Source organism: Flavobacterium sp. KMS, from assembly GCF_000813005.1.
Lineage (GTDB): Bacteria > Bacteroidota > Bacteroidia > Flavobacteriales > Flavobacteriaceae > Flavobacterium.
In genome coordinates, this window is the sequence record NZ_JSYP01000006.1 from 1 (window position 1) to 57,671 (window position 57,671).

The following is a 57,671-nucleotide window of genomic DNA, read 5'->3' on the forward strand; positions in this document are numbered from 1 at the left end:
GGAAAAGCAGACGTTGTAAAAAAATCTGTAGAAGGAGAAGTTACTAATAGAATCCCTGCGTCATTTTTGCAAGAGCATAACAATGTGGTTTTTGTTTTAGACAAAGAAGCATCATCAAAACTAACAAGAATCAACAGACCATGGTTAGTAGAGAAAATTGTTTGGACAGATAAACTAACTCGTAAAGCTGTTTTAGGATTAGCACTAGATTTAAAGAAACCAATCCTAATGCTTACCGATGCCGATTATATCGAAAACGGAATGAGCGATTTACTAGCCGATTCAGGACCAGCATACGATATCAATATTAAGATATTTAATAAGCTGCAAAATACCATTACAGGATGGCCGGGAGGTAAACCAAATGCAGATGATACCAAGCGACCAGAAAGAGCTGAACCTGCAAGAAAAAGAGTATTGATATTCAGCCCGCATCCAGATGATGACATCATTAGTATGGGAGGAACATTTATGCGTTTGCAAGAGCAAGGACATGAAGTACATGTTGCATACCAAACCTCAGGAAATATTGCAGTTGCAGATGATGAAGCTTTACGTTTTGCAAGATTCGTTACCGATTACAACGAGAAATTCGGAATCAAAAGCGCCGAAGCAGAAAATATCTATCAAAAAGCAGTAACCTTCTTAACCAATAAGAAGAATAGTGAAATTGATATTCCAGAAGTTCGTTACATAAAAGGATTAATTAGAAAAGGAGAAGCACGCTCAACAAGTCATTTTGTAGGTTTGCCAGACGAACAAATTCATTTTATGGAACTTCCATTTTATGAAACAGGAACAATCGAGAAAAAACCAATTGGAGAAGAAGATATTCAACTTACAATGGCTTTAATCGAAAAAATCAAACCACACCAAATCTATGCAGCAGGAGATTTAGCCGATCCACACGGAACACACAAAGTATGTCTGGATGCTATTTTTGAAGCAGTAAAACGATTAAAACCAAAATCGTTTATGGATGATTGTTGGTTATGGTTTCAAATCTATGCGGCAGGAGATTTAGCCGATCCACACGGAACACATAAAGTGTGTCTGGATGCTATTTTTGAAGCAGTAAAACGATTAAAACCAAAATCATTTATGGATGATTGCTGGTTATGGTTATACCGTGGTGCTTGGCAAGAATGGGGAATTGACGAAGTAGAAATGGCAGTACCAATGAGTCCAGATCAGGTATTAGCAAAAAGACATGGAATCTTTAAACACCAATCTCAAAAAGATGGAGTTGTGTTCCAAGGATCAGATGCACGTGAGTTCTGGCAAAGAGCCGAAGACAGAAATGCTGAAACTGCAGAATTATATAACCAATTAGGTCTATCACGTTACGCTGCAATGGAAGCTTTCGTGAGATGGCATTACTAAAAGGGTCAAAGGAACAAAGTTACAAAGGTTCTGAGTTACTAAGATTCTAAGTTTCTAAGTTTCTGAGTTTTTGTTGAAAAGGTTAAAAGAAAGGTTCAAGGTTTTTAAATCTGTGAAAATCTTTTTAATCAGTGGCAAAAATAAAAGGAAAATAATAATAGCTTTGCATTCAATAGAAGCGAGAAGAGAGAATAAGTCTATATTCTTTTTTCTTGCTTCTTTTTTATTAAAAAAAATGGAACCAGACAAAAAACTTCTCATAAAATTAGCCCATACCAAAATGCCTTTCGGGAAATACGAAGGACGATTCTTAATTGAACTTCCTGAATATTATGTTGTTTGGTATCATAATAAAGGATTTCCTAATGGCGAGCTAGGCCAACAATTGGCGCTTGTCTATGAGTTAAAACTTAACGGATTAGAAGAGCTGATTAGAAATATCAAAAAGCAATATCCAAAGCCTTTAAAATAATAAATCACTAAAAAAAGGTATGGGGAATAATTTTCGGCAATCAAATGCTGGCCAAAGTATGAGTATCGCAGCGTTAGTAGTAGGAATAGTGTCTATTGTAGTTGCTTTTATACCTTGTTTTTATATACTAGCTATAATTGGTGGGGTTTTAACAATGATTTTTGCAGCAATAGGAATGTCTCAGGCAAAAAGCGAAAATGCTTCAACTGCATTATCAAAAGCCGGCTTTATTATAGGAATCATAGCATTACTAATTGCGGTTTTCTTTACCTTAATTTATGGTTTTATTTTCGCATTATTCATGATGTGGGATTAGTAAAACTGCGATTTTGATATTTCACTTTAAGACTTTATAATATAATAAGTCTAAGTAGTCTAAGAAAGTCTAAAATTCTAAGTTAGTCTGATAATCATTTATTTGTTAATAACTTTGAATTATTCTCTCTTTTTAGTATAAGTGTTTTCTTATTTTTGCAGCAATTAACATAAAAAACGATATGGATAATAATTTACAATCATCAAATGCAGGTCAAGGAATGGGAACTGCCGCTTTAGTTTTAGGGATATTAACAATTCTAATAGCATTTATTCCTTGTGTAGGATTAATATCGGTATTTTTTGGAATACTTGCAGTGATTTTTGGGATAATTGGTTACATGAAAGCCAAAAAAGGAAATGCTTCTACCTCAATGCCAATAGCAGGAATAGTTTTAGGAGTTGTTGGGACTATCTTTGCACTTATGTGGGTACTACTTTTTGTAGGTTCAGTTTGGGCAGGATCATTATCTGATGAAAATGAAATAAGATCAACTATAGATTCTATACATACAGAGACATTAAAATTACAGGATTCTTTAAATAACAGCGTTGAAACAGTAACTGATTCAATTGAAGTTGAAGAACCAAAAGAATAATTTTTTGTGAAAACAAAACCTTCTTACGAAATTGATTCATATAAAAGGATAAACAAGATTTTTATTATAATAATCATGTTTATCTTTTTTTATTGTTATTTATCCTCTTTTTTAAATTTAGGAGTACGTTCCCTTTGCGAAGGAATGCCTTTAAGTTATTGTAAAAGCCGAGGATTAACAAGAGCGTTTTCTCAAATTCTAAATTTCAACTTAAAAGGAGCAATTGCTTATAATCCTTATAGTTTAAAAATTTTCTCATTCTTCCTTATTCAGTTAATAGCACGTTTTCTCATTAATAAGATACTTCAATTTTCTAATTTTAAAATAGTATTGATTTTTGATGTATTCTTCAGTATTGTGTTTTTTATTTTTTCATTCTATAATTTGATAATAATTTAGACATCTTAGACTTTCTTAGACTCCTTAGACTTGCTTAGATTTTTTAGTATTGTCGGATTATTGGGCTTCTTAGAGTTTTCAGACTTTCTAGGAATATCGGATTTTAAATTTTTACATTATATAGGTTATATACTACGCATCATATAGAGTATATGCTATGTAAATCACCAGAATAAAGAGTCATTACTTTTATATTCGACTTTGAAATTTAATAATATAATTTGGGAAATTTTTTTAGGATTACTATAATTCATCAGTCTAAAATTAGACAATCCAATTATCCAAGAAGTCTAAGGCAGTCTAAGCAGGTCTAAAATCTAAGAAAGTCTAAGGAGTCTAAATATCTAAGATGTCTAATAATCTAAGTTAGTCTAAAAATCTAAGTAATCTAATAATCTAAGCAAGTCTAAGTTGTCTGAAAATCCAGGATGTCTAAGCAAGTCTATGAATTCTAAGAAGTCTAGGATAAAATTCTAATAATCCAATTTTATTCACTATTTTTGCCACGTTTTTTACACAACTACAATACAAACAACAACAGAATGAATCAAACGAAATATATTTTTGTTACTGGCGGTGTGACTTCTTCATTAGGAAAAGGGATTATCGCAGCATCTTTAGCAAAATTGTTACAAGCAAGAGGTTATCGCACAACTATTCAAAAATTTGACCCGTATATAAATGTAGACCCGGGTACATTAAATCCGTACGAGCACGGAGAATGTTATGTGACTGATGATGGTGCCGAAACCGATTTGGATTTAGGTCACTACGAGCGTTTTCTTAACGTTCCTACATCACAGGCAAATAACGTAACTACTGGTAGAGTATATCTTTCGGTTATAGAAAAAGAGAGAAGAGGAGAATTTCTTGGTAAAACAGTACAAGTAGTACCACATATTACCAACGAAATTAAAGATAGAATGCAATTGTTAGGTAAATCTGGCGATTATGATATTGTTATTACCGAAATCGGTGGAACAGTAGGAGATATAGAGTCATTACCTTATATAGAGTCAGTTCGTCAGCTAGTATGGGAATTGGGAGAAAATAACGGAATTGTAATACACTTAACATTAGTGCCTTATTTGGCTGCTGCGGGAGAGTTAAAAACAAAACCAACACAACACTCTGTAAAAACGTTGATGGAAAGCGGTATAAAAGCTGATATCTTAGTTTGTAGAACAGAACACGAATTATCAGATGAATTACGTAACAAACTTGCTTTGTTCTGTAATGTTAAGAGAGAAGCTGTAATCCAGTCTATCGATGCATCTACAATATACGAAGTACCTAATTTAATGCTGGAAGAAGGCTTAGATGTAGTTGCTTTAAAGAAATTGGATTTACCTAAAAAAGCGGCTCCGGATTTAAAAAACTGGAATACTTTCTTAAAAAGATTAAAAAATCCAAAGCATACAATTAATATTGGTTTGATTGGTAAATATGTAGAAATGCAAGATTGCTACAAATCAATTTTAGAAGCATTTATACATGCAGGAGCTTCAAATGAAACAAAAGTAAATGTAGTTTCTATACATTCAGAGTTTATCGATGCTGATAATATAGAAGACAAATTGAAAGGTTTAGACGGAATTCTTGTGGCTCCAGGATTTGGAGAAAGAGGAATAGAAGGAAAAATCGAAGCAGTGCGTTATGCGCGTGAAAATAAAGTTCCATTTTTCGGAATTTGTCTAGGAATGCAAATGTCAGTAATCGAATATTCTCGTAATATTTTAGGTTATGCAGATGCAAACTCAACAGAGATGAATGAGAAAACAGCTCATCCAGTTGTGAATTTAATGGAAGAGCAAAAAACGATTACCGATAAAGGAGGAACAATGCGTCTTGGAGCATGGAAATGCGATATTACACCAGATTCATTGGCACACAAAATTTATGGTAAAACAACTATTTCTGAACGTCACCGTCACCGTTACGAGTACAACAGCCAGTATGTAGATGAGTTACAAAAAGCAGGATTAATAGCGTCAGGAGTAAACCCTGATACAGGATTGGTAGAAATTGTAGAATTAAAAGATCACCCATTTTTTATAGGTGTACAATACCATCCAGAATACAAAAGTACGGTAGCGAATCCGCACCCAATTTTTGTGAATTTTATAGCCGCTGCGGTAACGGCTCATAAAAAATAATACGTATTTGTATAAGTTTCTAAAAAACAGGAGAAACGCAAACATAAAACTTGAATAAAAATTACAATGGAAGAAAAAAAATTTGATCTCAATTCAATTATTGGTTTTATATTGATTTTTGGTATTTTGATTTGGATAATGTATCAAAATAAACCATCTGAAGCTACTATTGCTGCAGAAAAAGCCAAGAAAGAATTAGTTGCAAAACAAGAAGCTCAAGCTAAAGAAGCTACTACTGCTAAAACTGCAGTCTTGCCAGTTGCAGCAACTCCTGGAGATACAGTGCAATTAGCAAAATTGCAAAAAACATTAGGTGGATTTGCTTATTCAGCTACGCTTCCTTCTGCTAAAGATGCTTATACAACTATCGAAAATGAAAAGATTATACTGAAAATCGCTAATAAAGGTGGTTATATAGTAGAAGCTACATTAAAAGGATTCAAAAGATTCGAGAAAAATTCAGGACAATTAGTAGAGTTGATTAAAGACAACAATGCTCATTTAAATATTCAGTTGCAAACAACTGACAACAGAACTTTAAATTCAAAAGACTTATATTTTGAACCTACATTAACTAAAAATGGTGAGGATCAAATATTATCAATGCGTTTAAAAGCTGGTGCAAATGAATTTTTAGAGTACAAATATGTATTAAAACCAAATGAATATTTAGTTGGTTTTGATATTCGTTCTCAAGGATTGAACAAAGTTTTAAATTCGTCTAAACCATTAGATTTAGTTTGGGATTTAAAAACGAATAGAAATGAAAAAAGTGTTTCTATAGAAAAACGTTATGCTGAAATCTATTATGAATATGGAGATGAAAAATACAGCTATGTAAATCCTAATGGAGTAGGAAAAGAAGAAACACCTGAAAAAGTAAGTTATGTTGCTTTTAAACAACACTTTTTTACCACTATTTTAACTACAGATAAGCCATTCGAAAAATCAAGATTACAATCTGATGATTTAGTAAAAGATGAAAAAATTGATACTAATTACATAAAACAATTTAAAGCAACAGTTCCTTTAGCATTTTCTAATGGAGAAGTTGATTATAAAATGAGTTGGTATTTTGGACCGGCAGATTATAAAACTTTAAAATCATACGATAAAAATTTCGAAAAAATCATTCCATTAGGTTGGGGAATATTCGGATGGATTAATAAATTTATTTTTATTCCGTTATTCGGATTCTTGAGTTCTACAATTGGATTGTCATTAGGTATTGCTATTATTGTTTTTACAATTATAATAAAAATAGCAATGTCGCCTATTACTTATAAATCATTCTTGTCTCAGGCAAAAATGAAAGTGTTGCGACCAGAAATTACAGAGTTGGGTGAAAAGTTCAAGAAAGACCCAATGAAGAAACAGCAAGAAACAATGAAGCTGTATAATAAAGCAGGAGTAAACCCAATGGCGGGATGTATTCCAGCCTTGATACAACTACCGTTTATGTATGCTTCGTTCCAGTTCTTCCCATCTGCTTTTGAGTTAAGACAAAAAAGTTTCCTTTGGGCAGACGATTTATCTTCATTTGATGCTGTAGCAAAATTACCATTCCACATTCCTTTATATGGAGATCATATTAGTTTGTTCCCGATATTGGCAGCAATTGCGATTTTCTTTTACATGAAAATGACATCTGGTGACCAACAAATGGCAGCTCCACAACAAGAAGGTATGCCGGATATGGCTAAGATGATGAAAATCATGATTTATGTTTCTCCACTTATGATGTTGATATTCTTCAACTCTTACGGAGCAGGTTTGAGTTTATATAACTTTATCTCTAACTTAATTACAATCGGAATTATGTTTGTAATTAAAAACTACATTGTAGATAGTGATAAAATCCACGCTCAAATACAAGAAAACAAATTAAAAGAGCCTAAAAAACAAGGTAAGTTCCAAAGACGTTTACAAGAAGTTATGGAGCAACAAGAAGCTGCTAAAGCTGCCAAAGGCAAAAAATAATATACTTGTTAAAAATAAAAAAATCTCGATTTATCGGGATTTTTTTATACACGTATAATTTATAATACACTATTTCGTTAAGGTTTTAAATAGAAGATAAAATGATTTGTAAAAGAATAATACTCGGATTGCTTTTGTTGAATGCTTTTTTTATAAATGCTCAGGCAAACTTGAATAAGCTCGATGCGGATGGAAAAAAGGATGGACTTTGGAAAGGGATTTATGAAGAATCAAAAAGACCTCGTTACGAAGGAACTTTTAGTCACGGTAAGGAAACAGGTATCTTTAAGTTTTATGATGATACCAAAGCTGCTAGTGTAATTGCAACGAGAGATTTTAGTGCTAATGATGGGAGCGCTTATACTATTTTTTATGATCAGAGCAAGAATAAAGTTAGCGAAGGCAAAGTAGTTAATAAGCTTTTTGAAGGAGAGTGGAAATATTATCACCAAGCTTCTCCAACTGTTATGACAATCGAGAATTACAGAAAAGGGAAGTTAAACGGTTTGCGTTCGGTTTTTTATCCAAATGGAAAAATTGCTGAAGAAATGAATTATAAAGACGGTATAAAAGACGGTCCTTATAAAAGATATGCAGAAAATGGAACTGTCTTAGAACAGTTGTATTATAAAAACAACGAATATAACGGAGAAGCTATTTTTAATAATGCTGATGGAACTGTTGCTTCAAAAGGGATGTTTTTAAATGGTAAAAAATCAGGTAACTGGCAATTTTTCGAAAAAGGAAAACTAGTAAAAGAAATCAATATGAGCGATCCGAAAAATGCAAACAAAATGTCTGAGAAAGTCGAGAAGAAAAAAAAATAAAGCAATAGATAAATTTGTTAAATTTGAGTCTTAACTAATAGATTCATATGGATTTACAAGAACTTTTCGGAAGATTTGTATTATTGTTTTTTTCAATTCTGATTTTATACTTTTTTTCGAACAGAAAAGATAATGAAACAATTAATCCATTAATGGTTATTGTTGGGTTATGTACTTTTTCGTTGTGTTATTTGTTTACTAGAATCGAAATAGGAGTAGGGATTGGCTTTGGCTTATTTGCTATTTTTTCTATTCTAAGATTTAGAACCCAAACCTTTACTGTAAATGCTATAATCTTTCTGTTTGCAACGATTACACTTTCTATTTTGGATATTATGTATCCATTTGAAAAAATAGAAGTGTTGCTTTTCTTTCAGTTCATAATCATTGGTTTTTACATCTTAGCTTCCGTTTTAGTAAACAAAAAAGCATCGAGATATCTAAACACGGTTGATGTGAAAGTAAGCCTGGGAGATGACTTTTCTTTGAATAATCAGAATATACGACAATTAATTCAAACACAAATTAATATAGAAAATTTCGATTTCAAAATCATTACCATAAATACCGTAACAAAAGAAATCGACGTTACAGTTTTGTATTGATAGCTATTACTAAAAATATTTAAACCATTAGATATTAGAACCATTAAGAGATTAAGAAAAATTAAGTTTTCATAAATCTCTCGCATAGTTTACCCTTAATATTGTCTTTTCGACGAAGGAGAAATCTTCACGAGTAGCTCGACAATTTAAGAAAAAACTGTGAGTTAGTTTCTTGCGGAGATTTCTCCTTCGTCGAAAAGACAAGTTTGAGATTATTTTGTGTAAATCTAAAGGCCTTACACTCTTGCATTACGTCTTTGAGAAACTTTTAAAACTTGACTTAATTTCTCTTAATCTCTTAATGGTGAAAAAGGTAAAAAATGGTGAAAGCTAATCATTAAAAGGGCGGACTTGTTTTATATATAAATCCCTGCTTTGGTTTACAATCTTAAATTCCATGTCGATAGCGCTACTTGAATTTTTCCAATAACGGGACATTTTGCTTTCTATCTTTTTGCTAACTAAATAAAGGTTATTGATCTCCTTTTTCGTTAGCAAAGGTTTATTGTCATTTAAATTTGAATTAGAAGTAAAATCGACATCAAAATCGGGATCTTTAGCGTCTTCGAAAGTAAAATTATAAACTACAAATTGTTCACAAACTTCACCTTTTTCTGGCTTTACAACTGAGTTTTCTCCTTTTTGGATGTTTACAGTAATCCCAGGAAGGCTTTCTCTAAAGATATTCTTAGTAATAATAACGCCGTTTGCCAGTTCATCTGGGAACGAACGATGAACGAGAACTCCCATCGCAATATTTTGTTGGTCGATGCCAAAGAGTTCACGCTCCCAATACGAACTTTCATTCCATACGCTTGCCCAAACTTGTTTAATTGCTTTTTCGAATGTTTTAATAGTGTCTCCTAGAATTCCGGTTTTAGACTCATATAAGCCTGCACCATTAAATCCAGCTATATCTTCGGCATTAGTAGAAGAACGAAATCTGAAATTCTTAAAATCAGTTTGTTTTCCTAATTTTTCATTTAGTTTAGTAATCAATACATTGTCGATGGGTTCTTTTTTAATCGCAGTTCGAATCCTTTTCAATTGATTGTTTATCCATTGTGCGGAGTCCTTATGCGGATTATCTAAAAGCTCTTTTATTAGTGGTGAAATACTTTTATTCTGAATGTGTTTTGTGTAATAATAAAACGGAATCGCATTAGCATTCTCAGGTGTTTTAAAAGGGGTTTCTTTTGCAATAGCAATTAGATAAGCGAGATTTTGCGCTTTTGCACCAATATAATTTACACCATTTTTCGGAATAGTAGATAAGTCAATCAGTTCTGTAATCGAGTTATCTACGACTAGTTTTTTCTTTTTTGAGATTGATTTCTCGGCTATTTTCTTGGTTGTTTCACTAATGTAAAAGGTATCAATAGCAATTTTTAATTCTACTTTTTTACCAACCAAACTTGTGATTTTGTTGTCCTTTAAAACTTCGATATAAGCCATAATCGGAATCTTTCGGTTCTTTCCTAATATGACTAAATGACTCAGAGGAGTTTGTAGTTCATTTACAATAATTCCTCTTACATTTGGTAGGATTTCTGGTGTTCCGTCTAGAATAATAATCTCGTCTTTGTTGGGTTTTATCTTTTCTAAATCTTTAGTTCGGTACATTTTTAGAATACCAATATTCTTTCCCGAAACGACTTCTTGGTATTTAAGTTCGTTAAAGATATAATCGGATTTTACACAAGGAATTTTAAATTTACCCAATTCATATAAGTCAATATTTTCTCTGTTATTCAGATAAAATTTTAGGTTTTTTCCAATAAAACTAGTTTCGGTAATGAGGTTGTAAAACTGTTCAATCAGTGGAATTGGCATATGATCAGAAGCTGCCAATTCAAAAATCCATTTTTCAGTTCCTTTTATGTGGTTAAGATTTCCAAGTAGATAGTTTCTATTTTTGTTGGTATTGCTATAATTATCACGATTAAAGATTTCTAATTCTTTACTATAGCCTAAATAATCAACCACAAAATCATAATGGAGTTTAATTAATGTACTATTGAAATAGTATATCTTTTTGCTTTTAAGGTCATAAATAATTTTAACCGATTCGATATTAGAGAATTTATCAGATAGCGGTTTTCCTCTGAATGCTTTGTATGCTTCGTAGTTTGGTAATTTTGAAACATAATTTTGAGCATAAAAAGTGGTAATTATTACAAAGCAAATAATGGTGTAAATGCACTTTTTCATAGCAATTAATTTGAGTATTAAATATAAACAAAAATTGCAATAACTTTTATCTACTACCCAATTGCATAAACTAATGGAAACAATAGTTATTATCTGCAATTATGGATTAACTTTGCAAAATAATTTTTTTTTAGATTTCGAATATATGAAACGTGTTGTAGTAGGACTTTCCGGAGGTGTTGATTCTAGTGTTGCGGCTTACTTGTTGCAACAACAAGGATACGAAGTTATTGGGCTTTTTATGAAGAATTGGCATGACGATTCGGTTACTATTTCTAACGAATGCCCTTGGTTAGAAGATAGTAATGATGCATTATTGGTAGCCGAAAAACTTGGGATTCCTTTTCAAACCGTTGATTTAAGCGAAGAATACAAAGAAAAAATCGTTGACTATATGTTCAACGAATATGAAAAAGGACGCACACCAAACCCTGATGTGTTGTGTAATCGTGAGATTAAATTTGATGTTTTCATGAAAATTGCATTAAGTCTTGGAGCCGATTATGTGGCAACAGGACATTATTGCCAAAAAACGGAAATCGAAGTTAACGGCGAAAAAGTATACCAACTTATTGCCGGAGCTGATACCAATAAAGATCAATCTTATTTCTTATGTCAATTGTCGCAAGAACAATTGTCTAAATCGTTGTTTCCTATTGGAGAATTGACTAAACCAGAAGTACGCGAAATTGCTGCTGAAATGGATTTGGTTACGGCCGAAAAGAAAGATTCACAAGGATTATGTTTCATTGGGAAAGTACGTTTGCCAGAATTTTTACAACAAAAACTGCAACCTAAAGATGGGTTAATTGTACAAATTGATAAAAATGACCCAATATATAATGCTGAGAAATCAGAAGATTTATCTCTTGAAAAAGAATTAGAACTTGAAGCTAAGAAATTACTTTACACTCCAAAAATGGGTAAAGTAGTTGGAAAACATCAAGGGGCACATTATTTTACTACAGGTCAGCGAAAAGGACTTAATGTGGGCGGAACAACTGATCCGTTATTTATTATTGCAACCGACGTTGAAACTAATACTATTTATACTGGTTTAACAAGTCAACATCCTGGTTTGTTCAAGAAAGCATTGTTTATAGAAAAATCTGAAGTACACTGGATTCGTACTGATTTAGCTTTAAAAAATGGAGAACAAATGGAGGTAATGGCAAGAATTCGTTATCGCCAGCCTTTACAAAAAGCAACTTTGCACCAATTTGAGGGTGGAATGTATGTTCATTTTGATGAGCCACAATCGGCTATAACCGAAGGACAATTTGTTGCTTGGTATTTAGATAATGAATTAGTTGGTTCGGGAGTAATTTCTTAGATTAGTACTTTTTTACGGAAGGTTTAACCTTATCTAAAAAAGTATCCTATGAAAAGATATTTCATAATTCTCTTATTATTCATTTCGGCAGCGAGTTTTTCGCAAGAAGAAGCATGGGTTTATTTTAATGCAAAACCCAATTCTCAAACCTATTATGATAATCCTTTATCGATGCTTTCGCAAAGAGCTTTGGATAGAAGGACCAATCAGAATATTGCTTTAGATTTTAAAGATATTCCTATCGAAACAGCATATGTTAGTCAGGTACAAGCTAGTACAGGAATAACAGTTATGGCAAAATCGAAGTGGTTGAATGCAATGCATATTCGAGGAACACAAGCTAATATCAATAATCTAAAGCTATTATCGTTTGTATCTAAAGTTGATTTTGCAAATAAATCATTGAATCTTACAGGGAGAAAAGTAGCTTCGGATAAGGTTGAAGTAACAGATAAAGAGCTTAAAACTGCTGTGAACTATTCTTATGGGACTTCTGCAAACCAGATTCAAATGCTTAACGGACATATCTTGCATCAACAAGATTATACCGGTGCGGGCAAAATAATTGCTGTTCTCGATGCGGGTTTTCCAGGCGTTAATACCGCAAGTACTTTTCAGCGCTTAAGAGATAATAATAAGATTCTAGGCGGTTATAATTACGTTTTAAGAAATCCAGATTTTTATACCGGCGTTTCTCATGGTACCGAAGTTTTGTCGACTATGGGAGGATATAAAGTTAATGCGTTGGTTGGTACTGCTCCCGATGCTTCCTATTATTTGTTTATTACTGAAGATGATAACTCAGAGAATCCTGTAGAGGAATCTCTTTGGGTTGAAGCTGCAGAAGAGGCAGATAGGTTAGGGGCAGATATTATCACAACTTCTTTGGGATATTTTGGATATGATAATGCAAATTATAGCCATACATATAGCGATATGAATGGTACAACTAATTTTATTTCGCGAGGAGCAGAAATCGCTTTTAGCAGAGGTATGATTGTGGTTGCATCTGCTGGAAATGAAGGAGATACTGCAGAGAAACATATTGGAGGCCCAGCTGATGCTGCATCTGTAATTACTGTAGGTTCGGTGACTGCTACCAAGAATTTATCTTATTTTAGTTCTATTGGTCCTAGTTATGACCAGAGGATTAAACCTGATGTTATGGCTCAAGGTACGGCTGCAGTGGTATCGGATGTTTCAGGAAATATTGGTACAACAAACGGAACTTCTTTTTCATGCCCCATAATGGCTGGAACAATAGCTTGTTTATGGCAGGCTTTCCCGAATAAAACGAATCAGCAAATTAGACAATTGGTTTTGCAATCCGCAGATAGATATGCTTCGCCTAATCCACAATTTGGCTACGGAATCCCTGATTTTAGTTTGGCATTAAATACTGCTTTAAGTGTAAAATCAAATGAAAATATTGATTTTTTGCTATATCCTAACCCAACTGATTCTGATATTTTCTTTACTTTATCAAATGGTATTAATGAAGCGTTAGTAACAGTATATTCTATTCTTGGGCAAAAGGTTATCGAAAAGCAAATTACAAATGAGGCTTCGACGGTTTCATTGCAATCGTTACATTCTGGGATTTATTTTTATACTTTAGACGCAAATAACCTGCATAAAACAGGTAAAATTATAAAACAATAATTGGCATTATTACATGAATAAGATTACAACTCTTTTTAATATAAAATATCCAATCATTCAGGCAGGAATGATTTGGAATAGTGGCTACAAACTTGCTAGTGCAGTAAGTAATGCAGGTGGTTTAGGAATAATTGGTGCTGGCTCGATGTATCCTGAAGTATTGCGCGAACATATTCAGAAATGCAAAAAAGCAACATCTAAACCATTTGGTGTTAATGTACCGATGCTTTATCCTAACATCGACGAAATCATAAAAATCATTATTGATGAAGGGGTGAAAATCGTATTTACATCGGCTGGAAATCCTAAAACATGGACATCTTTTTTAAAAGAAAATGGCATTACGGTTGTGCATGTGGTAAGTAGTACTATTTTTGCGTTAAAAGCGCAAGAAGCAGGTGTTGATGCCATTGTTGCCGAAGGCTTTGAAGCTGGGGGACATAATGGTCGTGATGAAACAACGACTTTTACATTGATTCCGATGGTGCGCGAAAAAATTACTATTCCGCTTATTGCAGCTGGAGGAATCGCAACGGGAAGAGGAATGCTTGCAGCAATGATTCTGGGTGCTGATGGAGTACAGGTGGGTAGTCGTTTTGCGGCTTCGACTGAATCATCGGCACATGATAATTTTAAGCAAACTATTGTTAAGGTTAAGGAAGGTGATACTCAATTGACATTAAAAGAATTGGCTCCTGTACGATTAATTAAGAATAAATTTTATCAGGATGTTCAGGCATTGTATGAAAAATGTCCAACTAAAGAAGAACTTGTCGAACTTTTAGGTAGAGCGAGAGCGAAGCGCGGAATGTTTGAAGGAGATTTGGAAGAAGGAGAATTAGAAATCGGACAGATAGCTGGACTTATTCATGATATTAAACCTGCTGCTGAAATTATTGAAGAAATGATTTCGGATTTTGAAAGTGCACGTAAGCAAACATTAAATTTAGATTTTTAGATAAATGAATCGCATAAAAATATATATAGTATTACTTTTTTTAGGTCTTGGTTTGCAACAAACCTATAGTCAGAGTTACAAATTTAGGACTTCTGGTTATAGTGTTTTACAGAAAAATGAAAAGGGGAAATGGGGCAAATGGTCCGACTTGGAATTGGTTAATATTATGGTTGTTTTAGATACTGATAAAAACCGAATTGTTGTTAACTCTCAAGAGGTTCAAGTATTTCAAATTTCTGATTATATAGCCAGAGAAGAAAATGATACCGATATTGTGTATTCTTTTATCTGTAAAGATTTAGGCGGAAACGATGCTAAGTTGTCTATCATTACCAGAAAAATGCAAGATAACAGAAAGCAATTGTATATAAATTACAATGACCGAATTGTAGTGTATAATATTTTTAATATGTAATTATATTAGAATGTGTTTGCGTGAGGGATGGCAGCGAAAAGCCCACAGCCTGACGAAGGAAGTGCGAGGACTTGTAGCGAACAGCCCGACCCGAAGGGACACGCCCAAATTATTTAAGATACGATAATGTAAACGCTGTATCGGACTAATAAGGAAGAAATAGAAACTAAATAGAAAACCCGACAGATTTTAAAGTCTGTCGGGTTTTTTGTTTATTTTGAGATAATAACTACAACTTTATTAAAATCTGCGGCTGCATTTATAACTGCTTTGTATTGCTCGAAGCTCGATAAGGGGTAGTTTACGATATTGTAGAACTCACTATTCTCGATTATAACTTCGTTATTGTTCTTAGTGTATTTACTTGTAAAACCAGCTTCGGTTTTGCCGTTTATCTGTGTCTTGAAATCCATATTAAATTTCTCCAGATTTTTTATGGTCGCTCCTTTTGGGAGTATAAGCTTAATTTTTCTTGTGTAGGAATGTGGGTAATCAATTTCTATAGGTAACATTCTTTTATTTTCCTGGTAAAGCTCCATTTGTTTACCAATAGTTTTTCCAGCGGATACTAAGTAATTTGCCCCCGCTTTTTGAATCATTTCTTTTCCATCGAACGTAAGATTAATTATAAAAGGTTTTTTTCCTATAAAATCGGTTCCATCATTTTCGGTAGTTAATGTTTTGAATTCTGTTTGCGAAGTATAATTTTCGGCTATGCTTTTTAGCATGGTTTGGTATTGTTCATCAGAAACAAAATCTTTTATAGGCTGAAAATTTAGTCCTGAATAACCTCCGTAAGTAAATTTACTTGTTATTAATGGGTTTTCTATATCTTTTGTAAAATCTATAGTAATGTCCATGAAATCATGTGTGATTGTAGCATCAGGAATTTCGATAAAATTAATCTCGCTAATTCCCATTTTTACGCCTGCAAATACTTTTTCTTTTATAAATAAACCATTGTTATTTGCTAAGTAAGCGGGAAATAACGGAATACGGAATTCCATTTCTGTTGGGGTAAGATATTTTTTTATTGAAGGGAAATAGAATAAAAATTCGCTTAAGTTTTCATAACTCTCAAAATTTTTATCAAAAGGGATTTCGTATCTGTTTGAAGTAAATACGACGTTGTTCTCGATATTAAAATTCTTTAAAACGGTAACATATAATTTTAAAATATCGATACTACAGGCTTGCTTACTTTTAATTACCTCTGTTAATGTTTCTTTCTGGCTTACATATTTATCGTAAGCAATGCTTTTTTTAATTGTGTTTTCAATATTCCAGATTTGTTCTTGTAAGTCATTTGACTTAGGTATTTTAGAACAAAATTCTGTTATTGCTTTTTGTTGTTTTTTATCTAATTCTGGATTGATGCGTTCATATAAACTTGTAGCATATTCTTTAAAGTTATTGATGTTTTTTGAGCCGCTATAATTATTAGCGTTTAGTTTGTAACGTAGTAATCTTAATTGTACGTCCCAATTTGAGTATGCTTCGTCATTTTTTAAAGCAATGATGTTTTTATCGTTTATGCTCAATACCGTTTTGTTTTCAAACTTTTTATCGTCTAAAACTGGTTCACTTAATCCATTATATGATTTAGTTTTAAAAACGAGGTGTACTGGATAAATTAATTCAAAGTTTAGCTCGGCAATAGGGTATTGCGATTGCATTTTAATTGTTTTACCATCTAATTCTGGCGTTTCTTGCAGGATGTATAATTTCTCGATTACTGCTCCTTTTTCAAGTCCGTTTACAGCAAAATAATGATATTTTAATCCTTTTTCGGCATCAACTTCTTCTTTAATATCTCCTTTGTCTAAGGTTATTACTTTTCCATTTTTTAAAATTACTCTGGCTTTATTAAGCAATAGGGTTTCATCTTCATTAAAAGGGATATAGATTTTATTATTTCTTTCTATTGATTCATCAGAATTGATGTAAATTTTTTCATGAAATAATCGGTATTGTTGAGCTGCTTTTCCTACTACAATAATTTCTATTTTGGTGGTACGATTTAAAATTACTTCTTTTTCGTCTTTGTATTGTTTAGGAATTTCTATCGTGGTTTCTTTCTCTTTCCAATCATAGTCTTTGAAACTGTAATCTTGTGCAAAAAAAACGGAAGTGTTTATAATTGCAATAAAGGTTAAGATTGTTCTTAATAGTTCTTTTTTCATTATTTCTCAGATAAGATTAGGTTCTCGTTGTAGTTGGTTTTTAGTTTTTTTATCGTTTCATTCCAAGCAGCAAAATCAGAATTGATAAGTAATAATTTCTTCTGGCTTAACTCGATATTTAGATATAAAAGATTGTTTTTTAATATGTAAGTAAAATTTGCTTTTATATAATCGTTGTCTAATTCAAAGTTTTTTGGAAGATATTTTATCTTATAATTTTTAGGAATTTCAAGAATATACTGTGTATTGAATTTCGTTAGATATTCAAACTCATATGGAAAAGTTCGGTTTTGGTCTATAACAGCTTTATCTAGATATTTATCCAGAAATAAATTGATATAGACTTCATTATCTACTTTTACGATGTAATTATCTAAATCGAATTTGTAGTTTATTATATAGGCTTTATCTCTGTCATTTACATTTTCCTCGGTGTATTCCTCCAGATTAAACTTGTTGTTGCCTTTTATAACAAGACTTTTTATTCTTTCGAATCGGGCTTTATTTGTTGCATCTCCAATTTGCATTAATGTATGGCTTCTGTCATAACCTGTGCGTGATACTTTTCCTGACCCTATTAATTTATTTTTTGCAATAGTGATGTTTACGGTTTCTTTTATTTCATTTTTTTCGGCAGGTACTATCGGGACTTTAATAATTTTATAGGTACCATTTTCGCCAAACATGGCTTCTTTTCCTTGTATGAATGCTGTAGGGATTCCGTATCGGGTTTGTTTGTCGGTACCGTCTAAAAAGATGTATTCATCATTATTTTTAAAAAGAGCAATCATATGGTTATCAACAGCAGGTGTAGGTAAATCATCGTATGAATAGGGAATACTTCGTGTCCCTATCCAGGCTAGAGTTACATTGCTTACATTGGCATATTTTGCCATACAGGAAATTATGCTTGCCATGTCCTTACAGTCTCCAAATTTTCTCTGAAAAACCAAAGTTGCTTCACGAGGAATAAATCCTTCATAACCGTTTTCAAAAGCGATGTATTTAATGTTCTCTTTTACCCAATAAAAGATGCTTTTTATTTTATCGCTATCTGTTTTCTTATCTTTTGTAATTTCGAGAGATAGCGCTTTTAAGTCGGCATTATCGTCTTTATTTAAATCTTTAACAAAGCCTTTATAATAACCAAATAATTGATTTGTAGTACCTAATACTTCTGTTGGTTTATTGTCTATTTGATACTCTTTTATATAAAACGCAATATGAGGAACCAGATATAAATATCCTGGAGAATTGTCTTCGTATTTTACGGGTTTTATATCGGTTAATGTCCATTTATAAATCCATTTTCCTTTTTTCTCTGTTTTAGAAAATACGATTGTATTTTTAGGATCATTAAAAATCTTAAAATCTATCGAGATATTTTTATCCGTTTTTACTTCTAAGCTTGAATATTGAATTGGTAAATTATTTCCAAAAATGAATCTTTGTAATAAATACGGATCTATAAATTCAGTTTGATAATCATATACTTTTTTTGCACCCGTTTCAAGATTTGGAAATGTAAGCTGACGTTCCATAACATCATTATAAAACACAGAACTTTGTTGCGATTGCTTTTCGTTTGTTTGCGTTACTTTTATTTTTTTCTCTTTTCCGTTATCGTTAATAATGGTGTATGCATCGTAACTTTTTAGTTTTATTAAATCCGAATATGAAAATGATTCTTTGGTGTTTTGAATACCATTTTGGTTAAGAATCATTGATTCATAATGATTATCCTGTATGATTTTTAGTTTTTTATCTTTAATAGATATATCATAAGACTGAACCTCATTCAAAATGAGTTCATTATAATCTGGATACAAAATTTTATAGTCCTTAAGTGATTTCTGAGCAGAACTCGTTAATACAAAAGACGCAAAAAAAGCAATATATAAGAGGTGTTTATTTAGCAATATTGACCAATTCATTTGAATCGTATTTTTTTGTTAATACTAGCTTTCCTTCTTTATAAATTAATGTGTTCCCGTGTAACTCACCATTTTTATAAGCAGACTTAAGCCAAGGTTTTCCATCTTCTTTAAAATATTCCTGAATGCCTTCGAAGTCATTTTTTACAAAATGCTCTTTCTTATATATTTTACCATTTGCATAATATTCAATACGATCTCCGTCTAGAATACTATTTTTGTACATAGATTCATATTCAGGTTTACTCTCCATATTGTAAATGACTAATTTACCGTCTAGATTTCCTTTTAAGAGATTCAGTTGTATCGCAACTTTTCCGTTAGGGTAATAAGAACTAACTTCAGCTGTTTCGTTCTCTATAATTACTTTATCATTTAGTTCGCCTGTTTTACTTTTGCGGGTATAATACATAGGCTGATTATTTGTATAGCCAATAGCTAATATAGGTTCCCCTTTTTGATTGTAATAAATGTATTCCCCTTCCGTTAATCCGTCGAGTTCGTTATATTCTGATAATTTAGTTTTATTGTGGTAATAACGAATGGTTTTTCCGTTTTCATCCCCAAAAGTGTACTCGGTTGTAAGCCTTAAATTACCCACTAAATCGTATTGTTTACTCATACCATTTATATCTCCAGAATAATAATTACTATCGGTATAAATACTACCAGATGGGCTATACGATTTGTATGAATTATGTAATTTGCCATTAAGATATTCGGCTGTAGTAATAGGAGTATTTAGTTTGTCTTTTAATGTATAAGCACCGTTAAATACTCCATTTTTTAGGTTGTAATCCTGAATAACTGTACCATTATTATGTGATAAAACAAATTTTCCTGTTTTATTCTTATAATCAATTTCATTCTCTTTAATTCCTTTTTGATTATAGTATTCTTTACTAATCAAATAACCATCAACATAATTATCGATGATAGAGATTACTCCATTTTGAGAATAGCTATATTTTTTGAAATTCAAATCTCCATTTACAAAATAGCCCTCAATACTTGTTGTTCCATCAGAATAAAAAGATTTAAAAGGTCCGTTTTGAGTGTTGTTTTGATAATAGAAAGTTCTGTTTAATTTGTTATCCTCGTATACTTCAAAAGTTCCATTTATTGTATCATTTGCATAATTTCGGATGTTGTCTATATTTCCATTCTGATTATAAGCAGTATATAAACCATGCAGTTTACCTCGGGAATAAAACTCTTTAGATTTAGGGCTGCCAGATCTATAGTTATAATTCCATTCGCCATTTTTATTACCTTTCTCATAATTACCATAAACTACTACTTTTCCTTCGTAAGTTTTAATTTCAAAAGGTTTTTGTGACAGACTTATTTCTTTAGGTTTTGCATTTTTATCAGAATATTGTAATCCGTATTTTAATTCTCCAGATTTGTATTTTTCATCATAATATTTATTACCATTGATGTCAAAATAACTGTATGCTTCTAATTGCCCTTTTTGGTCGTATGTTAATTCAGTGGATTTTTTACCATTCGGGAAGTAATCATTTAATTTTACTATTTTACCTGCTGAAAAAGTACTTTCTCTTTCTAGAGTTTTATTACTGTAATAGGATTTGTATGTATCCTGTACAACACCATTTTTATAGGTAACTTCATTTTTTACTGTTTTGCCATCATGGTATTGAACAGATTTTCCGTCGACTACATCATTAACATAATTCGCACTCTCTACTATATCACCAGCTACATTGTACTCTAAGTAATTCCCGTTTAATTTTCCGTTTTCATACCCTGTTTCAGATTTTTTTCCACCGTTTTGATACAAACAAATTAGCTTTCCGTTACGTTTTCCACCAGTGAAAGTTATCTCGCAATTTTTCCCTCCATTAGGATAATAAGAAGTGCATATTCCATCTAAAAGACCATCTTTATAATTTTCGACTAAGTCTATAGATCCATTTTTATAATATGTTGTTCTGGTACCTTCTAACTTTCCATTTATAAAATATTTTTCTTCGCTTAGGTTTCCTTTGTCATCATAATATTTTTGATGTCCATCTAATAAATTATTCTTAAAGTTGATTTCTCCTTTAAGATTTCCATCACTATTTAAGTATTTATATTTTCCTTCTGATTTTCCATTTATTTGCGGACCAATAAGATAAGGTCTGCCGTTTTCTAATGTTATAACTACATCTTCTTGTTTACCAAAAATATCTAAGTTTCTCTTAGCATATTTTGACCAAAAGCTTTTTTTAATGTAATTTTCATTAAAAGAGGTGATTTTCTTTACGTTCTTGGTTAATGTTTTTCCTAATTTTTCTTCCATTGATACTAACATATAGTATGAATATCCTTCAAATTGGTTTTCTTCCATCATGGTTTTTACCCACGGAATATAAATAGTTTCAAAAAAACCATCACCCATTTTGTGCTCTAATGTATATTCGGCAACAGCCTGAACTTGGCGTGTTATAACATCATCGATATTAGACTTTACTTTGTAAGCACTTTTTAAAGGCAATTGGTTTCTAAGTATAGTTTCTATTTCTTCAAAATTATCTCCTGTTTTAGAAAAAATAACTTTGCTTTCGTCAAGATAATTTTGACCATATTTAGCATTTAATTTTAAAATAGCAGCTTCTGCATATGGGCCAGTTGGAGCAATTATAAGGTAGCTCATTAAAGCAAGTGTGCCTTCGGTTATTTTTCCGTTCTCTAATGCAATCGATCCCAAGAAAAAGTGAGATGAAGGGTGATTAGGATTATTTGTAATTATACGTTCAAGTATATCAACACTTTTTTGTGTTTCTCCTTTTCGAACATACAGAATTGCAAGATTATATAGAAATGAAGAAGAGTTAGGTAAGTACTTTTCTCCTTCTTTAAAAATTTTCTCTGATTTGTCATATTCTTTTTCATCACTCAAATAATTAGCATAAACCGCGTAAAGTTCAGGGAACTCGGGCATTACATTTTTAGTGTATAAGCTTTCGATAAAGGATTTGAATTCTTCCTTTTTATCAGATTGTCGAAGGCTAATTGCTTTTTCATATTGAGCATTAAAGAATTTAGGATCAGTTTTACTGATTTTTTCATACTCCTTAATTGCTTCGTCATATTTTTTTGCATCATGTAGAGAGATTCCTTTTTTAAGTATGGAATCATTATTATAAACGAATGCGTAATTTGTTTGAGAATAAGTTTTAGCAAATGAAACTAAAATAATTGCGAGTAAAATTTTTTTCATTGATTAGGTTTAATTTTGTCAAATATAAAAATTTTATTAACGTTTGTAAGAAATTAAGTGTTTTAATTTGAGTTTTTTTGCTGATATTAATTTATTGTTTTTTAAGCTAAACCAAACTGATTTTTAGCTTTTATCGCAATAATTAGTAACTAAAAAAACAAACCCGATAAGTTATAAAACTTGTCGGGTTTGTTTGTTCCTTTTTATAAAATTATATTGCCACAATTCATAGAACCTTTGTTCCTTTGAACCTTTAGGCGCACTGCTGTGCATCTCTACAGGAAAACCTTCGAAACTCTGGACTCTATTCAATATCCTTAATAAATTCATCATACTCTAGATAAAACATTTCCAGTGCATTCATCTTCTCGTAATAGAAATCAAAAATAGCATCCCAATAATTACGATTGCTAAAACCAACTCCAAGTTTTTCAACCCAAATTCGGCTAATAGTTTTTCCGCTTTCCAGTGTGTATTCTTTTTCGAAAATTAGATCTTTAATAAATTCTTCTTCCAGAATATTTTTTAAGGCTTCCAGTTTTTCATAGTAAGCATTTCGTTTTTCATCACTTCGATGTTCGATATCTATTAAGACTTGTGCTTTTTTATTATCGACATAAAATTTAAATGAAAAATCTTTTATTTTGGTATCATAAAGCACCCATTTTCGAGGATATTTTTCTGCGAAAGAAACCCAGAATTCTCGTTTTAATTTTTGTGATTCTTCTTTACTATACATTTTTATTGGCTTAAGATCTAGAAAATTTGTGAGACACCATTTTCTAAAGTATATTTATATATTATTTGAGACTACAAAAATAGACTTTGATTATGGATTTTCAAGACTTTTTACATTTTGTTCCCAATTTTGCGCATGCAAAACTTCCAGCTATTGATGCTCACTTAAAAATGGCACCTTTGGAAAGAGTAGAGTCCTTGATAAATCAGGATATGAATACTAAGAACCCAAGAATTGCTGCGGTTATGATGTTGTTTTATCCCAAAAACGGAAAAACACATTTGGTATTAATTGTTCGTAATGCCTATAATGGAGTTCACTCGTCGCAAATAGCTTTTCCTGGTGGGAAATATGAGCTCGAAGATGAAAATTATGAGCAAACTGCTTTAAGAGAAACATATGAAGAAGTAGGAGTTTTGCCTGAAAAGATTAAGGTATTAAAGGCTTTTACACCTATGTATATTCCGCCTAGTAACTTTATGGTACATCCTTTTCTTGGAGTTTGTAATGAGGAAATTCATTTTTATCCAGATTCTAGAGAGGTCGCTGATATTATTGAGTTGCCACTTTTAGTTTTTTTAGATGATGAAATAGTTATTGATACCATTTTATCAACTTCGTATGCGGCTAATATTTCGGTTCCGGCTTTTAAGATAGAAAATCATATTGTTTGGGGAGCTACTGCTATGATATTAAGTGAGTTGAAAGATTTTTTAAAAGAGAATTTTGTAACCAAATAGTTTTAGCACAGTATTTAAAGACTCACGCCTTAGATAAAAGTAATAGAAAGTCTTATTTTTTTAAGATACAATTATTTAACATAAAGGAACGTTTATTTTAAATAATTGATAGTATTAATGCTGATATTAAATAAGTTGCATTTTGCATTCATAGACTAGTTTCTACTTGGGACGACAAAAATAAATTTCGTAAGTTTGTCCTTCTAATTTTTCAAAATAACACATAAATTTATGGGATTGTTTAAAAGAAATCCTTTTGGTCATATATTATTCATTAAAAAATGGTTAATTCGAGTTTTTGGAGCAGTTACGCACAGACGCTATCGTGGTTTTAATGAATTACAAATTGATGGCTCAGAAATTATAAGAAGCTTACCCGATACAAATGTTCTTTTTATATCCAATCATCAGACATATTTTGCCGATGTTGTGGCCATGTTTCATGTTTTTAACGCAAGTTTAAGTGGGAGAGAGGATAATATAAAAAATGTAGGTTATCTATGGCAACCTAAAATGAATATTTATTACGTTGCTGCCAAAGAAACAATGAGAGCAGGGTTGCTACCAAGAATTTTATCTTATGTAGGAGCAATAACAGTAGAGCGTACTTGGCGTGCTAAAGGCGTAGATGTTACCGAAAAAAGAGAAGTAAACCCAAATGATACCGAAAATATTAAAATGGCACTTAATGATGGTTGGGTAATTACGTTTCCGCAAGGAACAACCAAATCATTTAAGCCAGTTCGTAAAGGTACAGCACATATTATTAAAGAACACCGACCAATAGTAGTTCCGATTGTGATAGATGGTTTCCGTCGTTCTTTTGACAAAAAAGGATTACGATTGAAAAAGAAAGGAATTCTGCAATCATTTATTATCAAAGAGCCACTTGTTATTGACTATGATAATGAAACTATAGAAGAAATTGTTGAAAAAGTAGAGTTTGCTATCGAACAACATCCTTCATTTTTAAAAGTTATTCCATCTGAAGAGCTAAAAGTTCAGGAAGAACTAAATCAAATGCGTAGATGGGATTATTAGTTTTCCAGATAAATTATTTTTGTAAAAAGGGAGATGTAAAATATTTTACATCTCCCTTTTTAGTTTTTATTGTATCTCTATTAATCCTAAGCTTTATCTCTCTGAACCTTTGCCTCTTTGAGCCTTTCTTTACCTATAAATCAATCTTTTTAAGTTCTTTATAATTAGAGTACAATCTTCGTAGTAACGTACCATATATAAGCCTGTAAAAACACCAGAAGAGCCCTAGGAATCCAAGAGTCACTAATAGTAAAATTCCTATTACCATTAACATTACCGTTGCGTTGGTAGCAATCTTTTCTTTAAGATAATTCATTTCTGGGCTTGAAAAAGCAATAAAGAAACTTATAACAGAACTTAAAACAGCCATTGCCAAGTTGTACCAAACGTAGTATTGAACCGTTTTTCGGGTTTTTAAAATACTACTCATTAGTAATTTTGTAGATTTTGTTGTAGAAATTGTTGTGTAGTTCTTATAGAAAAAATACACAAAAATTAATACTACTACATAATTAAAGTAAGTTATTACTTCAAGATATAGTATGTATTCAGGATGATTGATTTGTTTTAAAAAATCATCAATGCTAAATACAAAATTTGATATTGTCCAAAATAATATTTCTAGAAGACTTATAACTAAAATCCATTTCACAATCGAAGACGATTTTTTATGAATCATGTTATAAATTTCAACTTCAGATACTTGATGAAAAGTGTCTGCAGTTTTGTTCCAATCTTTTTTTAGTAAATCCAGTTCTTTCATAATTTTTTTAAGGATTTAATATTTTTTTAAGTTTCCCTTTAATTCTATTCATTTTCACTCGTGCATTCACTTCACTAATACCCAACGTTTCGGCAATTTCCTGATAATCTTTATCTTCAAGATACATAAAAACCAATGCCTTTTCGATATCGTTTAGTTGGTAAACGGCTTTGTACATTAACTTAATTTGTTCTTCTTCCTCATAGTTGTAATCAACTTCTTTTATAAAATGTTGGTGATTTTCAAACTCTACAGTCGCTATCGAGCGTTTCGTTTTTCGATATAAAGTAATAGCGGTATTTAACGCGACACGATAGGTCCAGGTAGAGAATTTGCTGTCGCCCCTAAATTTTGGATATGCTTTCCATAGCTGAATCGTAATTTCCTGAAACAAATCTTTGTGAGCATCTTGGTTGGCAGTATATAATCTACAAATCTTGTGGATTATATTCTGGTTTGCCTGCAATTGCACAACAAATGAATGTTCTAAATTATCGCTCATAATATATTAGTGTTAGGAACACTGATTTTGTTACAAAGTACATCTTTTTATTTTATATTTTTTTGATATTAATACTTCATAATAGAATTATTGCTGCACGGTTTATATCATGAGAAGAATATTTCCATAATAAGATTATTACTAGCTTATAAATTCAAGGTTCATATTTTTATTTTAACAAAAGAAAAAGAATGTAAGGCAAAATTAACAATTTATGTCTTCGTATATCTTTATAAATTGTAAGAATAGTTATAATTTCGCGTTTCAGAAACTTAGTAATTCAATAATCTAAAATGAACACTCAGTCTGTATCAAATATAAAAGTATCATTATATTGGTGTAAATTAAAAACTTTGAAAAATATTTAGCCGAAACAACTAATAGTTTCTTTTTGACTGTCAAGTACATTTGATTATCTGAATATAAACATAAAATATGCTGTATTAGTAAGCAACGTAATTTGAATCTTAATTTTATAATAAATGCTAACTAGAATATCTAATACTCATCCAGAGCTGGGTGATATTATTGCTAATTACAAAGAATTTTGGTCAGAAATAAATTTGCCATCTAAGCGAACCGTTTTAAAAGAAGGAGATGTTTCTAATACGCTATACTTTGTAGTAAAAGGAAGTATGCGACTTTCTAATAACAATAACGGTAATGAAATAACGATACAGTTTTTCTTTGAAAATGATTTTGTTGCTTCCTTTGAGAGTTTTTTAAAAGATACTCCCAGTTTTTTTAGCTTAGATACTATAGAAAATACGACAGTTTTGGTAATTAGAAAGGAACATTGGAAAATTATCATGGATGAAAACCCTTCGTTAAAAGAACTATTTTTTGATTTTACTTCGGATAGATTTATTAATTATATACATCATTTTTTATCTTATATAAAAGAGAAACCCGAAGAACGATATCAAAATTTGTTGAAAAACAAATCACATATATTGCAACGTGTTCCTTTGCAATATATCGCTTCCTATTTAGGAATTACTACGGTATCTTTAAGCCGGATTCGAGCGAGAAAAAGTAAAAAATAAGGTTTCCAATGTAATTGAGATATTTTAAGGGTGGTTTTTTTGTACGTTTTTAATTAACAATTGTTAATTTTTAAAAAACAAATTTGACTGAAATTTGTTTAAAACTAACCCCCCAAAAAAAATGAACAAAAAAATTATTCTATTTAATTTCCAACCTATCCTTGTAGGGAAATTAATTGACCAAAGGAAACTTAATGAATACACTAAATTTCTTTATCATCATTTTCAAAACCAATCTGTTTTATCGCTTGCTGGAGAAGACGAGGTATCAACCAGCTTTGAGTTTGTCTCAGATCAAGTTGATAAGTATTCTATTTCTCCCGAAAACATTAGTCAAAGACAGATTTTAATTTTTGAAGAAGTAGCGCAGTTTATTGAAAACGAAATGGATGGTGTTTCGCATTTAGATTATCAATACCCTAATAGTCTTACGAACGAGTCTGGCGATTTGTGTATCCCTAAAATAGGGAACCGTATGCAATGGTTTAAAGAAAAAATGAGTTATGTTTTTGACGAGTTTTATTCTAAAACAGTAACTGCTCCAGAAAATCTCGTGCATGTTACATGTTCTGGTTATGCCTCACCTAGTGTAGCTCAAGAAGCCGTTATAAAAAGAGAATGGGAAACAGCCCAAGTAACACATTCTTATCAAATGGGATGTTATGGAGCTTTTCCGGCGATTCGTACCGCAAGCAGTTTAATCAGCGCTAGTCCTGGTAACGGAAGGGTTGATGTTATTCATACAGAACTATTGTCAGCCCATCTTAATTTAACTGAATTTTCTATCTCTAATACTATGATTTGCTCTCTTTTTGCAGATGGATTTATTGGATATTCTTTACTCGAAGAAGAGGCTTTCATGAGTGATGATAGTATAGAGGAGAAAAAAGGATTACGTGTTTTGGCTTCGCATGAAGTTATTATACCCGATTCTTTAGAAGATATGTCATGGGATTTAGGAGAGTTTAATTTTATAATGACACTCTCTAAGCGAGTTCCTGTTTTTATTCGTAAAAACATCAAATCATTTTTGGCAGTACTTTGTGAAAAAGCAGGTATAAATCTTGAAGAAGAAAAATACAATATGCATTTTGCAATTCATCCTGGTGGTCCTAAAATAATTGATTATGTAGTTGACGAAATAGGAGTTTTTAAAGAACAAGCCCGCTGGTCTTACGAAATATTACGTCGCCAAGGTAATATGTCATCAGCAACAGTACCTCATATTTTTAATGAAATTATAAATGATCCAACAATAAAACAAGGGACAAAAATTGTAGCAATGGCATTTGGGCCAGGACTTACAGCAACAGCCTTGTTAGTCGAAAAATTATAATTTAAATATCATATGGAAGAAGTATATGATGTAATAATAGCAGGATGTGGCCCCACAGGAGCCACATTTGCTAATTATTTTGGTAAGCAAAATTTAAAGGTTTTACTCTTTGATAGGGGAGCGGATATTATAGAATATCCTAGAGCTGTACATATCGATGAAGACGTAATTAGAATTTTTCAGGAATTAGGACTTTATGAGGGAATGAAAAAAGATGCGATAAAGCCTTTTGTAAATTATTCATTAGTTTCAAAAAAAGATAAGCTACTTTTTCAGTTTCAACCCAATTCAAGTATTTCTGAAGACATTCCTGATTGTAGTTGGATTTTGCAGCCTGAAATCGAGAAACATTTGCGAAACGGATTTTTGCAGTATCCAAATGTCGAATTTTTAAAAGAAACAACTTGGAGTGATTTAGATAAAAAAGTAGATACAGTTTCTTTGGTATTAACCAATAATAGAAAGGAATCTATAAATGTAAAAGGTAAATTTCTTATTGCCTGCGACGGAGGTAGAAGTGCCATTCGAAAAAAGATGAATATAGCTGTTCATGATTTTGGATTTAAAAAAGAATGGTTTGTTGTTGATACGAATTATACAGGAAAAAAGATTTTCTCCGAAGATCATAAACAATATTGTGATCCAAATCAACCTATGACCTATGTAAATGGGGTTAAAGATCATTTTAGGTGGGAATTTATGATTTCTAAAAAACATGCTAAATTTTCAGATGAAATGCTGGCAGATACGATGATCCCAAGATTGGCATCTCATTTTCCTATACATGATTTTGAAATTATTAGAAAGAAAAAATATGTATTCCATACTTTAGTAGCTAAGGAATGGCGTTCAGGCACTGTTTTTCTTGCAGGAGATGCAGCACATCAAATGCCGCCTTTTTTAGGACAAGGTATGTGTTCTGGTATAAAAGATGCTAAAAATTTATCCTGGAAGATTGTTAGCGCTTGTACTAATTTTAATGTAGCAACAAATGAATTATTAGATTCTTATTACAAGGAAAGAGCACCGCAGGTAGAAAAAATAATAAAAGTGGCTTCTATTTTAGGTGGATTTATTCAGTATTCTAATCCTATTTTGGCATCTTTTAGGAATGGATTCTTACGATTGCTGAATGTTTTGCCCAGCAAACCTATTGATGCACTTATAGAAAAATATCTTTATGGATTAGAGGTCAAAAATTTTTCAAAATTAAAGCATCCTTTGGTAGGCAAACGAATCCCTCAACCCCTTGTTATTTTAAAAAATCAAAGAAAAGTATATTTTGATGAATTATGTGGTTTTCATTGGGTTGTGCTATTTCGTTCAGATTGCAAAATAATCCCTTTTAACCCTTCAGGTTTTTTAAAATACATTTCGCTAGTGGAAGATTTTTCGGATTCCTCGATCGAGATTAAATCTGTTTTTTTTAATAAATGGATGATTAAAAATAAAGTAGATTTTGTTGTAATCAGACCTGATAAATTCATTTTCGATATCGGAAAAGTTAAGGATTATGACGAGATTATCAGAAACATTGATTCTTATATTAATAAAATTAGTTCAAATTAAATAAAAAGCTATGAATTATTTAATCATCTTTAATCACCCATTTAAAGGAAGTTATTGTAATGCTTTACTCGATGCAGTACAAGAAGGCCTTAAAACTGCGCAACATTCTATGGATTTAATTCATCTGGATAATGAGCAATTTAATCCAGTAATGACAGCCGAAGATTTAAAATCGTTTAGAGATAAAAAACCTAGCGACAGGCAAGTTATTGCTTATCAGCAACGACTGGAAAAAGCGGATTATCTCGTTTTTATATTCCCTATCTGGTGGGAATTGATGCCAGCCTTAATGAAAGGATTTATCGATAAAGTTATTTTTCCTGGACTGGCTTATGACTATGCAAATGATAAGAATACAAGAATGAAGCCTCTGCTAAATAATATAAAAGGAGTTACAGTAATTACAACAATGAATACGCCAAGATATATCTATCGTTGGATTTTTGGAAATGCAATTCAAAAAGCATTTATGAGAGGCATATTTTGGAAATTAGGCTATAAAAATAGAAAATGGATTAGTTATAATAGAGTAAAAATGGTGAGTCAAAGCAAACGTGAAAATTGGTTGGATGAGTTAGAAAAAAAGTTCTCAAAGTTATAGTTTAAACCATTGAATATATAGTTTTTCTAAATCTATAGTTCTTTTCCTTTATAGTAATTAACCATTAAATCGACAAATTTGCTGTAGCTTTCCATGCCATCTTTTTGCTGATTTATTTTTAAGAAATTATCATAGAAAATATGGAAACCAGTTTCGATAAAAGTCTCATATTGTTTCCAGAAATCCTGACTTTCTTTATAGTTTTTTATAATTCCGGGATGAACGGTTTTTACTAATTGTTTAGATAATTTTTCATCTTTTGCTTGAATAATCCCTAAGCAATAACGCAAAGCCAAGCTATAACCTGAATATTGAATATAGATATTGTCATTTTTTATCGATGCCAGAAAGCCTATGAAATTGCATTCGTTTTCGCTAGCATATCCCATCTGGTGTGCCATTTCATGATTTGTAGTCATTGGAAAACTATACATGGGACCAAGACTATTTACTTGAGCCTCATTAGTAAATGGGTTTAAATAACCACCAAAACCCATATAAGTGAGCGGTAAACTAAATAATGATTTCTTGACACTTAAATGTGAATAGGTAAAATAAGGATGTTCGGCAGCAAGATTATTATATCCGTTTAAGTTCATGTTAAAAACCTGTTCTTGCGAATAAGGAAACACAACTTTAAGGCTATCATTCTTGGTTATTTGTAATTGAATGGTGTTGGTTTTCGTAATTAGTTTTTTGGTAAAAGCCAATAAATCGGCATCAGAATAATCCTTTTGAATTCCCATTTTTTCAAATAAAGGCTCTCGGTAATAATTAAACGCCCATAGAAAATGAAATAAAAAATAAAATACCGACAGATAACTTAAAACAGTCAGGAGGTTATCTTTCCATAATAATTTCCATGATTTTCGTTTTATCCAAAGCCATCTTAAAAACAATACAATCAAGATAAAATAAATACAATCTCCTATCGAAAAAGGAATTCTGCCAAGTACAATTCTAGAAAAGGAAGCAATTTTTAAATACAATCCGTTACTATAATTTTTTTCAATGAACTCTGGAAAGAATGGAATAATCTTTAAGATGATGATTTGTAGGAGTAAAAAAAGAGGAAGGATATATTTTCGTTTCACAGTGTAAATTTTGGATACGTAAATATAAATACAATATCAATTAGTATCGAAAAAGAATTTAAACTTTGTAACTTTGAAGTTGGAAAATGTTAAACTTCAAACAAAACATAAATGAGTCAAGAAATAAGAAATTTAGAACCAAAAGCACTTTGGAATAAGTTTGCCGATTTGAATGCTGTACCTCGTCCGTCTAAAAAAGAAGAGCGTGTTATTGAGTTCATGAAAAACTTCGGTACTAGTTTAGGATTAGAAACTTTTGAGGATGAAATTCGCAATGTAATTATCCGTAAACCAGCCACTCCGGGAATGGAAAACCGTAAAGCAATTGTTTTACAAGGACACTTGGATATGGTACATCAAAAAAATGCCGATACGGTTTTTGATTTTGATACACAAGGAATTGATATGTATGTTGATGGGGATTGGGTTCGTGCTCGCGGAACTACACTTGGTGCAGACAATGGACTTGGAGTTGCAACAATAATGGCAATTTTAGAAAGTAAAGATATTCCGCATCCTGCAATCGAAGCATTGTTTACAATCGATGAAGAAACAGGAATGACTGGTGCATTAAATTTAAAAGGAGGAATTCTTCAAGGTCAGATTTTATTAAATTTAGATACTGAAGAAGATGACGAAATTGATATTGGTTGTGCAGGAGGAATCGATGTAACAGCTACAAGAACCTATAATGAAGAAGAAGTTCCAGAAGGTTCTGTTGGGCATATTATTACTGTAAAAGGTTTAAATGGTGGTCATTCAGGAATGGATATCAATAAAGGTTTAGGGAATGCAAATAAAATAATGAACCGTTTATTATTTGATGCTTTCGAAAATTTCGGATTGCAAGTTGTTGAAATCAATGGAGGAAGCTTACGTAATGCAATTCCGAGAGAAAGTGTTGCGAAAGTGATCATTTCAGAAATGTTTGATGAAGCTTACATTTTTGATATGCAAGAAATCATCAACGATATTAAAACTGAATATAAAACAACTGAACCAAACCTTACAATAGAAATCGTAAAATGCGATTTACCTAAAAAAGTTATGGATTTAGGTGTTCAGGAAGGAATTATTCGTGCTATTTATGCAGCTTACAATGGAGTTTACAGAATGAGTGCTGATATGGACGATTTGGTAGAAACATCTAACAATATTGCTCGTGTAATTGTAAAAGACGGGGAGATTTCTGTAGGATGTCTAACACGTTCTTCTGTTGAAACTTCTAAATTTGATTTAGCAAATTCATTGCGTTCTGCTTTTGAATTAGTAGGATGTGAAGTAGAGCTTTCAGGAAGTTATCCTGGTTGGACTCCAAATGTAAACTCTGAGATATTAGATGTTTTAGTTGGAATTTACGAGAAACAGAATAATGAGAAACCAAAAGTTGTAGCTTGTCACGCTGGTTTAGAGTGTGGGATTCTAGGAACAAATTATCCAGATATGGATATGATTTCTTTTGGTCCAACAATTCACGGAGCACATTCGCCAGACGAAAGAGCAAGTATTTCATCTGCTCAAAAATATTGGAAATTTGTATTAGAAATTCTATCAAATATTCCTGTTAAGTAATAAAGTTCACAGTCGCAGTTTTCGGTTTTCAGTTAAAAAAACTGTATACTAAAAACTGCGACTGATTACTAAAAATTAGTCTCTTTTAGGACTATTTTTCTTTTCTCTCTTTTCCTCTTTTTTTTCTTTTGCAGTTTTAAGAGGTTCTTTTTTTGCTGTTTTTTTAGCGTCTTGACTCTTTGCCATGATATTTAAGTTTAGTTAATTTCTTTTTATATATAAGTAAATATAGTGACTATTTTTCAGATGTTTATACTTGTAAAGAGTAAAACCTTTTTTGTTAAAATAATTTCAGGAGCTATTTCTTATTTAGATGCCTGTTTATACACTTCTATCGAATCTTTTGCTAGTCGAATTTTGAGCCATGATTTTAATCTTTTATCCATTTCACGGTCTAACTCTTTCTTGCTTTGATATAAAACTATTGGAATTATTTTAGTAGTTTGTCCATCTTTATAAGAGTAATTTCCAATGGCTAATGCCGATATATAAGGGAATAATGCTTTTGATTCGTTTGTAATTTGCTCATTGTTAAATTGATATTCGGATAGTTGTTCTCGTAAACTATTAATGAGAATATCTTTTTTATCTGCTAAATCCTTACTAGAGTTTATCCTTTTAAGAACATCATTGCTTAGATTAAAAGTATCTTGCTGAATTATCAGTTGCGTATTAAGTAGGTTGTATTCGACCAATTTTTTATTCAAATCAACAATTTCCTGATGGTTGAATTTTTTAGATAAAAAGGCAAGTTTTATTTTCTTAGGTCTCGAATTATATTCTATTTTCTCATATATTATTGGGTAATCATGGTCGGTAAATTCTTTTTTAATGAAAATTTCGGTTCTTTGAGTGTAACTTTTTTCAACAAAAAGCTGATAAGCAAAATAAATACTAGGCAAAATCATAAGCATTATAAGAATTGAAATTCCGTATTTTACTTGTCTTTCGCGTTTTAAATCCAGTTGTTCTGCAACAGGATATTCTAGAAATTTTACAATCACAAAAGTGGCAATACAAATAAACACACAGTTTATAGTGTATAAATACATAGCACCAAAAAAATAGCTTATGTTCCCAAGAGCTAATCCGTATCCAGCAGTACATAAAGGAGGCATTAATGCTGTGGCAATGGCTACACCAGGAATAGGATTTCCTTTTTCGACTCTGGTTACTGCAATTACACCAACTAATCCTCCAAAAAAGGCAATTAGGATATCATATATGTTTGGTGATGTTCTTGCTAAAAGCTCAGATTGAGCTTCTTTAAAGGGACTTACATAAAAATAGATAGTCGATATAGCTAAGCTTACAAATGTAGCAATAAGAAGGTTCTTAATAGATTTTTTGACCAATTCGAAGTCGTACATGCCTAAACCAAAACCAGCTCCAACAATCGGTCCCATTAAAGGCGATATTAGCATGGCACCTATAATTACGGCAGTGGAATTTACGTTCAGACCAACAGATGCAATAAGTATCGCACATGCTAATATCCATAAATTAGAACCTCTAAAAGAAATGGCACCGGTAATATTTTCGATTACCTTCTTTTTGTCTTCTTCTCCTTTGTGAAGGTCTATAAAATCCAAGACTTTGTTTATTCTTCGTTTCATTGTAATAGAGGTTTTATTTACAGTTAAAGTACGAATTTTATATTGAAATAGCTATGATGCATAATGCTGACGCAAAAAAAAATCCTCAACTACTTTTGGTAGAGAGGATTTGCTTTTTATTATTTAAAGTAATTTTAATTACGTTTAAGTATTTTATATTGCTCGTAGCAACCGCTTATGGCATCCATTATTTGTAAGTCATTTGCCGATTGTATAAAAGAATCAGAGTAGTTGCAACGTTTTAAAATCTCAGGAATTTCATCTTTGCTTACTCCAAGAAGTACAGCTACGGTTTCCCTGTCAAATTTAGATTCTAATAAGTTACGCACTGTATCGTCTTTTTTCATTTCCTTGAGTTTCTTGAGCTCCTTGGGGTTTTTTCCGAAAAAATTATAAAGTACATCTGTCGGATTAAAGATGGATCCTAATACTTTACCAAAGGCATTTGGTGAATATTCTCCAGCTTCATATCCTTGGGTTAAACCCGAAATACTATATCGATAATTTTCTTTTGCAGGAATCAGTTTAGAGTCAACTTCCAGATAACCAGTTAGGTTAAAAGGGCGTATAATTACCTCTTCAAGGGCAATTGCTTTTTCAGTAAGTTGAATTTTTGTGACTTTGTTTTTTATCCAGTCATTCGTAACACGAATCCTTAAGGACTGGAATCCTAAAATAGAGAAGTGTAAGGTATCGTTTGGCTGTACATCAATTTCAAAATATCCTTTAGCATCAGATGTAGCACCTCTTACCTTATTAAGGTTAATGATGTTTACGCTAGATAGAGGAAGTTTTGTGTTGTCGTTAACAATGTAACCAGATACTCGTTGAGAATGCTCAATGTCTTGAGAAAACGCGGTCGTGGAAAGTACTAAAAATAAGAAAACTACAAAATATTTCATAAACTGATTTAAAACTTTAAAAGTAGTAAATCAGGATTAAATATTTTGTAGTCTTCAAGTATAATTATAAGAAAATTAACAAAGAGTATTAATCTCTTCTTGGTCTTCTTGGTCTTGATGAATCACCAAAGCTTTCAGAACGTCTTGGAGCTCTATCAGAACCACCTTCGCTTCTTGGAGCCGAGCTTCTGAAACCTCCTTCTCTTGGAGCTGAGTTTCTGTCGCTTCTAAAACCACCTTCTCTTGGAGCAGAATTTCTGTCGCTTCTAAATCCGCCACCAGAACCTTCTCTTCTTGGAGCAGAACTTCTTCCGCCACCAAAACCACCACCAGAACTTCTTCCGTTATGGTCACGTCTTCCACCACCGTCATTTTTAGAAATTTCAACATTAATACGACGTCCTTCTAATTGTACGTTGTTTAATACTTCCATTACTTTGTCAGTGTGCTCAGGATCAGTGTTAAAGAAAGAGAAACCTTCTTTTACATCTACCTTGAAAACGTCATCACGACCTAAGTCTAATGTTTCTTTTAAGTAATCTTTTAATGACATCCAATCAAAATTATCTCTTGATCCAATGTTTACGAAATATCTTGTTGCACCACCATTGTTATTAGGTCTTGCTGCACCATCTCTATCATCACGTCTTTCAGAACCAGATGATTGATTAGAGATATCTCTGTTCTTTTTGTAATAAGCAATAAAACGGTTAAATTCAACAGAAACCATTTTCTTGATTAATTCTTCTTTAGATAATCCTTCTAAAACATTGTTAATAGCAGGAAGATAGTTGTCAATTTCGTGATCAACCTCAGTATCTTTAATCTTGTTTGCTAAGTGCAATAATTGGATTTCGCAAATTTCGATTCCAGAAGGAATAGTTTTTTCTTCAAACTTTTGTTTGATAATTCTTTCGATAGAAGAGATCTTACGTAATTCACTTTTAGTAACAATTACGATAGAAGTTCCTAATTTTCCAGCTCTACCAGTACGTCCAGAACGGTGATTGTAAGTTTCGATTTCGTCAGGTAATTGGTAGTTTACAACGTGAGTAATACTATCAACATCGATACCACGTGCAGCAACGTCAGTAGCTACAAGCATCTGAATTTGTCTTCCACGGAAAGATTTCATTACACCATCACGTTGCGCCTGAGATAAATCTCCGTGCAATGCAGCAGCGCTGTATCCATCTTCGATCAATTTTTCGGCAACAGCCTGAGTATCTCTTTTAGTACGACAGAAAACTACAGAGAAAATGTCTGGATTAGCATCAGCTAAACGTTTCAAAGCCTCGTAACGATCACGTGCATTTACTAAGTAAAATTCGTGAGATACAGTTGAAGAACCTGAGTTTTTAGCTCCAACAGTAATTTCTAATGGCTCGTGCATGAATTGTTTTGCAATTCTAGCAACTTCTTGTGGCATAGTTGCAGAGAACAACCATGTGCTTTTTTCGTCTGGAGATGTTGATAAGATGTTTACGATATCTTCGTAGAATCCCATGTTCAACATTTCGTCAGCCTCATCAAGAACACAATAGTTGATTTGAGAAATGTTTACCAATCCTCTGTTAATCATATCTTGCATTCTACCTGGAGTAGCCACAATAATTTGTGCTCCTCTTTTTATGTCTCTAGCTTGTTCTGTTATACTTGCACCACCGTAAACTGCTACTACATTAATACCTTTTTCGTATTTAGAGTAGTTTTTAATTTCGTTAGTAATCTGCAAACAAAGCTCGCGGGTTGGAGATAAAATTAATGCTTGTGTATTTCTGTTGTTGGCATCAATTTTTTGAATTAGCGGAAAACCAAAAGCTGCCGTTTTCCCTGTCCCTGTCTGAGCCAACGCAACCATATCTGTGTCTTTTTCCAATAATAGGGGAATCGCTTTCTCCTGTACTTCAGTCGGATTTTCAAATCCTAGATCTAAAATCGCCTTCAGTAACGATTCACTCAATCCTAATTGTTCAAATTTATTCATATGTATTTTTAAAATAGGGTGCAAAATTACTGTTAATTATTCAGATAAACTAATGCTATTTTAAGAATTGTATATTTATTATGATTTGATTATCAAACGGTTATGTTTTTGATTAAGTATTTTATCATCGTTTTTTATGAAATTGCAGCAAAAAAACGTCTAGAAATTTAAAATTTGGGATGTAAAATGTTGCATTCTAAACAATTATTGAACGAGGTTCAGAAAATCAATAAGTTGTTGGGTTGCTTTTCCGCGATGACTAATTTTATTTTTAACAGTTAAAGGTAATTCAGCAAAAGTTTCTTCATAGCCTTCAGGTTGAAAAATCGGGTCATAGCCAAAGCCTTGATCTCCTTTTTTATCCTGAGTAATACTTCCATCAGCAATACCTGTAAATAGGTGTTGCTTTCCGTTTAAATTTAATGCAATTACAGTTTTAAAATGAGCTTTTCGGTTAGAAACATTATTAAGCCCGTTTAAAACTTTATTCATATTATCATCAGAGTTGCGTTGTTCTCCTGCATATCTGGCTGAATATACTCCAGGTTCTCCATTTAAAGCACTTATTTCAAGTCCTGTATCATCGGCAAAACAATCGTAACCATATTTTTTGGTTACGTAATCGGCTTTAAGAATAGCATTACCTTCAATAGTATCAGCAGTTTCTGGAATGTCTTCGTGACAACCAATGTCTTCCAGACTTAATATTTTTATACTACCGTCGAGTATACTTTGTATTTCCACAATTTTATTTTTATTGTTCGAAGCAAAAACGAGATCCATTATATATAGGTGTGTAATTAAAAAGATGTTCATACAAAGTTACAAAGTTTTGATGGAATTTCGACTTCGTAGTTTTTATGAAGCTTCCGGAGTTTTGAGGACACTGTATGTTGTATTTTATATGGCAATCCAGCGGAAAGTAGAATATGTTCGTTGCAGCCTTGGTTCAAAATTTTGACAAAGGTGTATGAATGTCCAGTCCAGTGATAGGTATTGCGTATGAAATATAATTAGATTATGTTTGAATTAATGATTTATTGATTCAACTCAAAAGAAAAAATTATGATTAAGAAAATTATCCAAATCTCATTTGCTATCGTTATTATATTGTCATTAGTAAGTTGTAAAAACACTAAACAAAAACTTCAGGAATACGTTATTACTTATAATACTAGTATAGCACCAAGTTTTAAAGGCGAAAATATTACTGGAACTACTGCCAGAGGATATTTAGAAGATAATAAAATTGAAATAAGAATAGAAACCGATTTAGAGCAAAACGAATCAAATAAACAAAAATATAGTAAGGCATTTCCTGATTTGTTGGCTGAAATGATTAAAAAAGAACAACTCCCTAAAGCGTTAATCGAAGAAGGAGTATCTTTTCATGTGTATTTTTTAGCTAAGGATAATACAGTTTTGTCTAAAGTGATAATTAATAAGGAAGAATTAAAAGAGCTGTTAAAAGAAAAGTAAGCTTGTAAAATATCCTAAAAACTTAAAAGCCTCTTTGTGTAAAACAAAGAGGCTTTTTTTATTTAGCGTTTGGTAACGCTTGTTAGATTATCTGGGAAATATAGTTCTGATAAATTGGTAAATTCATCACCACGCATAAAGATATTAATGTCAACGTCAGCAAAACGTGTTTTTCCTGCAGCGGCTAATAATTCATTTGCCGAATGCAAGGTATTTTTATGGAAATGAAATACACGGTCGGATTTATCAGTAACGACTAAACCTTTCATCAGCATTTTATTTTGTGTTGCAACTCCTGTTGGGCATTCATTATTATGACAACGTAAAGCCTGGATGCAACCTAATGAGAACATAAAACCTCTGGCACTATTACACATATCCGCACCAAGTGCTACAGCATGAAGGATAGAGTATCCAGAGATAATTTTTCCGCTACCAATTACTCTCATTTTATCTCTAATATTTAGAGAAATCAATGTTTTATTTACAAAAATTAAAGCAGGCTCAAATGGCATACCCACACCATCTGCAAATTCTAGCGGAGCTGCACCTGTACCACCTTCGGCACCATCGATAGTTATGAAATCAGGAAAACAATCTTCGGAAATCATTTCATGACAAATGTCTTCAAATTCTTTAGTGCTACCGATACAAAGTTTAAAACCAATAGGTTTACCGTTAGATAATTCGCGTAAGCGAGCCACAAAATGAACTAATCCTTTAGCATCAGAGAATGCGCTGTGGCTAGGAGGAGATAAAATTGTGGTATGTGGTTGTACGCCTCTTATTTTAGCTATTTGTTCTGTATTTTTAGATGCAGGAAGTACACCACCATGTCCTGGTTTTGCTCCTTGTGATAGTTTAATTTCTATCATTTTTACATTTGGCAGTAATGCTTTTTCTTTAAACTTTTCTCCATCAAAATTTCCATTTGCATCACGGCAACCAAAATATCCAGTACCTATTTGCCAGGTTATATCACCGCCACCAGCAAGATGAAATTCTGTAAGTCCACCTTCACCAGTATTTTGATAGAATTTTCCTTTTTGTGCACCTATATTTAAGGCACGAACAGCATTTTCGCTTAGCGAACCAAAACTCATTGCCGATATATTTAGTAAAGAAGCTAAGTAAGGCTGCTTACAATCTTTACCACCTACAAGTACACGAGGTAATTCTTCATTTACTTTGGCGGGAAAAATGGAATGTTTGATTCCTTCGTAACTATCATGATTAAGATTTAGTTGTGTTCCAAAAGGAGAACTAGAATCTATATTTTTGGCTCTTTGATAAACTAATGAACGTTGATTTCTAGAGAAAGGTTTACCGTCTGTAGATCTTTCGATGAAGTATTGCTGAATTTCAGGTGCAATCATTTCAAATAAATACCTGAAATAACCTAAAACAGGAAAGTTTCTTAAAATAGCATGTTTTGTTTGAATTGTATTATAAACACCAACAACTAATAGTATTGGAATAATAATAAGGAGTAAGAAACCACGTCCTGACTCAGAATAATGATAAATTGCTGCAACAACTAGAAACAATAAGAATCCGTAGATAAAGAATTTTTTTCTCATGTTTTTTAATTTTTAATTTGAAAAGTGTAAATGTAAATTGTAAAATATGTTAGCTGTATCTCAAGCGAACGTAATTATGTTTGATCCCTTTTTTATCCGAATCTCTTTCGTCGATTTCAAGAATATCTGTTAAGGATTTTAGCATTGGAGTTAATTTTGAAAAACCATAATTTCTTGGGTCAAATTCAGGTTTCTTCTTAACCAAAAGATTACCTATATCACCTAAGAATGCCCATCCATCATCATCTCCAATTGCATCAATTGTATCTTCTATAAGTTCAATTGTTTGAAGATCAATTTTGTTTAGTGGCTTTTCGGTTTGTTTCTCAGGTTGTTTTCCAGTTGGTTTTTCAACAGGTTTTTTAGAGTCAGAAGTAGTGGGTTTTGGCTCTTTCTTTTTGATAGCGCCATCTAATACTTCAATATATATAAAACGATCGCAGGCTACAATAAATGCACTTGGTGTTTTCTTTTCACCAATACCAATTACTTTCATACCAGATTCACGCAATCTAATAGCCAATCTGGTAAAATCACTATCGCTAGAAACGATACAAAAACCGTCTAGTTTTCCCGAATATAATAAATCCATGGCATCGATAATTAATGCCGAATCGGAAGAGTTTTTACCTACGGTGTAACTATATTGTTGGATAGGGGTAATGGCATGTTCTAGTAATACGCTTTTCCAACCGTTTGCATTAGGTTTAGTCCAGTCGGCATATATACGTTTAGTTGTTGGAGTACCAAATTTAGTAATTTCCTCCATCATCCCTTTTACATTGCTATACGGTACATTATCAGCATCGATAAGTACAGCAAGTTTCAATTCTTTGGTGCTGTTTAAAGACATTTTTTGGTTTTACAAAATTATAATCTACCAAAGATAAAACTAAAATTAGTTTTTATAGGATCTTGCTTTATAATATGTGTTTCTGAATAATTAAATTATTCTGGTTATAAATAAGGTAAGATTTTTATTTTAGAAATCTATTAAAGATAAATTTGTCTTTTAATATGTTTTTAAATACATTTGTATAAAATTAAATCAACTAGTCTATGTTTTCAAAAGCCTGTGAGTATGGTATTCGCGCCTCGATATTTATTGCTACAAAATCATCACAAGGAATTAGGGTTGGGATAAAAGATGTGGCAAAAGAAATTGACTCTCCAGAACCGTTTACTGCCAAAATAATGCAGATTCTTACCAAAAACGGAATTATAGATTCGGCAAAAGGTGTAGGAGGTGGTTTTGAGGTTTCTACTGATAAAGTAAAATCTATTAAATTAATTCAGATTGTTGATGCCATTGATGGAGACAACATATATAAAGGATGTGGTATTGGCTTAAAAGAATGTTCAGAAGTGCATCCTTGCCCGGTACATAATCAATTTAAGCAAATACGTGAATTACTTTTAGATATGCTTACAAATACAACTCTGGAAGAACTCGCATTAGGTGTAAAATCAGGAGATTCTTTTCTTAAAGCATTAAACAAAAACAATTAATATTATATAATTTAAATACTCAAAAATGAATAAAAAAGTCAAAATTTCGATTGTAATGCTAATGGGATGTTTAGCAATAACTTCATGTGGAAAAAAAGAAACTGCACCAACTGATACGCCAACAGAGGTAAGTGAGCCAACAGAGGATTCTGAAGGGCAAACAGCAGCAGTTAGTAATGTTCTGGTTATTGAAGGAAATGATCAAATGCAATTTAATACCAAAGAGTTAAAAGCTGTAGCAGGGAAACCTATCACGTTAACATTAAAACACGTAGGTAAGATTCCTAAAGCTGCTATGGGGCATAATGTAGTTATTTTACAGGAAGGTACAGATGAAGCTGCTTTTGCGGGTAAAGCTGCTGCTGCTAAAGACACTGATTATATTCCTGCTTCTGAAAAAGCTTCGATTATCGCTCATACTAAATTAATTGGTGGAGGAGAAGAGGATACTATTGAGTTTACTGTAGATAAAAAAGGAACATACAATTTTTTATGTACTTTCCCAGGGCACGTTGCCATGATGAAAGGTGTTTTAATTGTTGAATAATTAAAGAACTCTAATCCATAAATTAGTGGGTTAGAGTTTTTTATTAAACTAATAAAGGATAAAAAAGTCTTTTATTGATGAAATTTAAAAAAATGAAAAGAGAAAAAAAATTATGGATAGCATTTGCTTTGGTAATGAGCATATCGTTTGCTGTTTTGGGGTATTATGGCTATGAAATTTACCAACAAGCGCCACCAATCCCTAAACAAATAGTTTCAGATAGCGGAAAACTTATTTTTTCTGAAGATGAGATTAAAGACGGGCAAAATGTTTGGCAAAGTATAGGAGGACAAGAGGTAGGATCTATTTGGGGACACGGTGCTTATGTAGCACCAGATTGGACTGCCGATTGGTTGCATAGAGAAGCCATGTTTATTCTGAACAAATACTCGAAAGAAGATTTTGGCAAGGAATTTAATGACTTAGATAAGGAAAAACAAGCAGCATTAAAGATACGCTTACAAAAAGATGTGAGAACAAATCGTTATGATAAAAATTCACAAACACTTACAATTTCAGAAAATAGAGTAGCAGCAATTCAATATCTTAGTGAATATTATCAAGGACTTTTTACCAATGATCCTAAGTTTGATAAATTAAGAGAAGAATATGCAATTCCTAAAAACTCAATAAAAGACGAAACAAGAATGCATAAAATGAATGCATTTTTCTTTTGGGCAACTTGGGCAACTGTAACCCAACGTCCCGATTCGGATATTTCATACACACACAACTGGCCATCAGACGAATTGGTTGGTAATAATGCCACAAAAGAATTGCTTGCCTGGTCGGGTGTCAGTATTATTTTACTGATTTTTAGTATCGGAATCCTAGTATTTTATCATGCGAAATCGGGTGAAGAAGAGGAGTTTCCGCTTCCTAGTAAAGATCCAATACTTAATCAAGGAATGACTCCATCGATGCATTTGATCAAAAAATATTTCTGGGTCGTGAGTTTGTTGATGATTTTACAAATGGCTTTAGGGATAATTACAGCTCATTATGGTGTAGAAGGAAATGCTTTATATGGCATTCCAATAGATCAAATTTTACCTTACGCAGTTACACGAACCTGGCATACCCAATTGGCTATTTTTTGGATAGCAACAGCTTGGTTGGCTACAGGATTATATATAGCTCCGGCAGTTTCGGGTAAAGACCCTAAATTTCAGTGTTTTGGAGTGAACTTCTTGTTTATTGCTTTATTAATCATTGTTTTGGGTTCAATGGTAGGACAATGGTTTGGGGTAATGCAAAAACTAGATTTAGTACAAAACTTTTGGTTTGGACACCAAGGATACGAATATGTAGATCTGGGACGTTTCTGGCAAATATTCCTTCTAGTTGGATTGTTCCTATGGTTGGCATTAATGATACGTCCGTTGATTCCTATTTTAAAGAAAAAGACAGAAGAAAAAAATCTAATCATTTTATTCTTGATTTCTTGTACAGCAATCGCCATGTTTTATGGAGCAGGATTAATGTGGGGAAGACAAACAAATTTAGCCATTGCCGAATATTGGAGATGGTGGGTTGTACACCTATGGGTAGAAGGATTCTTTGAAGTATTTGCAACAGTTGTTATCGCGTTTTTATTCGTTCGTTTGGGATTATTAAAAACCAAAACAGCTACTTTAAATGTTTTGTTTGCAACTATTATTTTTATGTCGGGAGGTATTCTTGGAACTTTCCATCACTTGTACTTTTCTGGAACACCAACAGCTATTATGGCATTAGGAGCTTCATTTAGTGCATTAGAAGTTGTACCGCTTACATTAATAGGTTTTGAAGCATACCAAAATTATAAACTGTCAAAATCTACACAATGGATTATTGATTACAAATGGCCTATTTACTTTATGATAGCCGTTGCGTTTTGGAATTTCCTTGGAGCTGGAGTTTTCGGATTCATTATCAATCCGCCAATTGCATTGTATTATGTACAAGGTTTAAATACAACACCTCTTCACGCACACACAGCATTGTTTGGTGTTTACGGAATGTTAGGAATTGGTTTAATGCTTTTTGTTTTAAGAAGTTTATACAGAAATATTACCTGGAACGAGAAACTACTTAAAATTACGTTTTGGTCATTAAATATAGGGTTGTTTTTAATGGCTGTATTGAGTTTGTTGCCAATAGGAATTTGGCAAGCTATCGAAAGTATTGATCACGGAATGTGGTATGCACGTTCATCAGAGTTAATGCAACAACCTACAATGATTACTTTAAAATGGATGCGTGCCATAGGGGATTCTATCTTCGGAATAGGAATTATAACTACGGCTTGGTTTGTCTTTGATTTGACATTAAAAAACAGAAGAAAATAATATAATAAAAATAATATCATGGAAAATTTACAAAATAAAACAATAGGAACATTTGTAGCAGAAGATTTTAGAACTGCAGCAGTATTTTCAAAATATAAAATCGATTTTTGTTGCAAAGGAAACAGAACCATCGATGAAGTTTGTGCAAAGCAAGAAATTGACTCTAAAGTTTTGCTTAAAAAGATTAAAGAAGCTTTATCAGCCGAAGATACTAATGCAATAGATTTTAACTCATGGCCATTGGATTTATTGGCTGATTATATCGAGAAAACACACCACCGTTATGTAGAGGATAAATCTATCATTATAATGCAATTTCTAAATAAACTTTGCAGTGTTCATGGTGGGAATCATCCAGAATTGTTTAAGATAAACCAATTGTTTACCGAATGTGCTGGCGAATTAGCTCAACACATGAAAAAAGAAGAATTGATGTTATTCCCTTTTATAAAAAAGATGGTTAAAGCAAAAGAAACAGACGAAGCTTTAGCGCAACCTCCTTTTGGAACTGTATCGAACCCAATTGCTATGATGATGCATGAGCATGATGCCGAGGGAGAACGCTTTCGCGAAATTGCCAGCCTAACTAATGATTATCAAGCGCCAAGTGACGGATGTACTACTTACAAAGTAACGTATGCTATGCTAAAAGAATTTGAAGAGAATTTGCACACACACATTCATCTGGAAAATAATATCTTGTTTCCTAAAGCAATGATTCTGGAAAAAGAGTTTTCTTAAAAAATAAGAATGTATAATTAATAAAAGAATGCACCGATAAATTAATTAACATCGGTGCATTTTTATTTCTATAAATAGGAGATTAGGATTATTTTGAACTACTTTTAATTTAAATAAAGATGAAATTATTAACTAAAATGAGTTCGCAAAAAAGTTGGGTTGTATGTTGCTTCTTTAATTTTTTAATAGCTTCGCTTATGGGGTTGTTAATGCGTTATGTCTATCTATTTCCTTTAAATATAAATTACAGTTTCTTACTTCATGCACATTCACATGTAGCGATGTTAGGTTGGGCTTATTTGATGATTTATGTTTTAATTGTTCGTTTTTTTATCCCAAAAGAAAAAAGTCAGAAACCAATTTATAATCAGTTATTCTGGGTTACCGAATTTGCTGTTATTGGTATGATGGTAACTTTCCCGATTCAGGGATATGCCTTGTTTTCGATTATATTTTCTACAATGCATATTGTACTCAGTTATGTTTTTTGTTGGCTGGTTTGGAGAGATGGCTTTAAGGATAAAAGAAGCAATCATAAACTTTTATTGGCAGCGATTTTATTTATGGTTTTCTCTACTTTCGGAGTTTGGTGTTTAGGACCAGCAGTAAGTATGTTGGGGAAACAAAGTGCTTTTTATCAAATTGCAATTCAGTTTTTCCTGCATTTTCAGTTTAATGGATGGTTTTTGTTTGCGGTTTTGGCTTTGTTTTTAAAGCAATTTGAAGATAAAATAGAAAAAAAGTCGTTCAAAATATTCTTCACTCTACTCATCATAGCTACATTTTTAACCGTAGCATTTCCTGTAAGTTGGTATGTCGAGCACAATTTATTAAGTTGGATTAATACTATTGGAGTTGTTTTGCAATTGGTTGCTTTTGTCTATTTTTATAAAATGCTAAAGCCTCAAATAAACTCGTTTAAAGCTAATTTAGATTCAACGACTAAAATAGTATATGGTTTGGCGTTGTGTTCTTTATTCTTGAAAATAGGCATACAATTATTGGTTTTAATACCTAATCTAGCCGAAATTTCACATCAGATCCGAAGCTTTATAATTGGTTTTATTCATTTAACAACTTTAGGCATAATTACAGGATTTTTGCTTGGAGTATTAATTCAGAATAAGCTGCTTTCGCATCAATCTTATTTACTTCGTGCAGGAATAAAGTGTTTTATTTTGGGATATATAGCAACAGAAATATTGCTATTTATTCAAGGGGGATTTCTTTATTTTGGTAAAGGAGCACTTTGGGGTTATTATGATGAAATTTTCGGAACAAGCGTTCTTATTGTTGTAGGGTTAAGTTTAATTACAGCTTCAATCATTAAGACAAAAAATGTTAGATTGTAATATTTTTTCGCCACAGATTATTATGATTAAAAGGATTCTAACACCTAATACTTTGTCAATAAAGGAACGCGGATTAAACGGATTCGCTAAGGCGAAAACGCGATCCCGAAGCGTCGGGACGGATTTTCTTTTTATTGTTTTAAAATCTGTTTTTATCCGCGTCTTTACTTTTGTAAATCAGTTTAATCCGCGTCCTTTTTTTGCTACAGGTTAACTTTGCACTCCTTGCGGTTAATTCTCCTGAATATTATAAAACAAAAAACAAGAGTCGATTAATCAAAATCTTCCCTTGTTCTTTACGAATTAATTAACCTATTTAATTTTTTCTGCTTCCAGATTTATTCTGTCTACTGTTTTATCATTGTTTACTCCTAAGCCTTCTTGTTGGTAAATTAATTCTCCATCAGGATTAAAAACACTTATAATATTGGAGTGTGAAAAATCTATGGGAGATATCTTTTTATAATTAACAGCGAGAACAGCTGCAAATTCTCGAGTATTATCTTCTGTAGAACGTAAGAAAATCCACGGGTCATTTTCCATTTTATTAGCAATAGCAAATGCTTTTAGTTTTTCGGGAGTATCAGTTTCGGGATCAATACTTACGAGAATAAGTTTTACGTTTTTCTTTGTTTCTTTATTTAATCGAGATTCTATATTTCTCATGTCAGCAACTAATCTTGGGCAAGCAGCTTTACAAGTTGTATAAATCATTACCATAACCAGAACATTTCCTTTTAGACTTTTTAGTTCAATATCTTTTCCATCTTGGGTTGTCCATTGTGAGGGCAAATTATAAATGGATAAATCACTAATTGGTTTGTCTTCTGTGGCTAATGAACCGTCTTCTTTTTTAGATTCTTTGCAACTTTGCAAAGTAAAAAGAAGAATGAAAATTGCCATTATTGTTTTTTTCATTTTTAAATGATTTAAAATTATAGCTTTGTTGTACTAGCACATCTAAAACCTAGATTTCGCGTTGAATATTGCGCTTTAAGACTTCCTCTAAAGGCATATCGCATAAAAGCAGCATAATCCATCAAGTCGGATGCATTTACAGATGCGCCTCCGCAAAAAAGATTCTTATCGTCGCTTTTATCTTTTCTGGATTCTCCAGACAAAAAGATACTATTAAAGTCTGAAGTCCATTCCCATACTAAACCATGCATGTCATAAACGCCCCAATAATTTTTGAACGTTTGTCCAATAGGATTTTCATACGTTTTTGATTTCTCGTACCAGGACAAAATGTATTTATTAAATTCCGTTTTAGTTCTGGCATCAATCCTTTTTTCATCTGCCATGGCAACATATTCCCATTCGTCCATTGTAGGCAATCGCTTTCCTTGACATTCACAATATTTTTTGGCAGCAAACCAAGAAACGTTTGTTACAGGAGCTTTTGGATTTGAATTTCCGAAATCAAAATCCGATTTCCAATAAGACAGGTAACTTTTGTCTGCAAAAAGTCCTTTTATTTTAGATTTGCTATAGCTTGGATTCTTTTTGAGGAAACTCAAAAACTCATTGTTTGTAACAGGATAAACATCTATAAAAAAAGGTTTTACAACGACAGGCGTTTTTGTTGTAGCCCCGTAAAGAGGGACAAAGGAGCCCTCTTTTATCGGAACCATTTTCGATTCTTGTGCCCATACCATTCCCGTAATATGAGCCAAGAAAAGAATAATAATGAAAATGCTTTTTTGCATACTATTTGGTGTTGTTATCTTTGTGCTTTTACCATTTCGGGAGTAACATCTGTTTTGTTATTTCCCCAACTGTTGTATATATAAGTCATAACATTTGCTATTTCATCATCAGATAAATTCTGGCTAGGCATAACATTGTTATATTTTTTACCATTTACAGTTATCTCTCCACTTAAACCATGCAGGATTGTTTTAATTGCTCTGTTAGCATCTGCATTAAGATAATCTGATTTTGCAAGAGGAGGGAACGTACTAGGAATTCCTTGCCCTTCGGATTGGTGACAAGCAAAACAGGTTGTGCCAAAAATTTCTTTTCCAATTTTTACCTTTTCTGCTACAGTTCTTTTTGGAATTACTGTTTTAGCAGCTCCATTATCAGGCATTTTCTGAATTGTTCCTCCTTCTGGTAAATAGATACCTTCTTGGATAGTTCCAGAATATATGTTTTTGTGCTCAGCACCTTCTACTTTTAGTATTCCTAGTGCACCTTTATTAAATGCTCTAAAAATGGAGTGATCGACTATGACAAAACTTCCCGGAGTTTCTACTTTAAAATCAACTATAGATGCCCCACCAGCAGGAATTAGCGTAGTTTGAACATTTTTATTAATCATGCTTCCACCTTCTACATGTACATTATCAAATATTTCACCAATAACATGGAAAGAAGATACTAAGTTTGGACCGCCATTACCAACAAATAAACGAACCGTTTCACCAACTTTTGCAGTAAGTTCACCTCCATTTGTTAATGAACCAACTTTTCCGTTAAATACAACATAATCAGGTGTTTCTTTTACCGCTTTATTCATGTCAAAAGCCTGAAGTCCTTGAGCTCCATATTCACCTTGAGTGTAAAAATCACCTTGCATAACGTAGTATTCTTTGTCTACTGGAGGAAGACCACCTTCTGGTTCTACCAAAATTAAACCATACATTCCGTTTGCAATGTGCATTCCCACAGGAGCTGTAGCGCAATGGTAAACATATAGTCCAGGGTTTATTACTTTAAAGCTAAACACTTTTTCATGACCAGGTGCTACAAGTGATGATGATGCTCCACCACCAGGACCAGTAACAGCATGTAAATCGATATTGTGTGGAAGTTTATTATCCGGATGGTTTTTTAAGTGAAATTCGACTTCATCACCAACACGAGTTCTAATAAAACTTCCTGGAACAGAACCTCCAAATGTCCAATAGGTATATTTTACACCATCAGTCATAGTTCCTTCTTGCTCTTTGATTTCCATATTAACTTTTAGTTTCATGGCAGGTCTGTTACCAACAGGTTTTGGTACCATTGGTGGAGCTGTAAGTTCAGCTTCCATTTCTCCATCAGTTTTAATATCAGTGTAATTTGTAGATTCTTCTCCTTTTTTGCATGATGCTAATAATAGCATTGCAAAAATTGCACAAAAAACAGCTCTCAATTTTAAGGGCATTTTATATTTCTTTTTCATAACAAGGTTTGGTTTATTTTAGTTTTAAATCTTTAAACAAAAATAAAAGACAGTTTTGTCTTTTATTATGATAAAAGTCATGTAAGTCATATAAAATATAATTTAATTCAAAATTGTTCTTATTTAATTGCGTTTAATCTTGTTAAAGGTGTGAGTTAAAATTTAACTTAATTATTTGGATATTGATATTCAGAATATTTTTCAATAAAAATAATTGCCAAACTCTATTTTAGAATAATAATCATTATTTTTGCACGCTGTTTAAATTAAAATTATTACTTCAAAATATATTTATGGTAAAAGATTTATTCGAAAGAATTCAGAACAATAAAGGACCATTAGGAAAATGGGCTTCACAAGCTGAGGGCTATTTTGTGTTTCCTAAATTAGAAGGTGAACTTGGCCCAAGAATGCAGTTTGGTGGAAAAAATATTTTAAACTGGAGTTTGAATGACTATTTAGGTTTAGCAAATCATCCAGAAGTACGTAAGGCTGATATTGATGCTGCAACTCAGTTTGGTGCAGCTTACCCAATGGGAGCACGTATGATGTCTGGTCATACTAAATATCATGAGCAATTAGAAAATGAATTGGCTGATTTTGTAATGAAACCAGCAGCTTATTTGTTGAATTTTGGTTATCAGGGAATGGTATCTATCATTGATGCATTGGTTACTAAAAACGATATTATCGTGTATGATGTAGATTCTCACGCTTGTATTATTGATGGAGTACGTTTGCACATGGGGAAACGTTTTACTTACAAACACAATGATCTTGAGAGTATGGAGAAAAACCTGCAACGTGCTACAAAAATGGCAACTGAAACAGGTGGTGGGATTTTATTTATTACCGAAGGTGTGTTTGGAATGCGAGGACAACAAGGAAAATTAAAAGAAATCGTTGCTCTTAAACAAAAATACAATTTCAGATTATTAGTAGATGATGCACACGGTTTTGGTACACTTGGTAAAAGAGGAGCTGGAGCAGGTGAGGAGCAAGGAGTTCAGGATGATATTGATGTTTACTTCTCTACTTTTGCTAAATCTATGGCTAATATCGGAGCTTTCGTAGCTGCAGATAAAGATATTATCGATTATTTAAAATATAATTTACGTTCTCAAATGTTTGCAAAAGCATTGCCAATGATTCAAACAATTGGTTCATTAAAACGTTTAGAATTATTGCGTAATCACCCAGAATTGAAAGATAAACTTTGGGAAAATGTAAATGCATTGCAAAACGGTTTACGTTCTAGAAACTTTAATATTGGTGATACAAATACATGTGTAACTCCAGTTTATCTTCAAGGAAGTGTACCAGAAGCAATGGTAATGGTAAATGATTTAAGAGAAAACTACGGTATTTTCTTGTCAATTGTTATCTATCCAGTTATTCCAAAAGGAATTATTTTATTAAGAATGATACCTACTACATCTCATACTTTGGCAGATATTGATGAAACACTTACAGCTTTTGAAGCTATTCGTGAAAAATTAGAAAATGGAACTTATAAAGAAATTGCTAGTAGAACTACAGTTGATTTAGATGCATAGTTACAATCCAATATTCAATTGAATATATGGGAATTATATAAAAAAATCCATTCGTTATGCGAATGGATTTTTTTTGTTTAAGGCTATTATGTACTATATTTAACATTCAAACTTTTAAACGGAATAATTATGAAAAAAATAATAGCAATAATAGGAGCCGTTACATTAGTATTGGTTTCTTGTAAAAAAGAGAAACAAGAAGAAATAATCCCTAGTACGGTCGAATCTGCAAAAATCGAAGAATCTGTAGGCAAACAATGTTTTCAATCAGTAACTAATAAGGATACAGTCATACTGACTTTAAACACAAATTCTCATAATGAAGTAGATGGGCAATTGACGTACAAGATTTATCAAAAAGATAAAAACGAAGGAACTATAATAGGGAGCATAAAAGGAGATACACTTATTGCTGATTATACTTTTAAATCTGAAGGAGTTTCTTCTATAAGAGAAGTTGCTTTCCTGAAAAAAGCAGGAACTTTTATTGAGGGATATGGAGACCTTATAGAAACAAATGGTAAATTGGTATTTAAAGATAAAAAGCTTTTAAAATTTGATTCAAAAATGACTTTATCAAAGGTTGATTGCAAATAGTTTGAAACTGAGAGTATAAAAAAAATCCATCCTGTCTAAACGGGATGGATTTTTTATTATAATTCTTTACGAAAAGTAGCTCTTCGCTTGTGTATTACAGGATCAAAATGTTTCCATAAATTATGGATAGCTACATTATCTGATAATTCAGGAGTTCTATAGCAATTAACAATTCCTTTTTCTTTAAAAGTATGGTAATATTCATTGAAGATAATTGCAGTTACAGCCTTGTTCTGGTACTCAGGGTGCACGCCAATTAAGTAAAAAATCATATCCTTACTATGTTTTTTTGCTTTAAGCAAATGAAGAAATCCAAACGGGAATAATTTTCCTTTTGTTTTCTGTAAAGCTTCTGAAAATGATGGCATTACAATACTAAAAGCTACAATGTTATGGTCTTTATCTTCTACAAATTTTATAAATTCGGGATTGATAAAACTGATGTATTTTTTCTTGAAGTATTCTTTTTGAACATCCGATATTGCTACAAATGAAGATAAAGAAGCGTAAGATTCATTAAATAAATCAAACATCTTATCTACGTGAGGCATAACTTCTTTAGTTGTCTTAAAGTTAAGCGGTTTTAATTGGTATCTTCTCTTAACCAACTCATTCGCCTTTTCAAAAAACTCTGGTTTTACGTTAGCAAAAGGGAATTTACTTTCGTCGTATTTTTTTTCTACCACATAACCCAATTGTTCAAAATGAGTTGCGTAATAGGGATGATTGTACCAAGTAATCATCGTTCCTATTTCGTTAAAACCCTCGGTTAAAACTCCAACTTTATCCAGATTAGAGAATCCCATTGGACCCTCAACATATTCCAGGTTGTTTTTTCGTCCTAATTCATATACTCTTTCAAGTAAAACTTTGGTAACTTCGATATCATCAATAACATCAAACCAACCAAAACGGACTTTCTTTTTTTGTTGTCCATTAACTTCATCCCAGTTAATTATGGCAGCAATTCGTCCTACAATTTCATTGTTTCTAGAGGCTACATAAAAAGTAGCTTCGGCATTTTCGAATGCAGGATTTTTGGTTTTATCAAAAGTCTCTAACTCATCAGCAATAATAGGTGGAACCCAATATTTATTGTCTTTATATAAAGAGAAAGGAAATTTTACAAATTCGGTTAATTCCTTTTTAGTTTTAGCTTCTTGTATTGTAATCATTAAGACGGTATTGTATAGTTTGTTTTCCTAAAATAGAGACAACGAATATAGTTATCTTTCCTATAATTAAAAAATTCTTGTATATAGAAAGCCCAAATTAATGGGCTTTCTAGTTATTAATGATTGTTTTATCTATTTGCACTTTGATGCTGAATGTAACGTGATTACATTTTTTATTTGATTATCGTAATTTCACCGTTCATTTGCTCTTGAGGGATGTCTAAAACTAAGGTTCCGTTTAGCCATACCTTTTCGACTATAATGATGTTACATTCTCCTGTCTCTCTTCTGTATTGTGCTTTTAAAGTATCCGTTTCTGTTTTATTCCAATGTAAATAGGTAATAGGATATTCTTCGTCTGGCGAACTATTTAATCCCAATATAAAATTTAAATGAGTACCATTATTATCTTTAGTATTGTAGATGTTGATAGCATTACTCTCTGCTCTAATTATTTTGTCATTAACTAAGTAATCAGCGTAAATGAGGTTTATCGGGTATTTATCGGAGTCCAAAATGTTTTCGGTAGAACTATTTTTAAGATTAATCTTAATTGAATTAGAAAATGTAGTACACATTATTGCTTCACGATCATTATTGCATGAAGTAAAAATAACTAGTATTAAAATAAATAATTGTTTCATGATAGTCTGATTTATGGAGTTATATTGTATACTACAGAAATTTGATTGTTGTATGAAGCTTTTCCTGGATTAAAATTGTTATAATCATAAAACCCATCATAATTACCACCCCATCCCCAATTCATATAAAGTTGTAATGTAGTAACGCCGTATCCAGTACAATTTCCATTACTATCTTTTTGATAATATGTATTTCTTTGATAACCATCACAAACCCACGAATGTCCACTTCCATAAGAAGAATACCCTCCTAGAATTACAGGTTTGTTAGCATCGATATTACTTGTAATTAAACGGGTGTCACTATTGTCTGTAGTATAAGTTGCATTAGAATATCCAAAATAATTTTTTAGAGCTGGAGCTATATCTGCCGAGTAGGCTCCAGAACCATCACAACCATACTCCATGTTTACAGATGAACCTGCATTTTTCATTAAGAGTTGGGTATTGTAACTACCGTAGTTAGGAGGCATACTTGACCAATTGTAAGTATTAGGTTTTTTGAAAAAGTATAATACCTGTGCCATAGCTGTTGCTACGCAACCTGTAGGAGCTTTTCCTCCAGCATTATTAGGGCAGTTATATGGGACCAAGTCGTTATAACCCCAAGATTGATCCCAAGTTGTTTTTAAAAGGGGGCCTTTTGTAATATTTGTATCGGGACAATCTGTCCTTGAATCTGGAGCTATTTTATTGGTTGTATTCGGGGATTTTACGGCTATACTGTTATCTGTAATTGCTTCCCATTCTTGTTGAATTTCTTTACTTTGTGGGAGTTTATCATCTATAATATTTTGGATTTGTTCTTTTCCTCTTTTTATCCATTCCTGTATAGGAGGAATAATTTCTGTAGGGACTGAAGAAAAACTTCCAGTGTCAGAAAATGCTAGTATTGGGGTTACTCTATTATCGGCAGCTATAATGATAAACCCACCCTGTTTGTAGTTAATTACATAAAATGCCTTTTTATTTTTTTTCGTTTCATGTGCTATAATAGTATTAATCATTTTAGGATTGTCTACTCCTTTATTGGTAATGTTGTTTTTTTTTAAAAACGACTGAGCAACATCTAAGGCTATGTTTTCATTGATACTATTATTACTTGTAGAATTTAAATTAGTATTTTCTTGTTTGTCACAAGAAATAATAAAACTTAATAAAAATAAGAATGTCGATTTTGCTAAAATTGCGAAAAATTTAGCTTTAAATTTTTTTTGCATAATAAGAATTTTATTGATTAATAGAAATGATAATAATGCTAATTATCAAATGTAAGTAATATTAGACAATAAAAATCTTAAAGTATAAAATTTTTCTTATGATTTAAATTATTCAAAAGTAGCTTTACGCTTTTGTTCCATTAACTGATAATCTTCTTCTTTTTCTTTTTTCTTGCTTTTTTTAGGGTTTTTGTCTTTTTTGCCTTTTTTATCAGTAAAATTCATCTGAACCTCTTTATATTTTGCATCGTAACGCCAGGAAAAACCTACTCCACCATAAAAAATAGAAGGAGTGTCTTTAAAATTAGTACTTATAGAAGCGTCGATTTGCATGCTTTTGTTTAATAAATATGCAGCACCACCTCTAATAATACAATCGCTATAAAAGTCGCTTTTGTATCCTTGATTTTCGACAAAACCAGACCATTTATCATTAAAACCTCTTGTAAGTGTTAATACATATCCATAACTAGGATAGTCGGTGGTAATATAATCGGCAATGATATTGGTTACAAAAACCCATTTCCCATCACCTAAGTGGTTTTGAGTAATCAACATGATTTTAGGAGAAATGCTAGATTCATTTGAAAAAGCATACGGATTTCCTGCAAAAGTAAAATTAGCTCCTGCAAAAATAGAAACTGCAGGAATTAATTGATGCCAGTTAAATTTTTGATTAGCCTTCCAGCTATAAATATTAGGTTTCTTTTCGTAGTTTTTAAAAGGATCGTAGATTAAATATTTAGCTCCAAGTATAGTTTGCTTAAAATCATTTTTTTTGTAACTATTAAAAGGAGTGCTATAATCTTCCATTTGGTATTGCAAATCGGCGATAAGCTCTAGTTGCTCACGAAAAAGTCCCCAACGAAGCGTTAAATCAGTACCGAAACCACTTGCGTTATAATTTAATAAGTCATGTTTTTCATTAATTCCATAAACACCAACTTCAGCTTGTATTACAGATTTTCCTACAGCAAAAGCAGACATTGTTTCTCCTGGGCGGTTTGAATTAATTACATCGGTATGTTGTCCGAAAAAAAGATAAGGCGTTAAAAAAACGCTGGAAATAATCAAGTTTCTGATTTTAAACATATTATTTTTATTAGTTAAAAAGTAATAACGCATTTCAAATGTACTATATTTTATTATTAATTTAAGATTGATATTTTAATTTTGAAGAATGGATTTATTATTTTTGAAAAAAATTATATGATTATGCAAACAGCATCTTTTTCAGGTCTTATAAAAGCGATTTTTTATATGATTGCTTTTTATTACATTTTTAGATTCTTGGCAAAATTATTTCTGCCAGTTTTAGTTAAAAAAGTAGTAGATAAAGCAGGTGAAAACTTTCAGAGACAACAGCAACAACAATATAGACAACCACAAGATAATTTATGGCAAAAAACCAGAACAAATGATGAGGTTATAATTGACACGGCCAATGCGAAAAATCCTCGTGAAACCAAAAAAGTAGGCGATTACGTTGATTACGAAGAAATAGATTAAGTTTGTAGTCAAAATAATAGATTTTCATCCATAACCAAACCCACCAAAATTGAAAGTAATAAATAAGCTTTATCCGCATGCCCTTGTTATA

50 protein-coding genes (1 of these 50 running past the window's edge) are annotated in these 57,671 nt (G+C 32.0%); 29 read left to right on the forward strand and 21 right to left on the reverse strand.

Annotation, left to right across the window (positions count from 1 at the left end; genetic code table 11):
* From OA93_RS07705 to OA93_RS07745, 8 genes are all read left to right on the forward strand, one after another.
* A partial coding sequence (locus OA93_RS07705; RefSeq protein ID WP_039112570.1) for a PIG-L family deacetylase occupies positions 1 to 1,383 on the forward strand: 1,383 nt, incomplete at its 5' end.
* 235 nt (positions 1,384 to 1,618) lie between these two features.
* Positions 1,619 to 1,855, forward strand: a complete 237-nt coding sequence (locus OA93_RS07710) for a DUF3820 family protein (RefSeq protein WP_039112721.1) — start codon at positions 1,619 to 1,621, stop codon at positions 1,853 to 1,855.
* Positions 1,856 to 1,874: 19 nt separating this feature from the next.
* The gene (locus tag OA93_RS07715) at positions 1,875 to 2,171 is read left to right on the forward strand and encodes a hypothetical protein (protein WP_039112571.1); all 297 of its coding nucleotides are present in this window, start codon (positions 1,875 to 1,877) and stop codon (positions 2,169 to 2,171) included.
* Between the two features lie 181 nt (positions 2,172 to 2,352).
* Complete coding sequence (locus tag OA93_RS24060) at positions 2,353 to 2,769, forward strand: DUF4190 domain-containing protein (protein ID WP_052249930.1); 417 nt, start codon at positions 2,353 to 2,355, stop codon at positions 2,767 to 2,769.
* Between the two features lie 941 nt (positions 2,770 to 3,710).
* Entirely contained in the window at positions 3,711 to 5,324 is a 1,614-nt protein-coding gene (locus tag OA93_RS07730) for a CTP synthase (protein WP_039112574.1), read from the forward strand.
* Positions 5,325 to 5,390: 66 nt separating this feature from the next.
* The gene (yidC, locus tag OA93_RS07735; RefSeq protein ID WP_039112575.1) at positions 5,391 to 7,304 is read left to right on the forward strand and encodes a membrane protein insertase YidC; all 1,914 of its coding nucleotides are present in this window, start codon (positions 5,391 to 5,393) and stop codon (positions 7,302 to 7,304) included.
* Positions 7,305 to 7,405: 101 nt separating this feature from the next.
* Positions 7,406 to 8,131 (forward strand): hypothetical protein, encoded by a 726-nt coding sequence (locus OA93_RS07740; RefSeq protein WP_039112576.1) that lies wholly within the window; start codon positions 7,406 to 7,408, stop codon positions 8,129 to 8,131.
* Between the two features lie 47 nt (positions 8,132 to 8,178).
* The gene (locus tag OA93_RS07745; RefSeq protein ID WP_039112577.1) at positions 8,179 to 8,736 is read left to right on the forward strand and encodes a DUF4956 domain-containing protein; all 558 of its coding nucleotides are present in this window, start codon (positions 8,179 to 8,181) and stop codon (positions 8,734 to 8,736) included.
* Positions 8,737 to 9,066: 330 nt separating this feature from the next.
* On the opposite strand, the gene OA93_RS07750 is transcribed toward OA93_RS07745, so the two are convergent.
* The gene (locus tag OA93_RS07750) at positions 9,067 to 10,947 is read right to left on the reverse strand and encodes a PEP/pyruvate-binding domain-containing protein (RefSeq protein WP_039112578.1); all 1,881 of its coding nucleotides are present in this window, start codon (positions 10,945 to 10,947) and stop codon (positions 9,067 to 9,069) included.
* A gap of 145 nt (positions 10,948 to 11,092) precedes the next feature.
* Here OA93_RS07750 and mnmA point away from each other — a divergent pair, with 145 nt between their 5' ends.
* Genes mnmA through OA93_RS07770 form a run of 4 tightly spaced genes read left to right on the forward strand, consistent with a single transcriptional unit; the run spans position 11,093 to position 15,315 of the window.
* A complete protein-coding gene (gene mnmA, locus OA93_RS07755; protein ID WP_039112723.1) occupies positions 11,093 to 12,280 on the forward strand; it encodes a tRNA 2-thiouridine(34) synthase MnmA in 1,188 nt (395 codons plus the stop codon).
* Between the two features lie 48 nt (positions 12,281 to 12,328).
* Positions 12,329 to 13,942: a S8 family serine peptidase gene (locus OA93_RS07760; protein ID WP_039112579.1), complete on the forward strand. Its 1,614-nt coding sequence runs from the start codon at positions 12,329 to 12,331 to the stop codon at positions 13,940 to 13,942.
* A 13-nt stretch (positions 13,943 to 13,955) separates the two neighbouring features.
* Positions 13,956 to 14,900: a nitronate monooxygenase gene (locus OA93_RS07765; protein WP_039112580.1), complete on the forward strand. Its 945-nt coding sequence runs from the start codon at positions 13,956 to 13,958 to the stop codon at positions 14,898 to 14,900.
* 4 nt (positions 14,901 to 14,904) lie between these two features.
* Complete coding sequence (locus OA93_RS07770; RefSeq protein WP_039112582.1) at positions 14,905 to 15,315, forward strand: hypothetical protein; 411 nt, start codon at positions 14,905 to 14,907, stop codon at positions 15,313 to 15,315.
* Between the two features lie 212 nt (positions 15,316 to 15,527).
* Here the strand turns inward: OA93_RS07770 and OA93_RS07775 are convergent, their stop codons facing one another.
* The 4 genes from OA93_RS07775 to OA93_RS07790 form a co-directional block, all read right to left on the reverse strand.
* The gene (locus tag OA93_RS07775) at positions 15,528 to 17,498 is read right to left on the reverse strand and encodes a DUF3857 domain-containing protein (RefSeq protein WP_039112583.1); all 1,971 of its coding nucleotides are present in this window, start codon (positions 17,496 to 17,498) and stop codon (positions 15,528 to 15,530) included.
* Positions 17,498 to 19,432, reverse strand: a complete 1,935-nt coding sequence (locus tag OA93_RS07780; RefSeq protein WP_039112584.1) for a DUF3857 domain-containing protein — start codon at positions 19,430 to 19,432, stop codon at positions 17,498 to 17,500. The genes OA93_RS07775 and OA93_RS07780 overlap by 1 nt, the downstream gene beginning before the upstream one ends.
* Entirely contained in the window at positions 19,407 to 22,661 is a 3,255-nt protein-coding gene (locus OA93_RS07785) for a toxin-antitoxin system YwqK family antitoxin (protein ID WP_039112586.1), read from the reverse strand. The genes OA93_RS07780 and OA93_RS07785 overlap by 26 nt, the downstream gene beginning before the upstream one ends.
* Before the next feature lie 304 nt (positions 22,662 to 22,965).
* Entirely contained in the window at positions 22,966 to 23,400 is a 435-nt protein-coding gene (locus OA93_RS07790) for a DUF4268 domain-containing protein (protein WP_039112587.1), read from the reverse strand.
* Positions 23,401 to 23,492: 92 nt separating this feature from the next.
* On the opposite strand from OA93_RS07790, the gene OA93_RS07795 reads away from it, so the two are divergent.
* Together OA93_RS07795 and OA93_RS07800 are read left to right on the forward strand one after the other, a co-directional pair.
* On the forward strand, positions 23,493 to 24,140 hold the full coding sequence (locus OA93_RS07795; RefSeq protein WP_039112588.1) for a CoA pyrophosphatase: 648 nt from the start codon (positions 23,493 to 23,495) through the stop codon (positions 24,138 to 24,140).
* Positions 24,141 to 24,371: 231 nt separating this feature from the next.
* A complete protein-coding gene (locus tag OA93_RS07800; protein WP_039112589.1) occupies positions 24,372 to 25,181 on the forward strand; it encodes a lysophospholipid acyltransferase family protein in 810 nt (269 codons plus the stop codon).
* A gap of 133 nt (positions 25,182 to 25,314) precedes the next feature.
* On the opposite strand, the gene OA93_RS07805 is transcribed toward OA93_RS07800, so the two are convergent.
* Complete coding sequence (locus tag OA93_RS07805; protein ID WP_039112590.1) at positions 25,315 to 25,944, reverse strand: hypothetical protein; 630 nt, start codon at positions 25,942 to 25,944, stop codon at positions 25,315 to 25,317.
* A 7-nt stretch (positions 25,945 to 25,951) separates the two neighbouring features.
* Positions 25,952 to 26,446, reverse strand: coding sequence for a sigma-70 family RNA polymerase sigma factor (locus OA93_RS07810; protein WP_035623144.1), 495 nt, complete (start codon positions 26,444 to 26,446; stop codon positions 25,952 to 25,954).
* Positions 26,447 to 26,928: 482 nt separating this feature from the next.
* On the opposite strand from OA93_RS07810, the gene OA93_RS07815 reads away from it, so the two are divergent.
* The 4 genes from OA93_RS07815 to OA93_RS07830 all read left to right on the forward strand — a co-directional run bounded on the left by OA93_RS07815 (position 26,929) and on the right by OA93_RS07830 (position 30,998).
* A complete protein-coding gene (locus OA93_RS07815; protein ID WP_039112591.1) occupies positions 26,929 to 27,492 on the forward strand; it encodes a Crp/Fnr family transcriptional regulator in 564 nt (187 codons plus the stop codon).
* 121 nt (positions 27,493 to 27,613) lie between these two features.
* Positions 27,614 to 28,828: a 3-oxoacyl-[acyl-carrier-protein] synthase III C-terminal domain-containing protein gene (locus tag OA93_RS07820; RefSeq protein ID WP_052259405.1), complete on the forward strand. Its 1,215-nt coding sequence runs from the start codon at positions 27,614 to 27,616 to the stop codon at positions 28,826 to 28,828.
* Between the two features lie 12 nt (positions 28,829 to 28,840).
* Complete coding sequence (locus OA93_RS24065) at positions 28,841 to 30,397, forward strand: FAD-dependent monooxygenase (RefSeq protein WP_052259406.1); 1,557 nt, start codon at positions 28,841 to 28,843, stop codon at positions 30,395 to 30,397.
* Positions 30,398 to 30,407: 10 nt separating this feature from the next.
* Complete coding sequence (locus OA93_RS07830) at positions 30,408 to 30,998, forward strand: NAD(P)H-dependent oxidoreductase (RefSeq protein WP_039112592.1); 591 nt, start codon at positions 30,408 to 30,410, stop codon at positions 30,996 to 30,998.
* Positions 30,999 to 31,030: 32 nt separating this feature from the next.
* Here the strand turns inward: OA93_RS07830 and OA93_RS07835 are convergent, their stop codons facing one another.
* Positions 31,031 to 32,092: a DUF3810 domain-containing protein gene (locus OA93_RS07835; RefSeq protein ID WP_039112593.1), complete on the reverse strand. Its 1,062-nt coding sequence runs from the start codon at positions 32,090 to 32,092 to the stop codon at positions 31,031 to 31,033.
* Positions 32,093 to 32,203: 111 nt separating this feature from the next.
* Here OA93_RS07835 and OA93_RS07840 point away from each other — a divergent pair, with 111 nt between their 5' ends.
* Entirely contained in the window at positions 32,204 to 33,664 is a 1,461-nt protein-coding gene (locus tag OA93_RS07840) for an aminoacyl-histidine dipeptidase (RefSeq protein WP_039112594.1), read from the forward strand.
* A 305-nt stretch (positions 33,665 to 33,969) separates the two neighbouring features.
* On the opposite strand, the gene OA93_RS07845 is transcribed toward OA93_RS07840, so the two are convergent.
* The 4 genes from OA93_RS07845 to OA93_RS07860 form a co-directional block, all read right to left on the reverse strand.
* The gene (locus OA93_RS07845) at positions 33,970 to 35,280 is read right to left on the reverse strand and encodes a TIGR00341 family protein (RefSeq protein ID WP_039112595.1); all 1,311 of its coding nucleotides are present in this window, start codon (positions 35,278 to 35,280) and stop codon (positions 33,970 to 33,972) included.
* A 134-nt stretch (positions 35,281 to 35,414) separates the two neighbouring features.
* Positions 35,415 to 36,182 carry a carboxypeptidase-like regulatory domain-containing protein gene (locus tag OA93_RS07850; protein ID WP_039112597.1) on the reverse strand — a complete coding sequence of 256 codons (768 nt, stop codon included), beginning with the start codon at positions 36,180 to 36,182 and terminating at the stop codon, positions 35,415 to 35,417.
* 88 nt (positions 36,183 to 36,270) lie between these two features.
* The gene (locus tag OA93_RS07855) at positions 36,271 to 38,169 is read right to left on the reverse strand and encodes a DEAD/DEAH box helicase (protein ID WP_039112599.1); all 1,899 of its coding nucleotides are present in this window, start codon (positions 38,167 to 38,169) and stop codon (positions 36,271 to 36,273) included.
* A gap of 204 nt (positions 38,170 to 38,373) precedes the next feature.
* A complete protein-coding gene (locus tag OA93_RS07860) occupies positions 38,374 to 38,952 on the reverse strand; it encodes a non-canonical purine NTP diphosphatase (protein ID WP_039112600.1) in 579 nt (192 codons plus the stop codon).
* Between the two features lie 282 nt (positions 38,953 to 39,234).
* Here OA93_RS07860 and OA93_RS07865 point away from each other — a divergent pair, with 282 nt between their 5' ends.
* Positions 39,235 to 39,648 (forward strand): hypothetical protein, encoded by a 414-nt coding sequence (locus OA93_RS07865; protein WP_039112601.1) that lies wholly within the window; start codon positions 39,235 to 39,237, stop codon positions 39,646 to 39,648.
* 62 nt (positions 39,649 to 39,710) lie between these two features.
* On the opposite strand, the gene OA93_RS07870 is transcribed toward OA93_RS07865, so the two are convergent.
* Together OA93_RS07870 and OA93_RS07875 are read right to left on the reverse strand one after the other, a co-directional pair.
* Positions 39,711 to 41,228: an FMN-binding glutamate synthase family protein gene (locus OA93_RS07870; protein WP_039112603.1), complete on the reverse strand. Its 1,518-nt coding sequence runs from the start codon at positions 41,226 to 41,228 to the stop codon at positions 39,711 to 39,713.
* 49 nt (positions 41,229 to 41,277) lie between these two features.
* The gene (locus tag OA93_RS07875; RefSeq protein ID WP_039112604.1) at positions 41,278 to 42,081 is read right to left on the reverse strand and encodes an NYN domain-containing protein; all 804 of its coding nucleotides are present in this window, start codon (positions 42,079 to 42,081) and stop codon (positions 41,278 to 41,280) included.
* 206 nt (positions 42,082 to 42,287) lie between these two features.
* Between OA93_RS07875 and OA93_RS07880 the strand changes: the two genes are divergently transcribed.
* The 5 genes from OA93_RS07880 (at position 42,288) to OA93_RS07900 (ending at position 47,707) form a co-directional block, all read left to right on the forward strand.
* Positions 42,288 to 42,737 carry an Rrf2 family transcriptional regulator gene (locus tag OA93_RS07880; protein WP_039112605.1) on the forward strand — a complete coding sequence of 150 codons (450 nt, stop codon included), beginning with the start codon at positions 42,288 to 42,290 and terminating at the stop codon, positions 42,735 to 42,737.
* Between the two features lie 25 nt (positions 42,738 to 42,762).
* Entirely contained in the window at positions 42,763 to 43,284 is a 522-nt protein-coding gene (azu, locus tag OA93_RS07885) for an azurin (RefSeq protein ID WP_039112606.1), read from the forward strand.
* A 92-nt stretch (positions 43,285 to 43,376) separates the two neighbouring features.
* Positions 43,377 to 45,614, forward strand: coding sequence for a nitric-oxide reductase large subunit (locus tag OA93_RS07890; RefSeq protein ID WP_039112726.1), 2,238 nt, complete (start codon positions 43,377 to 43,379; stop codon positions 45,612 to 45,614).
* 18 nt (positions 45,615 to 45,632) lie between these two features.
* Entirely contained in the window at positions 45,633 to 46,355 is a 723-nt protein-coding gene (ric, locus tag OA93_RS07895; protein WP_039112608.1) for an iron-sulfur cluster repair di-iron protein, read from the forward strand.
* A gap of 119 nt (positions 46,356 to 46,474) precedes the next feature.
* On the forward strand, positions 46,475 to 47,707 hold the full coding sequence (locus tag OA93_RS07900) for a hypothetical protein (RefSeq protein ID WP_039112609.1): 1,233 nt from the start codon (positions 46,475 to 46,477) through the stop codon (positions 47,705 to 47,707).
* A 312-nt stretch (positions 47,708 to 48,019) separates the two neighbouring features.
* Here the strand turns inward: OA93_RS07900 and OA93_RS07910 are convergent, their stop codons facing one another.
* The 3 genes from OA93_RS07910 to nirK are packed head-to-tail and all read right to left on the reverse strand — an operon-like array spanning position 48,020 to position 50,879.
* Positions 48,020 to 48,625, reverse strand: coding sequence for an SCO family protein (locus OA93_RS07910; RefSeq protein ID WP_039112612.1), 606 nt, complete (start codon positions 48,623 to 48,625; stop codon positions 48,020 to 48,022).
* Between the two features lie 17 nt (positions 48,626 to 48,642).
* Complete coding sequence (locus tag OA93_RS07915) at positions 48,643 to 49,416, reverse strand: formylglycine-generating enzyme family protein (protein ID WP_039112613.1); 774 nt, start codon at positions 49,414 to 49,416, stop codon at positions 48,643 to 48,645.
* Positions 49,417 to 49,430: 14 nt separating this feature from the next.
* Positions 49,431 to 50,879, reverse strand: coding sequence for a copper-containing nitrite reductase (nirK, locus tag OA93_RS07920; RefSeq protein ID WP_039112614.1), 1,449 nt, complete (start codon positions 50,877 to 50,879; stop codon positions 49,431 to 49,433).
* A 293-nt stretch (positions 50,880 to 51,172) separates the two neighbouring features.
* Between nirK and OA93_RS07925 the strand changes: the two genes are divergently transcribed.
* Positions 51,173 to 52,435, forward strand: coding sequence for a pyridoxal phosphate-dependent aminotransferase family protein (locus tag OA93_RS07925; RefSeq protein ID WP_039112615.1), 1,263 nt, complete (start codon positions 51,173 to 51,175; stop codon positions 52,433 to 52,435).
* A 129-nt stretch (positions 52,436 to 52,564) separates the two neighbouring features.
* Entirely contained in the window at positions 52,565 to 53,032 is a 468-nt protein-coding gene (locus OA93_RS07930) for a hypothetical protein (RefSeq protein ID WP_039112616.1), read from the forward strand.
* Between the two features lie 56 nt (positions 53,033 to 53,088).
* Here OA93_RS07930 and OA93_RS07935 read toward each other — a convergent pair whose 3' ends face one another.
* The 4 genes from OA93_RS07935 to OA93_RS07950 all read right to left on the reverse strand — a co-directional run bounded on the left by OA93_RS07935 (position 53,089) and on the right by OA93_RS07950 (position 57,163).
* Positions 53,089 to 54,207 (reverse strand): hypothetical protein, encoded by a 1,119-nt coding sequence (locus OA93_RS07935; RefSeq protein WP_039112617.1) that lies wholly within the window; start codon positions 54,205 to 54,207, stop codon positions 53,089 to 53,091.
* 173 nt (positions 54,208 to 54,380) lie between these two features.
* Positions 54,381 to 54,851, reverse strand: coding sequence for a hypothetical protein (locus OA93_RS07940; RefSeq protein WP_039112618.1), 471 nt, complete (start codon positions 54,849 to 54,851; stop codon positions 54,381 to 54,383).
* Positions 54,852 to 54,862: 11 nt separating this feature from the next.
* The gene (locus OA93_RS07945; protein ID WP_039112619.1) at positions 54,863 to 56,071 is read right to left on the reverse strand and encodes a C10 family peptidase; all 1,209 of its coding nucleotides are present in this window, start codon (positions 56,069 to 56,071) and stop codon (positions 54,863 to 54,865) included.
* A gap of 108 nt (positions 56,072 to 56,179) precedes the next feature.
* Positions 56,180 to 57,163 carry a transporter gene (locus tag OA93_RS07950; RefSeq protein WP_039112620.1) on the reverse strand — a complete coding sequence of 328 codons (984 nt, stop codon included), beginning with the start codon at positions 57,161 to 57,163 and terminating at the stop codon, positions 56,180 to 56,182.
* Positions 57,164 to 57,286: 123 nt separating this feature from the next.
* On the opposite strand from OA93_RS07950, the gene OA93_RS07955 reads away from it, so the two are divergent.
* Both OA93_RS07955 and OA93_RS07960 read left to right on the forward strand, forming a co-directional pair.
* A complete protein-coding gene (locus tag OA93_RS07955) occupies positions 57,287 to 57,580 on the forward strand; it encodes a DUF4834 family protein (RefSeq protein ID WP_039112728.1) in 294 nt (97 codons plus the stop codon).
* Between the two features lie 49 nt (positions 57,581 to 57,629).
* Positions 57,630 to 57,671 carry the 5' end (the start) of a YfhO family protein gene (locus OA93_RS07960; RefSeq protein WP_039112621.1) on the forward strand. Its footprint extends 2,400 nt past the window's final position, so 42 of the gene's 2,442 nt are visible here — the first part of the coding sequence; its start codon is at positions 57,630 to 57,632; its stop codon lies off the right edge, out of view.

What these genes read in the sequence shown, in the direction of transcription:
- OA93_RS07710 (WP_039112721.1), top strand. Translation starts at nt 1,619, where the DNA reads ATGGAACCAGACAAAAAACTTCTCATAAAATTAGCCCATACCAAAATG.
- OA93_RS07715 (WP_039112571.1), top strand. Translation starts at nt 1,875, where the DNA reads ATGGGGAATAATTTTCGGCAATCAAATGCTGGCCAAAGTATGAGTATC.
- OA93_RS24060 (WP_052249930.1), top strand. Translation starts at nt 2,353, where the DNA reads ATGGATAATAATTTACAATCATCAAATGCAGGTCAAGGAATGGGAACT.
- OA93_RS07730 (WP_039112574.1), top strand. Translation starts at nt 3,711, where the DNA reads ATGAATCAAACGAAATATATTTTTGTTACTGGCGGTGTGACTTCTTCA.
- yidC (WP_039112575.1), top strand. Translation starts at nt 5,391, where the DNA reads ATGGAAGAAAAAAAATTTGATCTCAATTCAATTATTGGTTTTATATTG.
- OA93_RS07740 (WP_039112576.1), top strand. Translation starts at nt 7,406, where the DNA reads ATGATTTGTAAAAGAATAATACTCGGATTGCTTTTGTTGAATGCTTTT.
- OA93_RS07745 (WP_039112577.1), top strand. Translation starts at nt 8,179, where the DNA reads ATGGATTTACAAGAACTTTTCGGAAGATTTGTATTATTGTTTTTTTCA.
- OA93_RS07750 (WP_039112578.1), bottom strand. Translation starts at nt 10,947, where the DNA reads ATGAAAAAGTGCATTTACACCATTATTTGCTTTGTAATAATTACCACT.
- mnmA (WP_039112723.1), top strand. Translation starts at nt 11,093, where the DNA reads ATGAAACGTGTTGTAGTAGGACTTTCCGGAGGTGTTGATTCTAGTGTT.
- OA93_RS07760 (WP_039112579.1), top strand. Translation starts at nt 12,329, where the DNA reads ATGAAAAGATATTTCATAATTCTCTTATTATTCATTTCGGCAGCGAGT.
- OA93_RS07765 (WP_039112580.1), top strand. Translation starts at nt 13,956, where the DNA reads ATGAATAAGATTACAACTCTTTTTAATATAAAATATCCAATCATTCAG.
- OA93_RS07770 (WP_039112582.1), top strand. Translation starts at nt 14,905, where the DNA reads ATGAATCGCATAAAAATATATATAGTATTACTTTTTTTAGGTCTTGGT.
- OA93_RS07775 (WP_039112583.1), bottom strand. Translation starts at nt 17,498, where the DNA reads ATGAAAAAAGAACTATTAAGAACAATCTTAACCTTTATTGCAATTATA.
- OA93_RS07780 (WP_039112584.1), bottom strand. Translation starts at nt 19,432, where the DNA reads ATGAATTGGTCAATATTGCTAAATAAACACCTCTTATATATTGCTTTT.
- OA93_RS07785 (WP_039112586.1), bottom strand. Translation starts at nt 22,661, where the DNA reads ATGAAAAAAATTTTACTCGCAATTATTTTAGTTTCATTTGCTAAAACT.
- OA93_RS07790 (WP_039112587.1), bottom strand. Translation starts at nt 23,400, where the DNA reads ATGTATAGTAAAGAAGAATCACAAAAATTAAAACGAGAATTCTGGGTT.
- OA93_RS07795 (WP_039112588.1), top strand. Translation starts at nt 23,493, where the DNA reads ATGGATTTTCAAGACTTTTTACATTTTGTTCCCAATTTTGCGCATGCA.
- OA93_RS07800 (WP_039112589.1), top strand. Translation starts at nt 24,372, where the DNA reads ATGGGATTGTTTAAAAGAAATCCTTTTGGTCATATATTATTCATTAAA.
- OA93_RS07805 (WP_039112590.1), bottom strand. Translation starts at nt 25,944, where the DNA reads ATGAAAGAACTGGATTTACTAAAAAAAGATTGGAACAAAACTGCAGAC.
- OA93_RS07810 (WP_035623144.1), bottom strand. Translation starts at nt 26,446, where the DNA reads ATGAGCGATAATTTAGAACATTCATTTGTTGTGCAATTGCAGGCAAAC.
- OA93_RS07815 (WP_039112591.1), top strand. Translation starts at nt 26,929, where the DNA reads ATGCTAACTAGAATATCTAATACTCATCCAGAGCTGGGTGATATTATT.
- OA93_RS07820 (WP_052259405.1), top strand. Translation starts at nt 27,614, where the DNA reads ATGAACAAAAAAATTATTCTATTTAATTTCCAACCTATCCTTGTAGGG.
- OA93_RS24065 (WP_052259406.1), top strand. Translation starts at nt 28,841, where the DNA reads ATGGAAGAAGTATATGATGTAATAATAGCAGGATGTGGCCCCACAGGA.
- OA93_RS07830 (WP_039112592.1), top strand. Translation starts at nt 30,408, where the DNA reads ATGAATTATTTAATCATCTTTAATCACCCATTTAAAGGAAGTTATTGT.
- OA93_RS07840 (WP_039112594.1), top strand. Translation starts at nt 32,204, where the DNA reads ATGAGTCAAGAAATAAGAAATTTAGAACCAAAAGCACTTTGGAATAAG.
- OA93_RS07845 (WP_039112595.1), bottom strand. Translation starts at nt 35,280, where the DNA reads ATGAAACGAAGAATAAACAAAGTCTTGGATTTTATAGACCTTCACAAA.
- OA93_RS07850 (WP_039112597.1), bottom strand. Translation starts at nt 36,182, where the DNA reads ATGAAATATTTTGTAGTTTTCTTATTTTTAGTACTTTCCACGACCGCG.
- OA93_RS07855 (WP_039112599.1), bottom strand. Translation starts at nt 38,169, where the DNA reads ATGAATAAATTTGAACAATTAGGATTGAGTGAATCGTTACTGAAGGCG.
- OA93_RS07860 (WP_039112600.1), bottom strand. Translation starts at nt 38,952, where the DNA reads ATGGATCTCGTTTTTGCTTCGAACAATAAAAATAAAATTGTGGAAATA.
- OA93_RS07865 (WP_039112601.1), top strand. Translation starts at nt 39,235, where the DNA reads ATGATTAAGAAAATTATCCAAATCTCATTTGCTATCGTTATTATATTG.
- OA93_RS07870 (WP_039112603.1), bottom strand. Translation starts at nt 41,228, where the DNA reads ATGAGAAAAAAATTCTTTATCTACGGATTCTTATTGTTTCTAGTTGTT.
- OA93_RS07875 (WP_039112604.1), bottom strand. Translation starts at nt 42,081, where the DNA reads ATGTCTTTAAACAGCACCAAAGAATTGAAACTTGCTGTACTTATCGAT.
- OA93_RS07880 (WP_039112605.1), top strand. Translation starts at nt 42,288, where the DNA reads ATGTTTTCAAAAGCCTGTGAGTATGGTATTCGCGCCTCGATATTTATT.
- azu (WP_039112606.1), top strand. Translation starts at nt 42,763, where the DNA reads ATGAATAAAAAAGTCAAAATTTCGATTGTAATGCTAATGGGATGTTTA.
- OA93_RS07890 (WP_039112726.1), top strand. Translation starts at nt 43,377, where the DNA reads ATGAAAAGAGAAAAAAAATTATGGATAGCATTTGCTTTGGTAATGAGC.
- ric (WP_039112608.1), top strand. Translation starts at nt 45,633, where the DNA reads ATGGAAAATTTACAAAATAAAACAATAGGAACATTTGTAGCAGAAGAT.
- OA93_RS07900 (WP_039112609.1), top strand. Translation starts at nt 46,475, where the DNA reads ATGAAATTATTAACTAAAATGAGTTCGCAAAAAAGTTGGGTTGTATGT.
- OA93_RS07910 (WP_039112612.1), bottom strand. Translation starts at nt 48,625, where the DNA reads ATGAAAAAAACAATAATGGCAATTTTCATTCTTCTTTTTACTTTGCAA.
- OA93_RS07915 (WP_039112613.1), bottom strand. Translation starts at nt 49,416, where the DNA reads ATGCAAAAAAGCATTTTCATTATTATTCTTTTCTTGGCTCATATTACG.
- nirK (WP_039112614.1), bottom strand. Translation starts at nt 50,879, where the DNA reads ATGAAAAAGAAATATAAAATGCCCTTAAAATTGAGAGCTGTTTTTTGT.
- OA93_RS07925 (WP_039112615.1), top strand. Translation starts at nt 51,173, where the DNA reads ATGGTAAAAGATTTATTCGAAAGAATTCAGAACAATAAAGGACCATTA.
- OA93_RS07930 (WP_039112616.1), top strand. Translation starts at nt 52,565, where the DNA reads ATGAAAAAAATAATAGCAATAATAGGAGCCGTTACATTAGTATTGGTT.
- OA93_RS07935 (WP_039112617.1), bottom strand. Translation starts at nt 54,207, where the DNA reads ATGATTACAATACAAGAAGCTAAAACTAAAAAGGAATTAACCGAATTT.
- OA93_RS07940 (WP_039112618.1), bottom strand. Translation starts at nt 54,851, where the DNA reads ATGAAACAATTATTTATTTTAATACTAGTTATTTTTACTTCATGCAAT.
- OA93_RS07945 (WP_039112619.1), bottom strand. Translation starts at nt 56,071, where the DNA reads ATGCAAAAAAAATTTAAAGCTAAATTTTTCGCAATTTTAGCAAAATCG.
- OA93_RS07950 (WP_039112620.1), bottom strand. Translation starts at nt 57,163, where the DNA reads ATGTTTAAAATCAGAAACTTGATTATTTCCAGCGTTTTTTTAACGCCT.
- OA93_RS07955 (WP_039112728.1), top strand. Translation starts at nt 57,287, where the DNA reads ATGCAAACAGCATCTTTTTCAGGTCTTATAAAAGCGATTTTTTATATG.